Annotated in this window: 51 protein-coding genes and 4 pseudogenes; 27 read left to right on the forward strand and 28 right to left on the reverse strand. The window is 70.9% G+C overall.

Features of this window, described 5'->3' with window-relative positions; genetic code table 11:
• From ABZS51_RS27645 to ABZS51_RS27680, 8 genes are all read left to right on the forward strand, one after another.
• Window positions 1-717: 5-dehydro-4-deoxyglucarate dehydratase (locus ABZS51_RS27645; protein ID WP_355446742.1), on the forward strand; the 717-nt coding region annotated here is incomplete at its 5' end.
• Window positions 718-902: 185 nt separating this feature from the next.
• Entirely contained in the window at window positions 903-1,952 is a 1,050-nt protein-coding gene (locus tag ABZS51_RS27650; RefSeq protein WP_355446745.1) for a LacI family DNA-binding transcriptional regulator, read from the forward strand.
• On the forward strand, window positions 1,949-3,964 hold the full coding sequence (locus ABZS51_RS27655) for a beta-galactosidase (protein ID WP_355446748.1): 2,016 nt from the start codon (window positions 1,949-1,951) through the stop codon (window positions 3,962-3,964). Before ABZS51_RS27650 ends, ABZS51_RS27655 begins: the two co-directional genes overlap by 4 nt.
• 48 nt (window positions 3,965-4,012) lie before the next feature.
• Complete coding sequence (locus ABZS51_RS27660; RefSeq protein ID WP_355446751.1) at window positions 4,013-5,341, forward strand: sugar ABC transporter substrate-binding protein; 1,329 nt, start codon at window positions 4,013-4,015, stop codon at window positions 5,339-5,341.
• A gap of 8 nt (window positions 5,342-5,349) precedes the next feature.
• Window positions 5,350-6,288 (forward strand): sugar ABC transporter permease, encoded by a 939-nt coding sequence (locus ABZS51_RS27665; RefSeq protein ID WP_355446754.1) that lies wholly within the window; start codon window positions 5,350-5,352, stop codon window positions 6,286-6,288.
• Window positions 6,285-7,199 carry a carbohydrate ABC transporter permease gene (locus ABZS51_RS27670; RefSeq protein WP_355446757.1) on the forward strand — a complete coding sequence of 305 codons (915 nt, stop codon included), beginning with the start codon at window positions 6,285-6,287 and terminating at the stop codon, window positions 7,197-7,199. Before ABZS51_RS27665 ends, ABZS51_RS27670 begins: the two co-directional genes overlap by 4 nt.
• Window positions 7,196-9,493 (forward strand): alpha-xylosidase, encoded by a 2,298-nt coding sequence (gene yicI / locus ABZS51_RS27675; RefSeq protein WP_355446760.1) that lies wholly within the window; start codon window positions 7,196-7,198, stop codon window positions 9,491-9,493. The genes ABZS51_RS27670 and yicI overlap by 4 nt, the downstream gene beginning before the upstream one ends.
• A gap of 8 nt (window positions 9,494-9,501) precedes the next feature.
• On the forward strand, window positions 9,502-10,911 hold the full coding sequence (locus ABZS51_RS27680; RefSeq protein WP_355446763.1) for a GH1 family beta-glucosidase: 1,410 nt from the start codon (window positions 9,502-9,504) through the stop codon (window positions 10,909-10,911).
• 118 nt (window positions 10,912-11,029) lie between these two features.
• Here the strand turns inward: ABZS51_RS27680 and ABZS51_RS27685 are convergent, their stop codons facing one another.
• Window positions 11,030-12,502, reverse strand: a complete 1,473-nt coding sequence (locus ABZS51_RS27685; RefSeq protein ID WP_355446766.1) for an aldehyde dehydrogenase (NADP(+)) — start codon at window positions 12,500-12,502, stop codon at window positions 11,030-11,032.
• A gap of 104 nt (window positions 12,503-12,606) precedes the next feature.
• Here ABZS51_RS27685 and ABZS51_RS27690 point away from each other — a divergent pair, with 104 nt between their 5' ends.
• Together ABZS51_RS27690 and ABZS51_RS27695 are read left to right on the forward strand one after the other, a co-directional pair.
• Complete coding sequence (locus ABZS51_RS27690) at window positions 12,607-13,863, forward strand: glucarate dehydratase family protein (protein WP_355446769.1); 1,257 nt, start codon at window positions 12,607-12,609, stop codon at window positions 13,861-13,863.
• 106 nt (window positions 13,864-13,969) lie between these two features.
• Window positions 13,970-15,214, forward strand: coding sequence for a hypothetical protein (locus ABZS51_RS27695; RefSeq protein ID WP_355446771.1), 1,245 nt, complete (start codon window positions 13,970-13,972; stop codon window positions 15,212-15,214).
• Between the two features lie 233 nt (window positions 15,215-15,447).
• Here ABZS51_RS27695 and ABZS51_RS27700 read toward each other — a convergent pair whose 3' ends face one another.
• Complete coding sequence (locus ABZS51_RS27700) at window positions 15,448-16,089, reverse strand: response regulator transcription factor (RefSeq protein WP_355446774.1); 642 nt, start codon at window positions 16,087-16,089, stop codon at window positions 15,448-15,450.
• Window positions 16,086-17,621 carry a histidine kinase gene (locus tag ABZS51_RS27705; protein WP_355446777.1) on the reverse strand — a complete coding sequence of 512 codons (1,536 nt, stop codon included), beginning with the start codon at window positions 17,619-17,621 and terminating at the stop codon, window positions 16,086-16,088. The genes ABZS51_RS27700 and ABZS51_RS27705 overlap by 4 nt, the downstream gene beginning before the upstream one ends.
• A gap of 112 nt (window positions 17,622-17,733) precedes the next feature.
• Here ABZS51_RS27705 and ABZS51_RS27710 point away from each other — a divergent pair.
• The 3 genes and pseudogenes from ABZS51_RS27710 to ABZS51_RS27720 form a co-directional block, all read left to right on the forward strand.
• Window positions 17,734-18,360: pseudogene (locus tag ABZS51_RS27710) on the forward strand (ABC transporter ATP-binding protein); the annotation flags it as partial.
• A gap of 89 nt (window positions 18,361-18,449) precedes the next feature.
• Window positions 18,450-19,214, forward strand: coding sequence for an ABC transporter permease subunit (locus ABZS51_RS27715; RefSeq protein ID WP_355446779.1), 765 nt, complete (start codon window positions 18,450-18,452; stop codon window positions 19,212-19,214).
• 72 nt (window positions 19,215-19,286) lie between these two features.
• A complete protein-coding gene (locus ABZS51_RS27720) occupies window positions 19,287-20,063 on the forward strand; it encodes an ABC transporter permease (protein ID WP_355446782.1) in 777 nt (258 codons plus the stop codon).
• Here ABZS51_RS27720 and ABZS51_RS27725 read toward each other — a convergent pair.
• Together ABZS51_RS27725 and ABZS51_RS27730 are read right to left on the reverse strand one after the other, a co-directional pair.
• The gene (locus ABZS51_RS27725) at window positions 20,043-20,342 is read right to left on the reverse strand and encodes a hypothetical protein (RefSeq protein WP_355446785.1); all 300 of its coding nucleotides are present in this window, start codon (window positions 20,340-20,342) and stop codon (window positions 20,043-20,045) included. The genes ABZS51_RS27720 and ABZS51_RS27725 overlap by 21 nt on opposite strands.
• A 127-nt stretch (window positions 20,343-20,469) precedes the next feature.
• Window positions 20,470-22,032, reverse strand: coding sequence for a cytosine permease (locus tag ABZS51_RS27730; RefSeq protein WP_355446787.1), 1,563 nt, complete (start codon window positions 22,030-22,032; stop codon window positions 20,470-20,472).
• A gap of 104 nt (window positions 22,033-22,136) precedes the next feature.
• Between ABZS51_RS27730 and ABZS51_RS27735 the strand changes: the two genes are divergently transcribed.
• Window positions 22,137-23,690: a helix-turn-helix domain-containing protein gene (locus ABZS51_RS27735; RefSeq protein WP_355446790.1), complete on the forward strand. Its 1,554-nt coding sequence runs from the start codon at window positions 22,137-22,139 to the stop codon at window positions 23,688-23,690.
• A gap of 16 nt (window positions 23,691-23,706) precedes the next feature.
• On the opposite strand, the gene ABZS51_RS27740 is transcribed toward ABZS51_RS27735, so the two are convergent.
• From ABZS51_RS27740 to dapA, 5 genes are all read right to left on the reverse strand, one after another.
• Window positions 23,707-24,573 (reverse strand): polysaccharide deacetylase, encoded by an 867-nt coding sequence (locus tag ABZS51_RS27740; protein WP_355446793.1) that lies wholly within the window; start codon window positions 24,571-24,573, stop codon window positions 23,707-23,709.
• Between the two features lie 28 nt (window positions 24,574-24,601).
• Window positions 24,602-25,729: an NADH:flavin oxidoreductase gene (locus ABZS51_RS27745; RefSeq protein ID WP_355446796.1), complete on the reverse strand. Its 1,128-nt coding sequence runs from the start codon at window positions 25,727-25,729 to the stop codon at window positions 24,602-24,604.
• A 443-nt stretch (window positions 25,730-26,172) separates the two neighbouring features.
• Complete coding sequence (locus ABZS51_RS27750; RefSeq protein ID WP_355446799.1) at window positions 26,173-26,679, reverse strand: GNAT family N-acetyltransferase; 507 nt, start codon at window positions 26,677-26,679, stop codon at window positions 26,173-26,175.
• 200 nt (window positions 26,680-26,879) lie between these two features.
• Entirely contained in the window at window positions 26,880-28,565 is a 1,686-nt protein-coding gene (locus ABZS51_RS27755; RefSeq protein ID WP_355446802.1) for a ribonuclease J, read from the reverse strand.
• Between the two features lie 53 nt (window positions 28,566-28,618).
• The gene (dapA, locus tag ABZS51_RS27760) at window positions 28,619-29,536 is read right to left on the reverse strand and encodes a 4-hydroxy-tetrahydrodipicolinate synthase (protein ID WP_355446805.1); all 918 of its coding nucleotides are present in this window, start codon (window positions 29,534-29,536) and stop codon (window positions 28,619-28,621) included.
• A 548-nt stretch (window positions 29,537-30,084) separates the two neighbouring features.
• Here dapA and ABZS51_RS27765 point away from each other — a divergent pair.
• From ABZS51_RS27765 to ABZS51_RS27790, 6 genes and pseudogenes are all read left to right on the forward strand, one after another.
• Window positions 30,085-30,282 (forward strand): annotated as a pseudogene (locus ABZS51_RS27765) (winged helix-turn-helix domain-containing protein); the annotation flags it as partial.
• A gap of 27 nt (window positions 30,283-30,309) precedes the next feature.
• On the forward strand, window positions 30,310-30,801 hold the full coding sequence (locus tag ABZS51_RS27770; RefSeq protein ID WP_355446868.1) for a GntR family transcriptional regulator: 492 nt from the start codon (window positions 30,310-30,312) through the stop codon (window positions 30,799-30,801).
• 416 nt (window positions 30,802-31,217) lie between these two features.
• Window positions 31,218-31,982: a DNA repair protein RadC gene (radC, locus tag ABZS51_RS27775; protein ID WP_355446808.1), complete on the forward strand. Its 765-nt coding sequence runs from the start codon at window positions 31,218-31,220 to the stop codon at window positions 31,980-31,982.
• Window positions 31,983-33,411: 1,429 nt separating this feature from the next.
• Entirely contained in the window at window positions 33,412-33,900 is a 489-nt protein-coding gene (locus tag ABZS51_RS27780; RefSeq protein ID WP_355446811.1) for a GntR family transcriptional regulator, read from the forward strand.
• 38 nt (window positions 33,901-33,938) lie between these two features.
• Complete coding sequence (locus ABZS51_RS27785) at window positions 33,939-34,472, forward strand: GntR family transcriptional regulator (RefSeq protein ID WP_355446814.1); 534 nt, start codon at window positions 33,939-33,941, stop codon at window positions 34,470-34,472.
• Between the two features lie 97 nt (window positions 34,473-34,569).
• A complete protein-coding gene (locus tag ABZS51_RS27790; RefSeq protein ID WP_355446817.1) occupies window positions 34,570-35,016 on the forward strand; it encodes a GNAT family N-acetyltransferase in 447 nt (148 codons plus the stop codon).
• An 18-nt stretch (window positions 35,017-35,034) separates the two neighbouring features.
• On the opposite strand, the pseudogene ABZS51_RS27795 reads toward ABZS51_RS27790, so the two are convergent.
• Window positions 35,035-35,910: pseudogene (locus ABZS51_RS27795) on the reverse strand (IS5 family transposase).
• Between the two features lie 66 nt (window positions 35,911-35,976).
• On the opposite strand from ABZS51_RS27795, the gene ABZS51_RS27800 reads away from it, so the two are divergent.
• Window positions 35,977-36,525 (forward strand): GNAT family N-acetyltransferase, encoded by a 549-nt coding sequence (locus tag ABZS51_RS27800; protein ID WP_310716131.1) that lies wholly within the window; start codon window positions 35,977-35,979, stop codon window positions 36,523-36,525.
• 150 nt (window positions 36,526-36,675) lie between these two features.
• Here the strand turns inward: ABZS51_RS27800 and ABZS51_RS27805 are convergent, their stop codons facing one another.
• Window positions 36,676-37,080 (reverse strand): type II toxin-antitoxin system PemK/MazF family toxin, encoded by a 405-nt coding sequence (locus tag ABZS51_RS27805; RefSeq protein WP_355446820.1) that lies wholly within the window; start codon window positions 37,078-37,080, stop codon window positions 36,676-36,678.
• Between the two features lie 141 nt (window positions 37,081-37,221).
• On the opposite strand from ABZS51_RS27805, the pseudogene ABZS51_RS27810 reads away from it, so the two are divergent.
• Window positions 37,222-37,894 (forward strand): annotated as a pseudogene (locus tag ABZS51_RS27810) (hypothetical protein).
• A 24-nt stretch (window positions 37,895-37,918) separates the two neighbouring features.
• On the opposite strand, the gene ABZS51_RS27815 reads toward ABZS51_RS27810, so the two are convergent.
• The 5 genes from ABZS51_RS27815 to ABZS51_RS27835 form a co-directional block, all read right to left on the reverse strand.
• Window positions 37,919-38,323, reverse strand: a complete 405-nt coding sequence (locus ABZS51_RS27815; protein ID WP_355446823.1) for a hypothetical protein — start codon at window positions 38,321-38,323, stop codon at window positions 37,919-37,921.
• Window positions 38,324-38,546: 223 nt separating this feature from the next.
• Window positions 38,547-39,425: a TIGR03620 family F420-dependent LLM class oxidoreductase gene (locus ABZS51_RS27820; RefSeq protein WP_355446826.1), complete on the reverse strand. Its 879-nt coding sequence runs from the start codon at window positions 39,423-39,425 to the stop codon at window positions 38,547-38,549.
• Window positions 39,426-39,528: 103 nt separating this feature from the next.
• Window positions 39,529-39,861 (reverse strand): metalloregulator ArsR/SmtB family transcription factor, encoded by a 333-nt coding sequence (locus tag ABZS51_RS27825; RefSeq protein WP_355446829.1) that lies wholly within the window; start codon window positions 39,859-39,861, stop codon window positions 39,529-39,531.
• 75 nt (window positions 39,862-39,936) lie between these two features.
• A complete protein-coding gene (locus tag ABZS51_RS27830) occupies window positions 39,937-40,959 on the reverse strand; it encodes a hypothetical protein (protein WP_310710535.1) in 1,023 nt (340 codons plus the stop codon).
• 74 nt (window positions 40,960-41,033) lie between these two features.
• Window positions 41,034-41,957 carry a DMT family transporter gene (locus tag ABZS51_RS27835; protein ID WP_355446832.1) on the reverse strand — a complete coding sequence of 308 codons (924 nt, stop codon included), beginning with the start codon at window positions 41,955-41,957 and terminating at the stop codon, window positions 41,034-41,036.
• On the opposite strand from ABZS51_RS27835, the gene ABZS51_RS27840 reads away from it, so the two are divergent.
• On the forward strand, window positions 41,956-43,353 hold the full coding sequence (locus ABZS51_RS27840; RefSeq protein ID WP_355446835.1) for a PLP-dependent aminotransferase family protein: 1,398 nt from the start codon (window positions 41,956-41,958) through the stop codon (window positions 43,351-43,353). The two genes, ABZS51_RS27835 and ABZS51_RS27840, sit on opposite strands and share 2 nt — an antisense overlap.
• Here the strand turns inward: ABZS51_RS27840 and ABZS51_RS27845 are convergent.
• The gene (locus ABZS51_RS27845) at window positions 43,348-43,659 is read right to left on the reverse strand and encodes a hypothetical protein (protein WP_310717367.1); all 312 of its coding nucleotides are present in this window, start codon (window positions 43,657-43,659) and stop codon (window positions 43,348-43,350) included. The two genes, ABZS51_RS27840 and ABZS51_RS27845, sit on opposite strands and share 6 nt — an antisense overlap.
• 23 nt (window positions 43,660-43,682) lie before the next feature.
• Here ABZS51_RS27845 and ABZS51_RS27850 point away from each other — a divergent pair, with 23 nt between their 5' ends.
• Genes ABZS51_RS27850 through ABZS51_RS27860 form a run of 3 tightly spaced genes read left to right on the forward strand, consistent with a single transcriptional unit; the run spans window position 43,683 to window position 45,741 of the window.
• Window positions 43,683-44,201, forward strand: a complete 519-nt coding sequence (locus ABZS51_RS27850) for a CGNR zinc finger domain-containing protein (protein WP_355446838.1) — start codon at window positions 43,683-43,685, stop codon at window positions 44,199-44,201.
• A 44-nt stretch (window positions 44,202-44,245) separates the two neighbouring features.
• Window positions 44,246-44,854 carry a GNAT family N-acetyltransferase gene (locus ABZS51_RS27855; RefSeq protein WP_310717365.1) on the forward strand — a complete coding sequence of 203 codons (609 nt, stop codon included), beginning with the start codon at window positions 44,246-44,248 and terminating at the stop codon, window positions 44,852-44,854.
• A gap of 11 nt (window positions 44,855-44,865) precedes the next feature.
• Window positions 44,866-45,741 carry a 1,4-dihydroxy-2-naphthoate polyprenyltransferase gene (locus tag ABZS51_RS27860; protein ID WP_355446841.1) on the forward strand — a complete coding sequence of 292 codons (876 nt, stop codon included), beginning with the start codon at window positions 44,866-44,868 and terminating at the stop codon, window positions 45,739-45,741.
• Window positions 45,742-45,812: 71 nt separating this feature from the next.
• On the opposite strand, the gene ABZS51_RS27865 is transcribed toward ABZS51_RS27860, so the two are convergent.
• The 6 genes from ABZS51_RS27865 to ABZS51_RS27890 all read right to left on the reverse strand — a co-directional run bounded on the left by ABZS51_RS27865 (window position 45,813) and on the right by ABZS51_RS27890 (window position 52,556).
• Entirely contained in the window at window positions 45,813-46,295 is a 483-nt protein-coding gene (locus tag ABZS51_RS27865) for a GNAT family N-acetyltransferase (RefSeq protein ID WP_355446844.1), read from the reverse strand.
• 155 nt (window positions 46,296-46,450) lie between these two features.
• Window positions 46,451-47,188 carry a 4-hydroxy-tetrahydrodipicolinate reductase gene (gene dapB, locus ABZS51_RS27870; protein WP_355446847.1) on the reverse strand — a complete coding sequence of 246 codons (738 nt, stop codon included), beginning with the start codon at window positions 47,186-47,188 and terminating at the stop codon, window positions 46,451-46,453.
• A gap of 63 nt (window positions 47,189-47,251) precedes the next feature.
• Window positions 47,252-48,565, reverse strand: coding sequence for a pitrilysin family protein (locus ABZS51_RS27875; RefSeq protein ID WP_355446850.1), 1,314 nt, complete (start codon window positions 48,563-48,565; stop codon window positions 47,252-47,254).
• Window positions 48,562-50,889 carry a polyribonucleotide nucleotidyltransferase gene (locus ABZS51_RS27880; protein ID WP_355446853.1) on the reverse strand — a complete coding sequence of 776 codons (2,328 nt, stop codon included), beginning with the start codon at window positions 50,887-50,889 and terminating at the stop codon, window positions 48,562-48,564. Before ABZS51_RS27880 ends, ABZS51_RS27875 begins: the two co-directional genes overlap by 4 nt.
• 283 nt (window positions 50,890-51,172) lie before the next feature.
• On the reverse strand, window positions 51,173-51,442 hold the full coding sequence (gene rpsO, locus ABZS51_RS27885) for a 30S ribosomal protein S15 (RefSeq protein ID WP_219471539.1): 270 nt from the start codon (window positions 51,440-51,442) through the stop codon (window positions 51,173-51,175).
• Window positions 51,443-51,641: 199 nt separating this feature from the next.
• Window positions 51,642-52,556 carry a bifunctional riboflavin kinase/FAD synthetase gene (locus ABZS51_RS27890; protein WP_355446856.1) on the reverse strand — a complete coding sequence of 305 codons (915 nt, stop codon included), beginning with the start codon at window positions 52,554-52,556 and terminating at the stop codon, window positions 51,642-51,644.
• A gap of 119 nt (window positions 52,557-52,675) precedes the next feature.
• Between ABZS51_RS27890 and ABZS51_RS27895 the strand changes: the two genes are divergently transcribed.
• Window positions 52,676-53,734: an SAM-dependent methyltransferase gene (locus ABZS51_RS27895; RefSeq protein ID WP_355446859.1), complete on the forward strand. Its 1,059-nt coding sequence runs from the start codon at window positions 52,676-52,678 to the stop codon at window positions 53,732-53,734.
• A 47-nt stretch (window positions 53,735-53,781) separates the two neighbouring features.
• Here ABZS51_RS27895 and truB read toward each other — a convergent pair whose 3' ends face one another.
• From truB to ABZS51_RS27915, 4 genes are all read right to left on the reverse strand, one after another.
• A complete protein-coding gene (gene truB, locus ABZS51_RS27900; protein ID WP_355446862.1) occupies window positions 53,782-54,654 on the reverse strand; it encodes a tRNA pseudouridine(55) synthase TruB in 873 nt (290 codons plus the stop codon).
• Entirely contained in the window at window positions 54,655-55,650 is a 996-nt protein-coding gene (locus tag ABZS51_RS27905; RefSeq protein ID WP_355446865.1) for a bifunctional oligoribonuclease/PAP phosphatase NrnA, read from the reverse strand. It lies immediately after the preceding gene.
• A 116-nt stretch (window positions 55,651-55,766) separates the two neighbouring features.
• Window positions 55,767-56,222, reverse strand: a complete 456-nt coding sequence (rbfA, locus tag ABZS51_RS27910) for a 30S ribosome-binding factor RbfA (protein WP_310717355.1) — start codon at window positions 56,220-56,222, stop codon at window positions 55,767-55,769.
• A 40-nt stretch (window positions 56,223-56,262) separates the two neighbouring features.
• Window positions 56,263-56,559: a DUF503 domain-containing protein gene (locus ABZS51_RS27915; RefSeq protein ID WP_310717354.1), complete on the reverse strand. Its 297-nt coding sequence runs from the start codon at window positions 56,557-56,559 to the stop codon at window positions 56,263-56,265.
• Between the last annotated feature and the right edge of the window lie 105 nt (window positions 56,560-56,664).

A 56,664-nucleotide genomic window follows, 5' to 3' on the forward strand; every position in this document is an offset into this window, starting at 1 on the left:
GCAGCTGCGCGACGCCGGCGACCTCAGCTACGTCCAGTTCCAGCTCCTGGCCACACTCGGGGCGCGAGGGCCATCGCCCGCGCCGCGGCCGACAGCGGCGCCGACGGGCTGCTGGTCATGCCGCCCTACCTCGTCACCGCGCCGCCCGGCGGCCTGGTCCGCTACGTGCGCGAGGTGACGGAGGCCGCCGGGCTGCCGGCCGTCGTCTACCAGCGCGGCACCGCCCGTTTCTCCCCGGCCGCGGTCGCCGAGCTGGCGGAGCTGCCGCAGGTGATCGGCTTCAAGGACGGGCTGGGCGACTTCGACCTGCTCCAGCGCATCATCCTGACCGTGCGCCGCACCACGGACCGGGAGTTCACCTTCTTCAACGGCCTGCCCACGGCGGAGCTCACCGTGCCGGCCTACCGGGGGCTCGGGGTCACGCTGTACTCCAGCGCCGTGTTCGCGTTCGCCCCGGAGATCGCGCTGGCCTTCCACGACGCCGTGACGGGCGGGGACGAGGAGCGGGCGCGGCTGCTGCTGACCGACTTCTACCTGCCGCTGGTGGAGCTGCGCGACCTGGTGCCCGGCTACGCCGTGTCGCTGGTCAAGGCCGGGGTGCGGCTGCGCGGGCTGGACGTGGGCGGGGTGCGGGCGCCGCTGGTGGACCCGCTGCCCGAGCATGTGGAGCGGCTGGAGAAGATCCTGGCGGCCGGCCTGGAGGTCGCCGGAGCCTGACCGTCCCCTGATCGTCCCCGCCTCGTCGAGCGCCTCCCGGTGACCGGGGGGCGCTCGCTCGCGTCTCCGGCCGGGTTTCGGACATCTCACGCAACACTATTGACATATCCATAAAACCGACTCTAGGTTTTGCGAAACGTTTCGCGCGAAACGTTTCGACACCCGCAGCCAAGGGCCGGAGCAGCATGACTTCCCTACGTGACGTGGCGGAACGGGCGCAGGTCGCCATCAGTACCGTCTCCGCCGCGCTCAACGGCACCCGGCCGGTCGCGGCCGAGACCAGGCGCCGGATCGAGCGGGCCGCGGCCGAGCTCGGCTACCGGCCCAACCTGCTGGCCCGCGGCCTGGTGAGCAAGCGCACCCAGATCCTGGCGCTGCTGTTCCCCGCCCCGCACAGCGGTTTCGGCCTGACCGAGATGCAGTTCGCCACCGGCGCCGCCGAGGCCGCCGCCGAGCAGGGCTACCACCTGCTGCTCTCGCCCGAGAACAGCGACCCCGTCCAGGAGCTGCGGCACTTCACCGGGCTCGGCCTCATCGACGGCGCGCTGCTCATGGAGGTGCGGCTGGACGACGAGCGGCCCGACTTCCTCGCGCAGGCCGGCATCCCGTTCAGCATGATAGGACGCACCCGCGACCCCGAGGCGATCAGCTACGCCGACATCGACTTCGCCCGCACCGCCGAGGAGGCCGTGGCGCACCTGGCGGAGCTCGGGCACCGCTCGTTCGCCTTCTTCAACCACTCGCCCGGCGCCTACTCCACCCAGTACGGCCCCACCATCCGCACCGGCGAGGAGTTCGCCGCCGCCGCCGGACGGGCCGGCCTGGGCTACGTCGACGCGTTCCGCGCCGGCACCGCCGACGAAGGGCGCGCGGCGTTCGAGCGGCTGCTCGACCGGCACCCCGAGGTCACCGCGCTGGCCGTGATGAGCGACCACGCGGCGGTCGGAGTGATCGCCGCCGTCGCGGCCCGCGGCTGGTCGATCCCGCGCGACCTGACCCTGATGCTGGTGCTCTCCTCGGCCCGGGTCGCGGAGATGTACCACCCCCGCCTCACCACGCTGGAGCCGCCCAGCTCCGAGCTGGGCCGGCTGGGCGCCCGCATGCTCATCGACCGGCTGCGCGGCGACGACACTCCCCAGCATCACCTCGTGCCCTGCCGGCTGATGACCGGCGACAGCTCGGGGCCGCCCCGGCCCCTGTCCGCGAGCCGTACCACCAGCGAGAAGGGAGCATGAGGATGGCGGGACCGCTGGGCACGCACACCCTCACCGCCGGGCGCGGCCTGCTCTTCGGCGGCGACTACAACCCCGAGCAGTGGCCCGAGCACGTCTGGGAGGAGGACGTCGAGCTGATGCGGGCGGCCGGGGTCAACCTGGTCACCGTCGGCGTGTTCAGCTGGGCGCGCATCGAGCCCGAGCCCGGCGCGCGGGACTTCGGCTGGCTGGACCGGGTGCTCGGCCTGCTCGCCGACGCCGGCATCGCCGTGGACCTGGCCACCCCCACCGCCTCGCCGCCGCCGTGGCTGGGCCACCGCTGGCCCGGGACGCTGCCGGTCGACGAGTCGGGGCACCGGCTCTGGTACGGCGCCCGCAACCAGTTCTGCCCCTCCTCCCCCGTCTACCGCGAGCGGGCCCTGGCCCTCGTCACCGACCTCGCCGACCGCTACGCCGGCCACCCGGCGCTCGCCCTGTGGCACGTCGGCAACGAGTACGGCCAGATCTGCCACTGCGACGACTCCGCCGCTGCCTTCCGGGCCTGGCTGCGCGAGCGCCACGGCGACCTCGACGGCCTCAACGAGGCGTGGGGCACCACGTTCTGGAGCCAGCGCTACAGCGACTGGGCCGAGGTCGTCCCGCCGCGCCGCGCGCCGTACCTGATCAACCCCACGCAGAAGCTCGACTGGGCGAGGTTCTGCTCCGACGCGCTGCTGGAGCACTACCGCGCCGAGCGCGACGTCCTGCGCGAGCGCACCCCCGGCGTGCCGGTCACGACGAACTTCATGGGCCTGTTCAAGCCGGTGGACTACTGGCAGTGGGCGCCCGAGGAGGACATCGTCTCCAACGACTGGTACCCGGACCCGGCCGACCCGCTGTTCCCGGTGCGCTCCGCGCTCACCCACGACCTGACCCGCTCACTCGGCGGCGGCCGGCCCTGGCTGCTGCTGGAGCAGGCCACCACGGCGGTCAACTGGCGCCCGCACAACCTGCCCAAGCCCGCCGGCCAGCTCAGGCTGGAGTCGCTGCAGGCCGTGGCGCGCGGTTCGGACGGGTCGTGCTACTTCCAGTGGCGGGCCTCCCGCTTCGGCGCCGAGCGCTTCCACGCCGCGATGCTGCCCCACGCCGGCCCCGACACCCGGCTGCACGCCGAGGTGCGGGCGCACGGCGCGGAGCTGCGCCGGCTCTCCGAGGTGGCGGGGCAGCCGGTGCCGGCGCGGGTCGCCGTCGTGCACGACTGGCCGAGTTGGTGGGCGCTGGAGGAGGCCGGCCGGCCCAGCGACCGGCTCACTGTGCCCGACCAGCTCCTGAGCTTCTACCGGCCGCTGTGGGAGCGCGGGGTGGCGGTGGACCTGGTGCCGCCGTCGGCCGACCTGTCCGGCTACGCCCTCACCGTGGTGCCGAACCTCTACCTGGTGAGCGACGAGGACGCCGCGGCGCTGACCGCGTACGTCCGCGACGGCGGCGTGCTCGTCGTCGGCCCCTTCTCCGGCGTCACCGACCCGAACGGGCACATCCGCACCGGCCGGTTCCCCGCGCCGCTGCGGGACGTGCTCGGCGCCTCCGGCGAGGAGTGGCTGCCCGCCCCCGAGGACCGGCCCGTGCGCTGCGCGTGGGCGGACGGCACCCCGTTCGACGCCCGCACCTGGACCGAGCTGCTGCGGGCCGAGGGGGCCGAGCCGGTCGCCGTCTTCACCGAGGGCGACCTCGCCGGCCGCCCCGCGGTGCTGCGGCACCGCACCGGCGCCGGCACCGCCTGGTACGTGGCCACCCTGCCCGAGCACGACGCCCTGGCCGAGCTGACCGGCCGGGCGCTGGCCGACGCGGGCGTGTCCGGCGCGCTGGCCGGGCCGCCGCCCCCCGGCGTCGAGGCGGTCCGCCGGGGGCCCGTCCTGTTCCTGCTCAACCACGGCACACGGGAGGCCCGCGTGCCCGTCACCGAGGCCGCCGAGGACCTGCTGACCGGGTCCCGCGCCGACGGCACGGTGACGCTCGCCCCGCGCGCCGTCGTCGCGCTGCGCCCCCTCGCCTGACTCCTCCGGCTTTCTCGCGGCCCTCGAATCCCCACCTAGGAGAACCCCATGCGCAGAAGAACCTTCCTCACAGCGTCCGCCGCCTCCGCCGCGGCCCTGCTCCTGTCCGCCTGCGGCGCCGACGACTCGACGTCCGGGGAAGGTGACCAGGCCGCCCCGTCCCCGATCGCCGGCGACGAGAACGCCCCCGCCACGATCGTCTTCTGGAGCTGGGCCGAGAACATCCAGAAGGTCGTCGACCTCTGGAACAGCAAGAACCCCACCCAGCAGGTCAAGCTCAGCGGCCAGGCCGCCAGCGACGAGCTGATCGCCAAGTTCCTCACCGCGGTCAAGGCCGGGAACGCCCCCGACGTCCTGCAGGCGGAGTACCAGTCGCTGCCGACGCTCATCACCAACAACGCCCTGCAGGACCTGACCAGCGCGATCGCGCCCATCAAGTCCTCCTTCCCGCAGGGCACCTGGGACCTGACCTCCTTCGGCGGCGCCACCTACGCCGTGCCCCAGGACGTCGGCCCCATGATGCTGTTCTACCGGGCCGACATCTTCGAGAAGATGGGCCTGAAGGTGCCCACGACGTGGGAGGAGTTCGGCGCGCTCGCCGAGACGGTCCGCTCGAAGGACCCCAAGCGCTATCTCACCACGTTCTCGCCCGGCGACGCCGGCTGGCTGGCCGGCTTCGCCCAGCAGGCCGGCGCCAACTGGTGGGCCAACGAGAACGGCTCCTGGAAGGTCGCCGTGAACGACCCCGCGACCCAGAAGATGCTCGGCTTCTGGGGGCAGCTCGTCAACTCCGGCGCGATCCTCGGCGACCCGATGTACACCCCGCAGTGGAACAGCCAGATGAACGACGGCACCATCATCGCCTGGCCGAGCGCGGTGTGGGGCGCGGGCGTCCTCGCCGGCGTCGCCCCCTCCAGCAAGGGCAAGTGGCGGATGGCGCCGCTGCCGCAGTGGAGCGCGGGTGAGCAGGTCACCGGGTTCTGGGGCGGCTCGTCCACCGCGATCAGCGCCACCTCCAAGCAGAAGCCGCAGGCCGCGAAGTTCGCCCGGTGGATCAGCAGCGACCCCGAGGCGCTGAAGGTGCTCATCGAGATCGGCCTCTACCCCTCGGCCCTCGCCGGGCAGAGCATGCTCGACGTCGCCCCCGACTTCATGAGCGAGCAGGCGGACTACTACAAGTCGGCCGCCGAGATCGCGAAGACCGCGCGCGGGTTCAGCAGCTGGGGCCCGAACACCAACGTCACCTACGGCGCGTTCGAGAACCTGATGCCCAAGGCGGTGCGCGGCAAGTCCGACTTCGCGGCCGTGGCCACGCAGGTGCAGCAGCAGAGCGTCGCGGACCTGAAGAAGCAGGGCTACCAGGTCGTCGGCGGCTGAGACGACCCATGAGCACAGTCAACGACACCACCCCACGCCCCCGCGCCGGCCGCCGGCGCGGGCCGCTCGCCGCCCCCTACCTGATGACGGCCCCCGCCGTCCTCCTGTTCGTCGTCTTCATCCTGGTGCCGATCGGGTACGCGGTCTGGCTGAGCCTGCACGCCATGCGGGTGCGGGGCGCCGGCCTCGGCATCCGCGCCGAGGTGTTCACCGGCCTGGAGAACTACCTGGACGCGGTCCGGGACTCCGCGCTGGGCTCGGCGCTGCAGCACATGCTCGGCTACGGCCTGATCATGGTGCCGGCCACGATGGGCCTGGCCCTGCTGTTCGCCCTGCTGCTCGACGCCCCGAGGGTCGGGGGCAAGCGCGCCTCGCGGATCACGATCTTCCTGCCGTACGCGGTGCCGGGCGTCATCGCCAGCCTGCTGTGGGGGTTCATGTACCTCCCGGCGGTCAGCCCGATCCACGCCGCGCTGAAGGCCGCCGGCCTGCCGGTCCCGGACTTCTTCGGCGACGTGTCGATCTTCTTCTCGATCGCCAACATCGCCGTCTGGGGCTCGGTCGGCTTCAACATGGTGGTCCTCTACACCACCCTGCGGGCCATCCCCAAGGAGCTGTACGAGGCCGCCCGCCTCGACGGCGCCGCCGAGTGGCAGATCGCCCTTCGGATCAAGGTGCCGCTGCTGCGCCCCTCGCTGATCATGACCTCGGTCTTCACCCTGATCGGCATGCTCCAGGTCTTCAGCGAGCCCGCCACGCTGCGGCCCATGACCAACACCATCACACAGGACTGGGTGCCGCTGATGCGCATCTACCAGCAGGCGTTCGTCGACAACGACATCTACCTGGGAGCCGCCAGCTCGGTGCTGCTGGCCGGGGCGACCGTGCTGCTGTCGCTGGCCGCGCTCGCCGTCTTCCGGCTCCGTGGCGCGGGGAGCGGCCGATGAGCGGGCGAGGGAGCGCCGCCGCGCCCGGTGGGCGGGGCGCCCGCGCGAAGATCCTGCCCACGTTCCTGCTGCTGCTCGGCGGGCTGTACGCCGTCCTGCCGCTGCTGTGGGTGCTGTTCGCGGCCACCAAGGGTCCCGAGGAGCTGTTCACCACCTTCTCCGGCTGGCCCAGCTTCAACGGCGGCTTCACCGGCAACGTGTCCGCCCTCAGCGACTACGGCGACGGCCGGTTCTGGCTGTGGATGCTCAACAGCCTCATCTACGCCGGCGGCGGGGCGTTCCTGACGGTCGTGGTGTCCGCCGCGGCCGGCTACGCGCTGGCCAAGTACCGCTTCGCCGGGCAGCGGCTCATCTTCGGCGCCCTGCTGGCGGGCGTGCTGGTCCCCCAGATCACCCTGGCCATCCCGCAGTACCTGCTGCTGTCGGAGGTCAACATGGTCGGCTCGTACTGGTCGGTCATCCTGCCCAGCGTGATCAGCCCGTACAGCATCTACCTGTGCCGGATCTACGCGGCCACCGCGGTGCCCGACGAGATCCTGGAGGCGGGCCGGGTCGACGGGTCCAGCGAGTTCCGGCTGCTGTGGTCGGTCGCGATGCCGATCATGACGCCGGGGCTGGTCACCGTCTTCCTGCTCCAGTTCATCGGCATCTGGAACAACTTCCTGCTGCCGTACATCATGCTGGCCGACGACAACCGGTTCCCGCTCACCGTCGGGCTCTACTCGCTGCTCAACCGCGGCGCCTCGCAGCCCGCCCTGTACAGCCTGGTGATCACCGGCTCGCTGCTGTCCATCGTGCCGATCATCGCGCTGTTCCTCTTCCTCCAGCGCTTCTGGCGCCTCGACCTCGTGGCTGACGCCGGCCCGACCCCACCCTCACCCAAGCCCCCCTCACGGAACGGAAGGGCATGAAGTTCAAAGACGGCTACTGGCGGATGCGTCCCGGGGTGCGGGGCGAGTACGCCACCGCGGCCCACGACGTGACGGCGGACGCCGCCGCGCTGCGGGTGCTGGCCCCCACGCGGCCCATCACCCGACGCGGCAACACCATCGACGGCCCCGTCCTGACCGTGGACGTGTCGTCGCCGATGGCGGAGGTGATCCGCGTCCGCGTGGTGCACTTCGCCGGCTCGGTCCCGGACGCGCCCGCCTTCGACGTACGCGAGGACCCTGACGCCCCTCCGGTGCGCGTCAGCGTCGACGGCGACGAGGCGAGCCTGGCCAGCGGCTCCCTGGAGGTCCGGCTGCGCCGCGACACCCCGTGGGACATGACCTTCACCGCGGGCGGGCGCGAGCTGACCCGCAGCGGCGCCAAGTGCCTCGGCGTCATGACCGACCCGGACGACCGGCACTTCATGGTCGAGCAGCTCCGCCTCAGCGCCAGCGAGCTGGTCTACGGGCTCGGCGAGCGGTTCGGTGCGCTCACGCGCAACGGGCAGACCGTCGACGTCTGGAACGAGGACGGCGGCACCAGCAGCGAGATCGCCTACAAGAACATCCCATTCTACCTGAGCAACCGCGGCTACGGCGTCTTCGTCAACCACCCCGGCCGGGTCTCCTTCGAGGTCGGCTCCGAGACCGTCTCGCGCGTGCAGTTCAGCGTCGAGGGCCACGACCTGGAGTACCTCGTCATCCACGGCCCCACCCCGGCCGACATCCTGCGCCGCTACACCGCGCTCACCGGCCGCCCGGCGCTCCCCCCGGCCTGGTCGTTCGGCCTGTGGCTGTCCACCTCGTTCACCACCGACTACGACGAGGCCACCGTCTCGTCGTTCGTCGACGGCATGGCCGAGCGGAACCTGCCGCTGAGCGTGTTCCACTTCGACTGCTTCTGGATGCGGCAGTACCGCTGGTGCGACTTCGTCTGGGACCCGGACGTGTTCCCCGACCCGGAGGGCATGCTGCGCCGGCTCAAGGAGCGCGGCCTGAAGATCAGCCTGTGGCTCAACCCGTACATCGGGCAGGCGTCGGCGCTGTTCGAGGAGGGGAGGAAGGGCGGTTACCTGCTGCGCCGCCCCGACGGCCGGGTGTGGCAGGACGACCACTGGCAGGCGGGGAGGGCGCTGGTGGACTTCACCGCTCCCGGTGCCCGCGAGTGGTTCGCCGGCAAGCTGCGCGCGCTGCTCGACATGGGGGCGGACGCGTTCAAGACCGACTTCGGCGAGCGCGTGCCCACGGACGTGGCCTGGGCCGACGGCTCCGACCCCGAGCGGATGCACAACTACTACAGCCTCATCTACAACCAGACCGTCCACGACGTGCTGGCCGAGCGCAACGGGGCGGCCGAGGCCGTGCTGTTCGCGCGCTCGGCGACCGTCGGCGGGCAGCGGCTGCCCGTCCACTGGGGCGGCGACTGCGAGTCGACGTTCGAGGCGATGGCCGAGAGCCTGCGCGGCGGCCTCTCGCTGGGCATGGCCGGGTTCGGCTTCTGGAGCCACGACATCGGCGGCTTCGAGGGACGGCCCGACCCTGCGGTCTTCAAGCGGTGGATCGCCTTCGGCCTGCTGTCCTCGCACAGCCGGCTGCACGGCAGCGGCTCCTACCGGGTGCCGTGGCTGTTCGACGAGGAGTCGGTCGACGTGCTGCGCTCCTTCACCGAGCTGAAGCACCGCCTCATGCCCTACCTGTACGGCGCGGCGGTCCAGGCCTCCAGCGAGGGCATGCCGGTGATGCGGGCCATGCAGCTGGAGTTCCCGGACGACCGGGCATGCGACTACCTCGACGCCCAGTACATGCTCGGTCCCGACCTGCTCGTCGCCCCGGTGTTCTCCGCCGAGGGCGAGGTGTCCTACTACGTCCCGGCCGGCACCTGGACCAGGCTGCTGGACGGCACCACCGTGGAAGGGCCCGGCTGGCGGACCGAGCGGCACGGGTTCGACAGCCTGCCGCTGCTGGTGCGTCCCGGGGCCGTCGTGCCGACGGGCGCCCGCTCGGACCGCCCCGACTACGACTACGCCGACGGCGTCACGCTGAACGTCCACGGGCTGGCCGACGGCGAGCGCCGCACGGTCACGGTCCCGACCACGGAGGGCGGCGTCGGGGCGGTGTTCGAGGTGTCGCGCAGCGGTGACCGCCTCCACGCGGCCCGCCTGGAGGGCGCCCCGGCCCCCTGGCACCTGTCCGTCCCCTCCGGCGCCCGCGCCTCCGCCGACGCCGCGACCGGCGAGCTCCAGATCGTCCTCGACTCCCCCGACTCCAAGGAGTGAATCCCTCCATGACGACCACCCCCGCCCGGGCCTTCCCCGAGAGCTTCCTGTGGGGCACGGCCACCGCCGCCTACCAGGTGGAGGGCGCCGCCGCCGAGGACGGCCGCGGACCGTCGATCTGGGACACCTTCTCCCACACCCCCGGCCTCGTGGACGGCGGCGACACCGGCGACGTGGCCTGCGACCACTACCACCGGCTGGAGGAGGACCTCGACATCCTCGCCGAGCTGGGCGTCGGTGCCTACCGGTTCTCCATCTCCTGGCCCCGGGTGCTGCCCGGCGGCGGCGACCGGCTCAACCAGCCCGGCCTCGACTTCTACTCCAGGCTCGTGGACGGGCTGCTGGCGCGCGACATCGCCCCGGTCGCCACGCTCTACCACTGGGACCTGCCGCAGGAGCTGGAGGACGCCGGCGGCTGGCCGCACCGCGACACCGCGCTGCGGTTCGCCGAGTACGCCCGCCGGATGGGCGAGACCCTCGGCGACCGGGTCCACACCTGGATCACGCTGAACGAGCCGTGGTGCTCGGCCTACCTCGGCTACGCCTCCGGCGTGCACGCGCCGGGCCGTACCGACCCGGCGGCGGCGCTGGCCGCCGTCCACCACCTCAACCTCGGGCACGGGCTCGCCGTCCAGGCCCTGCGCGCCACCGCCGCCCCGGCGGCGCAGGTCGCCGTCACGCTCAACCTGCACCACGTACGGGGAGTCTCCGAGCGCGACGCCGGCGCGGTGCGGCGCGCCGACGCGCTGGCCAACGGCGCCTTCCTCGGGCCGATGCTCGACGGCGCCTACCCGCGCGACCTCATCGAGGCCACGTCCTCCGTCACCGACTGGGCGTTCGTCCGCGACGGCGACGAGGCCACCGCCTGCCAGCCGCTGGACCTGCTGGGGGTCAACTACTACAACCCCGTGCTGGTACGCCAGTGGGACGGGGCCACGCCCAGGGAGACGGCCGACGGGCACGCCGACGGCTCCGCCTCGCCGTGGATCGCCTGCGAGGACGTCGAGTTCGTCCAGCAGCCGGGACCGTACACCGAGATGGGCTGGAACATCGACGAGACCGGCCTGACCGAGCTGCTGCTGCGGCTGCGCGACGAGTACCCGGCGCTGCCGTTGATGATCACCGAGAACGGGGCGGCGTTCGCCGACGTCCTCGACGCCGACGGCCGTGTCCGGGACGAGCGGCGCGTCGACTACCTGCGTCGTCACCTGACGGCCGTCGCCGACGCCATCGACGCCGGGGCGGACGTGCGGGGCTACTTCGTGTGGTCGCTGATGGACAACTTCGAGTGGGCCCGGGGGTACGCCAAGCGGTTCGGCATCGTGTACGTGGACCGGGAGACGCTGGAGCGGACGTGGAAGGACAGCGCCCACTGGTTCCGCGAGGCCGTCGCCACCGGGGCCGTACCCACCTCCTGACGCCTGGTGACACGAACGCCCGCCGTGGCCGCGCCCAGGAGGCCGGCCACGGCGGGAGCCGTTCGGAACAGGTCAGACGGCGCCTTCGGAACAGGTCAGACGGCGCCTTAGGAACAGGTCAGACGGTGAGAGTGCCGTCGACGCGGCGCGGGATGCCGAGCGGGTTGCCGTCCTTCAGCTCGTCGGGCAGCAGCTCCGCCGGCCAGTCCTGGTACGCGGTGGGGGCGAGCCACCGGTCGATGGCCGTCGCGCCGACCGAGGTGTGCGCGGACACGGTGGTGGAGGGCCAGGGGCCGCCGTGATGCATCGCCCAGCACACGGCCACCCCGGTGGGCCAGCCGTTCCAGATGAGCCGGCCGGCCTTGCGCGACAGCACCTCGGCCACCTCGCCGGCCTCGCCCGGGCGGGTGGAGTGGATGGTGGCCGTCAGCGAGCCCTCCAGCCGCTCCAGCACCGGCCGCAGGTCCGCGGCGTCCCGGTAGGTGATGACGATCGAGGCGGGGCCGAAGCACTCGTCCGCGATGTGCGGCAGGCCATCGGCGAACGACTCCAGGTCCGTGGTGAACACCTTCGGCGTGACCGCCCAGCTGCCCTCCCCCGGCTTGCCCTCGGCCAGCAGGGTCAGCGCGCCGAGCCGCTCCAGGCTGCCCAGGTAGCCGTCACGGATGCGCTCGGCCAGCATCGGCCCGCCGGTGGTGCCCTCGACGGCGGCGGCCAGCGCCTTGCGCAGCTCGTCGTCGTCCGGGACGAACATCAGGCCGGGGTTGGTGCAGAACTGTCCCACGCCGAGCGTGAGGGAGGCGGCGAAGCCGGTCGCGACCTCGGCGGCGGGGGCCGACGGCAGCACGACGACGGGGTTGACGCTGCCCAGCTCGCCGAAGAACGGGATCGGGACCTCGCGCTCGTCGATGAGCGCCTGGATGGCCTTGCCGCCCGCGACGGAGCCGGTGAACCCGGCCGCCACGACGAGGGGGTGCTGGACGAGGTCCTTGCCGGCCTGCATGCCCTGCACCAGGCCGAGCAGGCCGGGGTTCGGCAGGGCGTCGCGCACGATGGCGGCGACGCGCTCGGAGGTGCCGGGGTGGCCGGGGTGGGCCTTGACCACGACCGGGCAGCCGGCGGCCAGCGCCGAGGCGGTGTCGCCGCCCGCGACGGAGAAGGCGAAGGGGAAGTTGCTGGCCGAGAACACGGCGACGACCCCGGGCAGCGCGCGCTTGACGCGGCGCACGTCGGGCCGGGGCGGGGCGGCCGACGGGTCGGCGTGATCGATGATCGCGTCGAGATGGCCGCCGTCCCTGACGACCTGGGCGAACAGCCGGAACTGGCCGGCCGCGCGGGCCACCTCGCCACGCAGCCGTACCTCGCCGAGGGCGGTCTCCTGGTCGGCGATCCGCCACAGCTCGTCCACGTGGGCGGCCAGCGCGTCGGCGACGGCCTCCAGCACGAGCGCCCGCTCCTCCGCCGGAGTGGCGCGCCACGCCTGGCCGGCGGCCGCCGCGGCGGAGACGATCATGTCGACTCCGGCGGCGTCGGTCTCCGGCAGCGCGGCGCCCACGGTCTCACCGGTCCTGGGATCGTATCCGTGAATCATGGATTGGCCCTTCGCAGTCTTGACACTCTCTGAGGTCGATTCTTACAGTTGCGGCACCTGTCCACAAATCTGGCAGTTGTTCACATATATGGACGGCGGCATTTATGCTCATCCGGGATGTCCAGGTCACACCCGTCGCGTTCCGCGACCCGCCCCTCCTCAACGCCGCCGGCGTCCACGAGCCGTGGGCGCTGCGGACCGTCGTCGAGGTCGTCACCGACGAGGGCCTGAGCGGGCTGGGAGAGACGTACGGAGACCTCGCTCACCTCACCAAGGTACGTGAGTGCGCCGAGGCCATCGTCGGGCTGGACGTGCACGCCGCCCACGAGATGTACGCCCGGATCGCCTCCGTCGTCGGCGACGTGGTCAGCGACCTGCACGGGCTGACCGGGGTCTCCACCAAGGAGAAGAGCGTCGACCGGGTGTTCGCGGCGTTCGAGGTGGCCTGCCTGGACATCCGCGGCAAGGCCGCCGGGGTGCCCGTCGTGGACCTGCTCGGCGGGCGCGTGCGCGACGCCGTGCCGTACAGCGCCTACCTGTTCTACAAGTGGGCCGGCCACCCCGGCGCCGAGCCCGACCGCTTCGGCGAGGCGCTCGACCCGGCCGGGATCGTCGCGCAGGCGGCGCTGCTCATCAAGGAGTACGGCTTCACCTCCATCAAGCTCAAGGGCGGCGTCATGCCGCCCGAGGAGGAGGTGGCGGCCATCGAGGCGCTGCATGCGGCCTTCCCCGACCTGCCGCTCCGCCTCGACCCGAACACCGCCTGGACCGTGGAGACCTCCATCCGCGTCGGCCGCGCCCTGGAGGGCAAGCTCCAGTACCTGGAGGACCCCACTCCGGACATCTCCGGCATGGCGGCGGTCGCTCCCGAGGTGCCCATGCCGCTGGCCACCAACATGTGCGTCGTCACCCCGGAGCACCTGCCGCCCGCCATCGCGCAGGACGCCGTCAAGGTGCTCCTCCTCGACCACCACTACTGGGGCGGGCTGGTGCGCTCCTCGCAGATCGCCGCGCTGTGCGGCACGTTCGGGCTGGAGCTGTCCATGCACTCCAACTCCCACCTCGGCATCAGCCTGGCCGCCATGACCCACCTGGCCGCCGCCACCCCGAACCTCACCTACGCCTGCGACACGCACACGCCGTGGCAGGACGGCCAGGACGTGGTCGCGCCCGGCAGCCTGCGCTTCACCGACGGGGCGGTCCCCGTGCCGTCCGGCCCCGGCCTGGGCGTCGAGCTCGACCGCGACGCCCTGGCCGTGATGCACGAGCAGTACCTGAAGTGCGGGATCACCTTCCGCGACGACCAGGGGTACATGAGGCGCTTCGAGCCTGCCTTCACCACGAGGAAAGCATCCTGGTGAACGCCTTTGCCGGCAAGCCCCTCCCGCCCGGTGGGGTCGCCTCCATGAACGCCCGCCCCCGCCACGCGGACGACGTCCCCCCGAACACCCACCCCGCAGACTCCCCTTGCCGGAAACCCACCTCGGCCACCAGGAGCAGCTCCTGATGAACGTCGCCTACGCCTACCCCTGGGACATCGTCGGTGACCCGGCGGCGCCGGAGCGGCTGGCCGCGCTGGGCGTGGAGGCCGTCGCGCTGGCCGCCAGCTACCACGCCACCCGCGCCGCCACGCCGTACCACCCGGCCCACCGCGTCCTCGACGTGCCGCACGCCGCGTTCTACCTGCCCGTACGGCCCTCCGCGTGGGGCCGCCTGGTGCCGAAGTCACCGTCGTGGACGACGCCCGACGCGTACCTCCAGGCCGGCGACGCCCTACGCGCCGCCGGTCTGAAGGTCCACGCCTGGACCGTCCTCACGCACAACTCGGTCCTCGGCCGGGAGCACCCCGACCTGGTGGTGCGCAACGCCTTCGGCGACCCGTACCCGCACGCGCTCTGCCCGGCCTTCGACGACGTCGTGGAGTACTGCGAGCGGCTGGTCCGGGAGATCCTCACGGTGGGACGGCCGGACGCGCTGATCCTGGAGTCGTGCGGGCCGATGGGGTTCGGCCACCAGAGCATCCACGAGAAGACCGCGGGGGCCGACTGGGACTCGGTGGACAGCGACCTGCTGTCGCTCTGCTTCTGCCGCGCCTGCGCCGACCGCTACCCGGCGGGCACACGCGACCACGTGAAGGCCGCCATCGACCGCTACCCGGCAGACGCACGCGACCACGTGGCCGCCATCGACCGCTCCCCCACCCCCGGAACGCGTGCCCACCAGACGTCGACCGCGAGCACCCCCACCTTCACCTCCGTGGAGGAGGCCCTCGGGACCCTGGCGGACGAGGTGCGGGCCGTGCGCGTCGACCTGTCGGCCTCACTCCGGCGCACTCTCGTCGCCGCGGCCCGGGACACGGCCCCGGACGTCCCGATCACCATCCACGCCAACCCGGACCCGTGGGCCACGGCCGCCTTCGCCGCCCTTCCCGAGGGTGAGCCGGGAGCGGACGTGCTGGTGGCCAACTGCTGGGGCGACCCGGCCACGGACACGGCCCGCCTCGCCCGTCTCGTCGAACTGTGCCGCCCCGGCCAGCGCGTCGGAGCCTACGTCCTCGGTCTCCCCCCACGCCCGGCAGACCCGGAGGCCCAGGCAGACCTCCTCCGGGCCTACGCCAAGGCGGGAGCATCGGAGTTCCACCTGTACCACGCGGGCCTGGCCTCCCCCCACCGCCTGTCGGCCATACAGCAAGCCCTCCGCCTGATCAGCTGACTCCCCAGCAGGCCCTTGCCCGTAGGCGAGCGTTCCGGCCCGGTCCCCAGGGCCGGCGCGGCCGCCAGGGCCGGCGCGGCCGCCAGGTCGCAGGGCCGCCTCCTGGTGCCGTCCCGCCTCCACGACCCGCGACCCGCGATAGGCGATAGGCGATAGGCGACCCACGACCCACGAGAATGCCCGCATGGCTTCGCTTTACCGGCCTGATGCCGTGTCAGAGCGACCCTTGGCTGTCAGCCCACCGACCTCACCAGCCCGCTCTCGTACGCCGCGATGACGAGCTGAGCACGGTCCCGGGCCCTCAGTTTGGCCAGGAGGCGCGTGATGTGGGTCTTGACCGTCGCCAGGGTCACGTGCAGATGACCGGCGATCTCAGCATTGGAAAGCCCCCGGGCGATGAGCACGAGGACGTCCCGCTCCCGCTCGGTCAGGCCGTCCAGCCCCTTGGGCCGCGCCGAGACCGGAGTACGGGTGAACTCATCGATCAGGCGGCGCGTCACGGACGGGGCCAGCAACGCCTCGCCTCCCGCCACCACCCGGATGGCCGCCACCAGGTCCGCCGGCGGCGTGTCCTTGAGCAGGAACCCGCTGGCTCCTGCCCGAAGCGCGTCGTACACGTACGCGTCGAGATCGAACATGGTCACGATCAAGATGCGGGAGACGTCACCGATGCGCCTGGTGGCCTCGATGCCGTCCATCTCCGGCATGCGGACATCCATCAGCACCACGTCGGGACGCTGCTCCAGCGTGACAGCCACCGCCTCGGCCCCCGTGGCGGCCTCCCCGACCACGGTCAGATCCGGCTCCGAATCGACCAGTACCCGGAAACTCCCCCTGAGCAACGCCTGATCATCGGCCACGACGACCCGGATCACGCAGCACTCCCGTAGGGCAATGTCGCCAGCACGCGGAATCCTCCACCGGGAAGCGCCCCGGCTTCGAAGGCCCCGCCGAACATCATCACGCGCTCCCGCATGCCGATCAGTCCATGCCCGGCACCTTCCATCGCCACCTCACCGCGGACCAGCCCCCAGCCGCCAGGTCTACTCCCGGTGGGCCCACGTCCTGCGGCCCCGTCGTTCGTCACCTCGATCCGTACCTTGCTGGAGTCGGCGACCACGGACACCCAGCAGCGTGCCGGCCCCGAGTGCTTGGCGACATTGGTGAGCGCCTCCTGCACGATGCGATACGCCGACAGCTCCACCCCTTCGGGCAGCCACCTCTCCACCGAACCCCGGCCACGGCGGCCGGCCTCCTCCCACTGCTCCTGCCGCCCGTCCGGTGCGGAACCCTTGACCCTCGGCCCGCCAGGCGCCTCAGCCGCGTCCTTCCGACCCCGGTCCGGCCTCTCCTCTTCTGCGCTTGCCCGGCTTTCTTCCGCCCCCGCGCGTACCGGATCCTCTTCTACGTGTACCGGCCGAGACTCCGGGCGCCCTTCCCCTGGCGCCGGATCTCGTCCCCCTGACGCCGGATGCCCGCCTCCAGGGCCCGGGTGCTCCCCCATGGATCCCCAAGGACCTCTCCCCGACGCGACATCGGAATCCTGCGCGGGCGTGATGCGCATGTCCAAATCGACCTCCACCCCCGCGAGGCGGGCGCGTTCCGCCAGCCCCCGAATCCCGGCAAGGCCGGGGAGGGGCCCCATGTCCACATCATCGTTGGAACGGAGAATCCCCAGGAGATGCCGCATCTCGACCATCGCACTGCGGCTGACCGTCTCGATCACCCGCAGGGCGTCGTGTGCCTCTTCCGGCTTGGTGCGCATGACATGGTTGGCCACGCCCGCCTTCACCGCGATCAGTCCCACACTGTGCGTGACCACGTCGTGCAGCTCTCGGGCGATCCGCAGCCGTTCCTCCGTCACCTTCTGTTCGGCAAGGCGCTCGGCGTCGCGCGCCGCGTAGATTCTGCGCTCGCGTACGGCACGCCCGACCGTCCAGGAGCCTCCCAGGGCCGCGATGCCGAGCAGCGGCACGTCGAGACGCGTCACCCAGAGGGGCCCGCTGGGATGTGGAGCTCCCCCCATCGCGACCAGCCCCACCAGCGTGATCAAGGTCAGCACGGCGATCGCCATGGTGGGCGCCGGCGCTCCCCGGTCGTCGGTGAGCGCCACGATGTACAGCGCGTAAGCGGGCGCGACGTAGGCGATGCTCACCAATCCCAGCACCACGGCGGCGACGGACACCGCCAGCACGAGGCAGAAGACCGGCACGGGCCACACGCGCCGCAGGGCGAGCGGCAGCCCGAGGCCGAACGAGACGCTGAGCCAGCCCCACCAGGGCACGTCGAAGACCGGCGGCGGCGCCGTCAGGAACAGGAGCGAGAAGCAGACCCCGGCCAGCAGGTCGAGCATGACCAGCTGGCCTCGGCTGAGGCGCCTGGCGAAGAGGGGGTTCGGCTCGTGCACGCCTAGAAGGTAGCCAACGTGGCGGGGTCCGCACGTCAACCCAGGGTCTGACATCAAGGTTCGGACCGTGGTCCGATGTGCCGGCGACCCGCCGTACCCCATCCTCGACGACGTGATCCAACTCAACCACCTGACCAAGCGCTACGGTGGCACGCTCGCGGTGGACGACCTGTCCTTCACCGTCGAGCCCGGCCATGTGACCGGCTTCCTCGGGCCCAACGGAGCCGGGAAGTCGACGACGATGCGTCTGATCCTCGGCCTGGACACCCCCACCTCGGGCGAGGCCCTGGTCAACGGCCGGCCCTACGCGACCTTGCACAGGCCGATGACGCAGGTGGGCGCGCTGCTGGACGCCGGTGCGGTGCACGGCGGCCGCACCGCCCACCATCATCTGCTCTGCCTGGCCCGCACCAACGACATAGGTGAACGTCGGGTGGCCGAGGTCCTCGATCTGGTCGGCCTGGCCGGTGTGGCCCGCCAACGTGTGCGCGGGTTCTCCCTGGGCATGAAGCAGCGGCTCGGGATCGCGACGGCGCTCCTGGGCGACCCACGCGTCCTCATGTTCGACGAACCGGTCAACGGTCTCGACCCCGACGGTGTGCGCTGGATCCGCGATCTCATGCGCTCGCTTGCCGCGGAGGGCCGCACCGTCCTGCTGTCCAGCCATCTGATGAGCGAGATGGCGTTGACGGCGGACCGCATCGTCATCGTGGGCCGCGGCAAGCTGATCGCCGAGGCCACGGTCCAGGAGCTCACCACCCGCCATCCCACGCTCGAAGACGCCTACCTCGCGCTCACGGCCGGCAGTGTGCAGTTCGGAGCCGCGCGATGAGATCCGTCGTCTCCTCGGAGTGGCTGAAGCTCCGCTCCGTCGCCTCCACCTACTACGCGCTCGGGGTGGCCGGCCTCATGGTGCTGCTCGGCGTGGTGTGGAGCGTCTACGTGAGCGGCCTGGCGGACGAGCGCGGCTCCCTTCGGGCGGCGGCCCCGGAGGAGGGGTTCCTTCCCCTGGTGCAGATCAGCCTCGCCGTCATCGGGGTGCTCGCCATCACGGCGGAGCACGCCACCGGCATGATCCGTACGAGCCTCACAGTCGTACCCAGGCGAGGTGTCCTGCTGTTCGCCAAGGCGGCGGTCGTCACGGTCGTGACGTTCGCGGCGGCGAGCGCGATCATCATGACCACGTACGCGGCGAGCAGGGTGATAGCGGGCGACCGGCGGTTGGGCTTCAACGAGTCCTCGCTCGCCGCGGACGTGCCGACCCTGCTGGCCTCCGTGCTGTCGGTGACCGTGCTGGCGATCGTGGGGCTCGGTCTCGGCGCCGCCGTCCGCTCCACCGCCGGGGCGCTCGTGTCGGTGGTCTCGCTGCTGTTCGTGCTGCCAGGCATCGCCAATTACCTACCCGCCCCCTGGAACACCAGGATCGCCGCCTTCATGCTGCCCAACCTGACGCCGCAGCTCACCGGCGAGCGGCTCTCCAGCCGGCTGGGCGACGGGATCCTGCCGCCCTGGGCCGCCCTGCTGGCTCTGCTCGCCTATGCCGCGGTGGCGCTCGGGGCGGGCCTGCACATGCTCGGCAGGCGGGATGCATGACGAGCCGTCACGCCTCAGCTGGCACCGGTCCCCTCAACCATCACCACGCGAACGCTCCCGGAGACATGTCCCATGAACGTGCTCAGCTCCGAATGGCTGAAGCTCCGCTCGGTCCGCTCCACCGGACTCCTGCTGGTGCTCAGCCTCGGCTCCATCCTGCTAGGCGTCGCGATCGCCTGGATGGCGGCCGGCATGTACGACGACGCCGCTCCCGCCAAGCGCGCGACGGCCTCGATCGCGGAGCTTGAGGAGGTCACGATCATCGTGCCGCAGCTCTGCATGGGCATCCTCGGCGTGCTGGCCATCACTTCCGAGTACGCGACCGACATGATCAGGACCAGTCTCACCGTCGTACCGAAGCGCTGGCCCGTGCTCGCGGCGAAGGCCGCCGTCGTGGGTGTCCTCGGCCTGCTGACCGGCAGCGTGACGATATTCACCACGTACTTCCTGGCGCGAAGGCTGATCGGCGACCGCTTCTCCGGCGCCTACCTGACACCATTCGTCGACAGACTTCCTACGCTGTTCGCGACGGGCCTCACCGTCTGCGTGTTCGCCCTGCTCGGTCTCGGTCTGGGGGCGTTGACGCGGTCAACGGCTGGGGCCGTGGCCGTCCTCGTGGGACTCGTGTACGTCATCCCGATCATCGTCGGCAAGCTTCCCTCCCCGTGGAAGGACTGGCTCGGCTCCGTGATGATCAGCGCCCTGCCCCGGGAGATCAGCGGGGTGCCCTTCAAGAGCTCCGTGTACGGCGCGAGTCTTTCTCCCGCCGCGGCGGTCGCCGTTCTCACGGCATACGCACTCTTACCCGTGCTGGCGGGCACTTGGCTCCTACGCCACCGAGACATCTGACCACCACCCGGGCCAGAGCACCTGCCCCCGCCCGGGCCAGAACACCAGCCCCCAACCGGGCCGGAACACCCGCTCCGCACGGGCCAGCACACCAGCCCCCAACCGGGCCAGGACGCCTGCTCCCGCGCGGGCTTGGACGCCTGGTCCCGATCGGGCCAGGACATCCGCCCCCGTTCTGGCCAGCCCCGCCACCCGCTTGCGTGACCGTGCCGCCCGCTCCCACTCGCCGAGGACCGCCCCCTGGCCGGTGACCGTCTCGGCTTGCTCGAACTCACGCACCCATCTCCGCACCATGCCAACTGCCCGGTCAGCGTGAAGCGCGGATGCCGGGCAGGGCGAGGAAGGTGCAGGACCAGGTAGGCACCTGTAGGGCCAGGCCGATGACCGGCCCAACCTGCGTGGTGGGTCAGCCGATTCGCTTGCGGGCCCTCTGCGGCGTGGCCTGGCCGGTGGCCCGCCCGGTGGCCTGGCCGGTGGCCCGCCCGGTGGCCTGGCCGGTGGCCCGCCCGGTGGCCTGGCCGGTGGCCCGCCCGGTGGCCTGGCCGGTGGCGGAAGCACGGGCCGTCCGGGTGCTCAGGAGCCAGTAGAGCCCACCCGCCACCAGGCTGCCCGACAGCCAAGAGAAGTCCGTGCCGTTCGTGGCCAGTGCTATGGGGCCCTGCGTAGCAGGAGTCAGGCCGTACTGCCAGCTCCACGCCGCGACCAGACCGATGCCCAGGCTGATCAGAGCGTTCCGGTTGACCAACCCGTACAACGACGGCGAGGAGCCGCGGAGCGAGGATTCAGACGACTCACCGTCGTAGAGCGCGGGTACGTCCACCCGGCCCCTGCGCAGCACGAAGAAGTCGATGAGCACGATGCTGGCCCACGGGCTGATCCAGACCAGGATCGACGCCATCCACTGATCGAAGGCGTGGGCGAAGCTGTCGGCCTGGACGAACACGGCCAACACCACCGATGCGACGAGCCCCGCGATGAGAGTGATCTTCCACCGGGCGATCCTGATGCCGACCGACAGCGCCGCCAGCGAGCACGAGTAGAGATTGAGGATGTTGGTGGCCACCGGGCCATGCATGATCAGCAGAAGTACGGGGACAGCCATCACCCCGAAGGCGCTCGTCACCAGGCTGGACGGATCGGCGCCGCCACCTCCGCCGGCCAGGTAGGCGCCGAGGGCTGCCAGCCACACGGTCGGCACGTACATGCCGAGGGCCGTGGACCAGAACACCTTGCGGTCGGACACACCGACCCGGATGAACCTGCTGTAGTCGGCGGAGTAGGGCAGCCAGCTGATCCCCCAGCCGATGCCGATCGCGGTGAGGAGTTGAGTCACGGCGGTGAGCTTGGAACCGCCCGCCGTCGCGGTGCCGGCCCCCCACTGGGGATGGACCTGTGCCACCGCGAGCACGGTCATGACCGCCATGAGCAGGACGGTCGCGGGGACGGTGTACTTCTCGAAGGTGCGGATGGCGTAGAAGCCGAAGAGCGCCAGGCCGAGCTGCACCACCATGATGAGACCGGCCACCAGGTACTTCAACGTGGTCCCGCCGTGCACGCCCATCTGGGCCAGGATCGCCATCACCAGGTCGAGCACGACCCAGGTGTTGACCCCGACCCAGCCCATCGCCAGCAGGCCCTGGACCAGCCCCGGGATGATCGCTCCGCGCCGACCGAAGACCGCTCGCCCCAACACCATCTGGTTCACGCCGGTACGGTGCCCCATCACGTTGAACAGGCCGAACACGGCGCAGCCGACGAGGTTGCCGAGGGCGATCACGGCCACGGTCTCCAGCAGGGTGAGGCCCAGACTGATCCCGAGAGCGCCGAGCACCCAGTTGATCGGGGCGATGTTGGCCCCCGACCAGATCCAGAACTGTTGCCACGGGGTCGAGTCGCGTGCCGCCGCGGGGATCGGCTCGATGCCGTGGGCGTCGAAGCGGACCGCCTCTGATTGATCGATGGTCGTCATGGGCTTCTCCTTGTGTGACTGGCCCCACACAACCACTCACTCAACACAGAGGAGTAGTGGACGAATCTCTAGCAATATCCAAGATCACTGTCTATATTCACAGGATGCTCACCCTCGAAGCACTCGTCGGCAACGCGGCGCTGGAGCTGCGGATCTTGGAGCCCGGCCCGCCCGGTGCCCTGCAGAATCCAGTGACATGGGTGCACAACACCGAGCTGCCCGACCCGTCCCCCTACATCCGGGAAAAGGAGCTGGTGCTGACCAACGGCCTGTGGGACGGACAGGTGAGCCCGGGTGAGTTCGTGGCGAACGTCAAGCGCGCCAAGGCGGCCGGGATCGTGTTCGGGCTGCGTGCCCAGAAGCCGCACACCCCGCCTAGGCTCATAGCCGCGTGCCGGGCAGCGGACCTGCCTCTGCTGGAGATCTCGCAGGCGGTTCCGTTCACCGCGATCTCCCAGGCGGTCTCCGCGACGTACGCCGACCAACGCCAGCAGGAAGTGATCGGCATGGTGCGCCGGGGCGACGCCCTGGCCACGGCCATCTCCCGCGGCGCGGGCGCGTCGGGAGTGCTGCGCGTGCTCACTCGCGACCATGATCTGCCGCTGGCGGTGGTGGACCGGATGGGCCGGCCGCTGGCGGCGTCCGGCACCGAGCTGGACACCGCGCAGTTGCGGATCGTGGCGGCGGGGCTCGCCCGCCGCCCGCCCGCGCTGGAGCTGGACCTGGGCGGCGGGCACGCCGCGCTGTTCCCCGTAGGCGCGCTCGGCGATGCCGATGCGGCGCTCATCTGCCTGCGGCCGCTGGCCGAGCTGTCCGCCGCCGAGCGCGACGCGCTGGAGCAGGCCGCCAGGTTCCTCAGCCTGGAGGTGGCCAGACAGCAGGCGGTACAGGCGATCGAGATGCGCTTCGCCGGCGAGTTGCTGGAGATGGTGCTGTCCGGCGGGCACCGGGCGCCGGAGGTGGCGAGCCGGTTGCGAGCCTTCGGGGTGGACCCCACAGGAGCGCTGGCGGTCTGCACGCTGGCCTTCGCCGACGACGCCGCCACCGAGCACGGCCTGGCCGAAGTGGTCGGCGAGTTCTTCGCGGCCCAGGGCGTTCCCGCCGTCGTCGCCGGCGGCACGAACGACGTGGTGGCCCTGCTCACCTGGCGGCAGCCCGAAGACGAACTGCCCGTCCTGGCAGAACGCCTGGTCGAGAGCACGGCGCAGCGATTTCCCGGGCGGCGTCCCGTGGCCGGTCTCGGCAGCGTCGCCGCGTATGCGGGCGACCTGCGGCGGACGCTGCTCCAGTCTCGCGAGGCCTGCCGGGTGCTGCGCCGCACGTCCGGCGGCCCGGCCGTGCGGAGATTCAGCGAGCTGGGTACGCACCGGCTGCTGCTCGGCCTGGTCGATCCGGCCACGCTGAGCGCCTCCGCGCACGACCTGCTCGCACCGGTCCGCGCGTACGACGCACAGCGCCGCAGCGACCTGGAGCCGACGCTGCGCGCGTTCCTCGACCATGACGGGCAGTGGGCGGCCACGGCCGCCGCCCTCCACGTCCACGTCAACACCTTGCGCAACCGGCTGGCCCGCGTCACCGAGCTGACCGGCAGGGACGTCGGACGCATCGAGGACCTCGTGGACCTGTTCCTCGCCCTGACCATCGACGCGATGGAATGAGTGGCGCGTGACAGCCTCAGAGGGGATAGACGTCGGGGTCCACGACGGGGGCCTCTGACCGGCGGGTGGGCACGTCCGGGTCGGTCAGCGCGGCGGCGGCCACGTCACGGCATCGGGCGAAGCGCACGTCCCCGCATTCCAGCGCGTACTCGATGAGCCGGCGCAGAGCCATCGCCCGGCCCGGACGGCCCGACAGGAACGGGTGCACGCAGAGGTTGAACAGGCACCGGTAGTGGCGCATCCCGTCGAGCTCCGCCCGCCACAGCTCCAGCACCTTCTCCGGCGACTCGATGACCGAGCCGACGTGCGGCGCGGGCAGGAATGCGTACTGCTCCCAGTCGTCGAGCGACCAGTGGACGGGCAGCTCCACGACGTCACCCGACATCGTGGGGACGCGGTAGGGACGGTCGTCGCCCATGAGCGAGGAGTCGTAGCGCAGGCCGTACTCGGCGACCAGCTCGGCGGTCTGCCAGGTGGCCTCCCACAGCGCGGCCCGGTGCCCGGCGATCTCGATGCCCTGGTCGGCGAAGACCTCCAGGCCGCGTTCGAAGTCGGCGCGTTCCTCCTGCGGCGTCATCGAGGTGGGCGGCCGGTGGCTGTAGGAGTGGTGCGCCACCTCGTGCCCGCGTTCGGCGATCGACTGTGCCAGCGCCGGACGGTGCTCGGCCACCCATCCCGGCACGAAGAAGGTGGCCGGCACGCCCAGCTCGTCCAGCATGCCGAGGATGCGCGGCAGCCCGACGTCCGGACCGTACGCCTGGTGTGACATGGTGCTGGCATGCCGGGCATAGTCGCGTCCCCCGGCGAGGATCGGCGTCTCCGCGTCGACGTCGAAGGTCAGCGTGACGACGGCCGCGGCGCCGCCGTGCCAGTTCTCGCTCATGATGCCGTCCCAGGTGTTCCGGTGGGTGTCAGACGGCGACGCGTGCGGCGGCCTGCCGCCATTGGGCGGCGTTGGCCAGCGTGGCCATCGGCTGCAGCATCATATGGTCGAACGCCTCCAGCGGCCGATCCCCGGCCACGCGTCGCGGCAGGTCGGAGTTGGCCAGCGCGCCCCGGCCGATGGACACCAGGTCGGCGTGGCCGTCCCGCAACACCTGCGCGGCCTGTGACAGCTCGTGCATGCCGCCGTTGGCGATGACGGGCAGGCCCGTCGCCAGGCGGGCGAGCCCGGTGATCGTCGTCTCGCCGTCCAGCCGCGCCGTCTCGATCCAGTCGCGTCCCTCGCTGGCGATGTGCAGGTACGTCGCACCGGCCTCGGCGAGCGCCGTGAAGATGATCCGAGCGTCGTACGCGCCACCGGGCCAGCGGTAGACGAAGTCGTTGACCTTGGTCTGCGACAGTCGCACCCCTACGCAGAACTCGGGGCCGACCTCGGCGCGGATGGCGGCGACCACCTCCGCGGCCAGCCGCACCCGGTTGGCGACCGGACCGCCGTAGGAGTCGTCGCGGGTGTTGGTGTACGCGGTGAGGAACTGGTCCAGCAGGTAGCCGTTGGCCCCGTGGACCTCGACGCCGTCGAATCCGGCGTCGAGGGCCCGTACGGCGGAGTCGGCGAAGCCGCGTACCGCCACGTCGATGTCGTCCTGGGTCATCGCCTTGGGCGTCGCCCACGGCCCGTGCCCGCCGTACTCGGGCATCTTCTCGCCCAGGGGCGGCACCTCGGAGGGGCCCGCGGTGTCGTCGCGGTGCCGGTTGCCCTGGGACAGCGCGCCGGCGTGCATGAGCTGCAGCACGGCACGTGACCCGGCGGCGTGCACGCGCTCGGTGACGGCGCGCCAGGCCCCGGCGTGGACGTCCGACGCGATGCCGGGCTGGTTGAGGTAGCCCTGGCTGTAGACCGTGTCGGTGTAGGTGCCCTCGGTGATCACCAGGCCGAAGCCGCCCTCGGCGTACGCGGCGTAGTAGTCGGCCATCTCGGCGGTCGGCGTGCCGTCGGGAGCGGCGGAGACCCTGGTCATCGGGGCGACCGCGAACCGGTTGGCCAGGTCGAGGTCGCCGAGCCGTACGGGCAGGGACGCAGGATGTTCGATGGTCATGTCAGATTCCCTTCTGAGGGGGCTTGGCCGCCGTCAAGATCGGTCACGCTGACCGGCGGCCACCCGCACCGCACGCCCCGTGGGGGCGGCACGATGGTCCGCCCTTCGGAGGTCATGGTTTCCACGCCGACAAGACAACCATCCACCGACAGGGCCACGCCATGGACACTCACACAGCAATCAGCCCAGTAGCTGGAGGAACCTCCACGGAACGCATGGGCAGCGGCGTCTTCACCTCGTCCGTACGCGACGCCCTCGCGAGGGAGTCCGCCTCGCTCACCTCTGAGACCGCTCGCCCAGGAGCGGCGACCGCGTCGATCCCTGTGCGCCGCGGGCGCGCGCTCGCGGCACCCGATGACCAGCGTCTCCCCTGCCTTCGGCCGCACGGGACACGCCTCCCGCGTTGACGCCTCTGCCGCCGGCGACAGTCTCCTCCAAGCCCCCTAGATGGCCGGGGTCCGGATCAGCACGCGGGTCGTGCCGCCGTCGTCCTCCTCGATGTCCCGGACGTGCCGGAACCCGATCTTCTCCAGGACGGCCAGAGACACCAGGTTCTCGGCGGCCACGGTGGCGAAGACCTCCGCCAGTCCGAGGGTCTCGAAGCCGTACGCGACGATCGCCTCCGCCAGCTCGGTTCCCAGGCCGGACCCCCAGGCCGCCGGCGCCAGCGCGTAGATGATCTCGTGCCCTCCGACGGCGTCGGTGGGCTTGATCTCGGCATGCCCGACATGCACCCCGTCCCGCCGGACCGCCCAGACGTCGAACAGGTCTCGCGCGTAGACCTTCGTGAAGACGCGTCCGAACAGCGCCCGGTCCTCCTCCTCAGGAGAAGGGCCGTCCCCCATCCACCGCGACACCCTCTCGTCCTGGAACAGAGCGACGAAGCTTTCCTCGTCCTCGGGGACGTACGGCTCCAGAACCAGCCGTTTCGTGTGCAGAGTCGGCGTCACAGCCGATGACGTTACTCACGGCCTGTTCGTCCCGGCAAGCGACTTTCGAGGGCGTGGAAGGCGGCTTCGCACCTCACCACTCGACGCCCGCGCCCGGCCACGGAGGCCGAGCGGTCATGCGCCACCGTCCAGCGTGCACATGCGCATCCGGCGCAGCGCGCAAGCACTGCGCCGGACCGCGCGCCTCGCTGAGGCAGGCGTCAGACCTCGACCACCACAGGGATGATCATCGGGCGGCGACGGTACGTGTCGCTCACCCAGCGGCCGACCGTACGCCGGACCACGCGCCGAATCTCCTGCATGTCGACCACCCCGTCGGCGGCCTTGGCCTCCAGAGCCTTCTCGATCTGCGGGATGAACTGGTCGAACTGCGCGGGATCGATGCCCGAGCCTCGGGCGTGGATCTCCGGCCCCGCCGTGAGCTTCCCGGTGTTCGAGTCGACCACGATCACCACCGAGATGAACCCCTCGTCGCCGAGGATCCTGCGATCCTTCAACGAGGTGTCGGTGATCTCACCGACCGAGGAGCCGTCGACGTACACGTAACCCGCGTGGACCGCGCCGACGATCTTCGCTCGGCCGTCGACCAGGTCCACCACGACGCCGTCCTCGGCGATCACGATGTGGTCCTCCGGCACCCCGGTGAGCTCCGCGAGTCTCGCGTGCGCGCGCAGATGCCGCCACTCTCCATGGACGGGCATGAAGTTGGACGGACGCGTCAGGTTGAGGACGTACAGCAGCTCGCCGGCGGCGGCGTGCCCCGAGACGTGCACCTTGGCGTTGCCCTTGTGCACGACGCGAGCCCCCCACCGGGTCAGCCCGTTGATCACCTTGTTGACCGCGGTCTCGTTGCCGGGCACCAGCGACGAGGCGAGCAGCACGGTGTCGCCCTCGGTGACCCGGATCGGGTGGTCGCGGTTGGCCATCCGTGACAGCGCGGCCATGGGCTCGCCCTGGGAGCCGGTGCAGACGAGCACCACGTCCTCCGGCGGCCACGCCTCGATGTCGCGGGAGTCGACGATCAGCTCCGGCGGCACCTTGAGGTAGCCGAGATCACGGGCCACCCCCATGTTGCGCACCATGGAGCGGCCGACGAGCGCCACCTTGCGACCGTGCCGGGCGGCCGCGTCCATGACCTGCTGGATGCGGTGCACGTGGGAGGCGAAGCTGGCGACGATGACCCGCTGCTCGGAGGTGCGGATGACCTCGTCGATGACCGGCCCGATCTCCCGCTCGCTGGTGACGAACCCCGGCACCTCGGCGTTGGTCGAGTCGGACATCAGCAGGTCGACGCCCTCGGAGCCGAGCCGGGCGAACCCGCCCAGGTCGGTGAGCCGGCCGTCGCTCGGCAACTGGTCCATCCGGAAGTCGCCGGTGTGCAGGACGATGCCCGCGGGCGTCCGGATGGCGACGGCCAGGGCGTCGGGAATCGAGTGGTTGACCGCGAGGAACTCACATTCGAACGGCCCGAACCTGTGCCGCTCTCCCTCGATCACCTCGAGCTTGGTCGGCTGGATGCGGTGCTCGGTGAGCTTGGCCTCGATGAGGGCCAGGGTCAGCCTCGATCCGATGAGCGGGATGTCGCGCCGCTCGCGCAGAAGGTAGGGAACCGCCCCGATGTGATCCTCGTGGGCGTGCGTCAGCACCACGGCCTCGACGTCGTCGAGCCGGTCCCTGATGTACTCGAAGTCGGGCAGGATCAGGTCGACGCCCGGCTGGTCCGGCTCGGGGAAGAGCACCCCGCAGTCGACGATCAGCAGACGGCCCTCGTACTCGAAGACCGCCATGTTCCTGCCGATCTCACCGAGCCCGCCCAACGCGACGATGCGCAGACCGCCCTCAGGCAGCGCCGGTGGGGGCCCGAGCTCCGGATGTGGATGACTCATGCTCGTGTCCCCTTGTTGAATCGTGTTCTCAAAACTTCCGGTTCCTCCCCGTTTTAGGTGTCTGTCAACTTCACTCCGCCTGCCACCAGGCAAGCGCGCAGCTCGGCGTTCTGTCTCTCCGTCTCGGCGACCAGCGGCGACCGTACGGGACCCACAGGCATGCCCACCATGGCCAGCGCGGCCTTGGCCATGATCGCGCCACCCGCGCTCATCATGATCCCTTCGACCACGGGGGCCAGCTGGCGGTGCACGGCGAGCGCCTCGGCGACGTCTCCGTCGCGGTACAGCTCGATCATGCGGGCCAGTTGCGCCCCGACCACGTGACCCACGACGCTCACGAAACCGGCCGCGCCGACCGACAGCCATGGCAGGTTGAGCACGTCGTCGCCGGAGTAGTAGGCGAGATCGGTCATCGTCATCACCTGGCTGCCGGCGAACAGGTCGCCCTTGGCGTCCTTCACGGCGACGATGCGTTCGTGCTGCGCCAGCCGGATCAGGGTCGCGGTCTGGATCGGCACGCCACTGCGTCCAGGAATGTCATAGAGCATCACCGGCAGGTCCGTCGAATCGGCCACCGTGGCGAAATGCCGGTAGAGGCCCTCCTGCGGGGGCTTGCTGTAGTACGGCGTGACCACGAGCAGGCCGTGCGCACCGGCGCGCGCCGCCGCCCTCGCCAACTCGACACTGTGCCGCGTATCGTTCGTACCCGCCCCTGCAACCACGGTAGCCCGATCCCCGACCGCTTCGAGGACCGTACTGAGGATACGCTGCTTCTCCTCGTCGGAGGTGGTGGGCGACTCGCCCGTCGTACCGCTCACGATCAGGCCGTCGTTGCGCTGCTCGTCCACCAGATAGACGGCGAGCCGCCGAACGGCCGGATAGTCGACCGCGCCGTCGGCGGTGAACGGCGTGACCATGGCGGTCAGCATGTGGCCGAAGGGCGCTTCCGTGGTTCCAGTTGGCGATGCCATAGTGCGAACGCTACCTGGATTCCCAAAACCCTTGGACGCCGCCACCCCGCTTCGCCCACCTCACAGGCTCTCCAGGGCACCCCTTCCCATGACATCCCGGACATGCACGGCTCGCACCAACGGTCACCGCCCCCGCCCAGGTCGAGGCGAGGTGGACCCGGATCGCAGCCCTGGCATCGCCGTTCGAGAACCGGGCGTCGTCATCCGCCAGGCGGCGAGCGACGGTCGTCGCCGGCGGCCGGTGCGGGGTGTGGCTCTTGCATGAGCGGCCCAGGAAGGAGAGCGGGGCGGGGAAGATCGGGTGGGCCTACGGCACAGGCCCCCTACCACCCCTCATTGGTAGAGGTCGCCGATATGTGCTCGGGGGTACACACATCGACGACCTCTACCGGAGAATCGCGCCGTCTTACATCGGCGTTACAAGGTTTCTCCGATAATTTTGCGCTGCCGCAAAGTTGGGGCTCCAAGGGTCGTCGATGACGGTCGGTTACCTGCCGAATACGGCAACATAGGGCAACGCCTCACCCGAACCCCCCAGGGATGAATTAGTGGCCACCTCAGATCCGGTCTACCTGCGCGTCGTAGAGGACATTCGGCGGCAGATCAACGACGGCACCCTTTCCCCGGGCGCGCCCATCCCCTCACGGGCGCAGTTGACCCGGAAATACCAGGTCGGTGAGACCGCGGCTCGTCATGCACTCCGTGTGCTGGTCGCCGAGGGCCTCATCATCGGCCGTGTGGGATCGGGCCATTACGTCAGGGAGCGTCCCATTTTGTGGCCCCTGCACAGATGGCGCTTCCCGGACCACCCCACCCCGTTCGCCGCCGATCTGCAGACGCAGGGCCGGCGTGTGACGTGGGAATGGCAGAGCGACTCCGCCGAGGCCACTCCCGAGATCTCAAGACGGCTGCGGGTGCCGCTGTCGGCCAAGTTGACGAGAACCCGTTACCTGTACCGCGGCGACGGGAGACCGCTCCAGCTCGCGACCTCGTACGAGTCCGTGGAGTTCGCGGCCCATCTGGACGAGGAGCGGCGCAGCGTGGTGGCCAGGATGTACGCGCACGGCGTCAAGATCACGGAGATCCGGGAGACCGTGCACACGCGGGTGCCGCGCCCGGGCGAGGCGGATGCCCTGCAACTTGCGGCGGGCACGCACGTCCTGCACGTGGAACGTACCCACTGGGCCGGCGAGCGACCGGTCGAGACCAGCGACATCGTGCTCCCCGGCGACCGCTTCCGGGTCATGTACAGCATGCCCGTCTAGCCGGACCGTTCACGGGCGCCCCTGCACAGGCCGTTCACCTGAACGCCCCCTCTCCTGTGCAGGCGAACCGCCCCGCGAGTCCCAGGTCCACGAGCGCCGCCCACGCCCATTCCGGCCAGATCGAGCGCCGACGCCCGGGGCCACAGCGACATCCCGCCCAGCCAGGCAGAAGGCAGCTCCGCCGTTGCCTGCGCGGACGGCTCGGGCTCAGGCCATGCGGAAGGCAGCGCACGCAGAGCGGCGTGCCGAACCGGCGGCCCACCTCCTCGACGCGACACCGGAGTGACGGCCCAGCATCCTCACATGAGCCAACCGTCCACGCCGCCGAAAGCCGCCCAGTACACATGGGGCGAGACTGCTACGGCCCCGATGTCCGCAGCCCCAAGGTTGTCGGTCCTCGTTGATAGAACCATCCTGTGCGAGTAAAGGATCTGCCCGCGCGGGAGCGCCCCCGAGAGCGACTCATGACGAGCGGGCCGGCCGCGCTCGCCGACCGCGAGCTGCTGGCCGTGCTGCTGGGCTCCGGCTTCCGCGGGACGAGCGCGATGGACCTGGCCTCACAGGTGATCGAGCACTGCGGCGATCTCGACGGCCTGGCCCGCGCCGAGCCGCACCGGTTACTGTCCGTGCCGGGTGTGGGGCCCGCCAAGGCGGCGCGGGTCGCGGCGGCCTTCCATCTCGTACGCCGGGCGCAGGCGGACCCCGAGCGCCCGAGGATCACCAGCACGTCAGACCTGGCCGTGGTCGCCGCTCCGCTGCTGCGCGGGCTGTCGCGCGAGCGGCTGGTCGTGGTGGCGTGCGACCCACGAGGGGCCGTACTGCGGCGCATGGTCCTCACGGAAGGCGGCGCCGACCACACGGCCGTGCCGGTACGCGAGATCGTCACGACGGTCCTGACGTCCGGTGGCGCGGCGTTCGGCGTGGCCCACAACCATCCCAGCGGTTCCCTCGACCCGAGCGACGACGATCTCTCGGCCACGGCGAGGCTGGCGGCGGCCGCGAGCACGGTCGGCCTGCGCTTCCTCGACCACCTGATCATCACGGATTCGGCCTGGCGACGCGTCCCCATCCCCGAGACACCCCCACCACCGATCCCGGCGCCCAGGCGGGCACCCAGAACTCGGCCCGCAAAGGGCACCACACCGCAATATGTAAGTCCCACCTCCCCCAAAAAGCCATGATCCCGCCGATAGCGCGGAACCCCAGTGACGGCATGAGACCGCATGCCATCCTTTTCGCGCGGGACGGCCGTGGCGGAGATTCCAGGCCGGCACCCGCCGCGACGCGGTCCCGCGACACCCGGAAAGCGCGGGACCGCGTCCCTCCTCGAAGGAAGGTGTCCCCCTCGCAGGCCCTCAGGGAGCGAACCAGGGCCTACGAGAGGGACAGCCCCGGCCACCTCTTGCGGCAGGCTGGACGGCCGGGATACCCGGGGCCTTGCGGGCGTGGTGAGTGAGCGTTCACGCACTCGGCAAGACCCACTTCCATCAGATGCGAGCGACACGCGTCCGATGGAGGGCTTGGGTGTCGCAGGCCGCGACAGGGCCTGCGAAGAATCGGAACCAACAGATGGCCGGCGGCATCCCGCCGGCATGGAGACGTGCGGTCTCCCCGTGCGGCTACGCGATCTCGTACAAGCGGCGACATGCAGCGGACGGCTGAACAAGGCACGACTCATGACTCCGAACGCGATGAGGCAGGTCGTCGCCGGCAGATGAGCCGTAGGCGGCCGGGCGAACGCTTGGCGGATGTCGGCGCGGTTTTGGTGCACAAGTGGCGCACAGTGAGCCCGGCTGGGCCGGATCGGTGTCCCCGCGAATGATCTGCGGGCGGCCCTGCGGCTTATGATCGGGCACTTGTCATCGCGAGAGTCGCGATCGGCGAGCATGGCGTCAGGCGTTCACGGAGACGGCTACCCCCGGCCCCACATCCCTGGGCACCGGCAAGAGGGGGTGAGCCGTAGGAATCACACCTGGGTGCCCCACATGACTGACGCGACACGATCGAACCGTCGCGCCCAGGCCCGTGAGGTCCGGCAGCCCACAGGTGGCGCCCGTTGCGAGTGAGCGCATGATCTGCACGCCGACGGTCACCCAACACATGGTCGGGCCGGGCACCAGCCAGAGCCCACAAACGCCAAGACGACACAAGGGCTACGCGACAACCCGCAGGCACTACCCATGACTCCAGCGAAGCGTCCTCGCAAACCGTCATCCAGCTCAAGCGGGTATCCCCACCCGTCGCCACACAGCATTGGCCCTGGCCGAGATCATTCGGGGTGATGCCAGCATCATTCTTCGCCTACCTCGCTTGTTGACCTTCCGGATGAACCTGAGGCCGCCGGCCTGACAGAGCTCGTACAGCACGTGCCGGCAGACCGGGGCGTAGTCACACACCCGCACCCGTTCACTCCAATCCACTTCCGGCTCCCAGTCGATATCCATTGCCGCCCCGACGAGCAACGCCACCTGACACCTGCGGCAGAACTCCAGTTCCGAGGACATGCTCAGTATCGTACCGCATACGTATTCATAGGTCTAGCTCGTATCCACTGGTTCGCGCGTGCGTCTGCTTTGTACTTTGATGTACGGTTTGGTCTATACTCCCTGGGTGCTTGATCGTGAGGGTCCCGTGCCGATCTACAAGCAGGTCGCCGATCTGATCCGCGAGCAGATCGAACGCGGAGAACTGAAAGCCGGCGACCCCGTCCCCAGCGAGGCGAAGCTGGAGCGGGACTACGAGATCGCCCGTACCACCGCCCGGCGAGTCGCGCGTGAGCTGCGCGAGCAGGGGATGGCGTACACCATCCAGGGCGAGGGCACCTTCGTCGGACAGCCGGGTGGACCGCGGGCGGCACGGAAGGTGCCGCTGTACCAGAAGATCGCGGAAGAGATCGCCGAGCGGATCAAGCAAGGTGAGTTCCCGCCGAACCGGGCGATCCCCGGCGAGAAGTCCATGATGAGCGAATACGGCATCGCCAAGGTCACCGCCCGGCAGGCGGTGGCTCACCTCAGAGACCTGGGCTGGGTGTTCACCGTCCCCTACCGGGGCACGTTCGTGAGCACCCGCGACAAGTGGCCGGACGAACACCAGCAGTAGTCCTCCAAGGCCACGGCAACCCTCGTACGCTGAGCACCATGGTCGATCCCGAGGGTGACACTCATCTCTACCTTCAGATCAGCTCCATCCTTCGGACCCGGATCGTCAACGAGCTCCGGCCTGGCTCACCCGTGCCCAGCGAGGCGACGATCCAGCGGGAGTTCGGTGTGGCGCGCACGACCGCGCGGCGCGCGATCGGAGCTCTTCGCGCCGAAGGCCTCGTTCACACGGTTCAGGGCGAGGGCACGTTCGTGGGCCCCCGAAGAGACACGTCCCGCGATGCTCAGAAGATGCCGCTCTATCAGCAGATAGCGCAGGAGCTCCGCGATCGCATCATGGCCGGTGAGCTGCCGCCGAGGCGACCCATTCCGGCGGAGAGCGTGCTGGTAGGACAGTACAGCGTCGCGCGTGAGACCGTGCGACGAGCGATGGCGCTGCTTCGTGAGCAAGGGTGGATCTACACGGTCCCGCAGCGTGGGAGCTACGTCTGCCCCAAGGAGTCGTGGCCCGTCACGGCGGACGGGGGCGATGCCGAGTCAAAGGATTCGCCCATGCACTCCTCGCCGACCTGAGGGTGCCCGGGCTGCGGGAGAGGCCATACGGGCTTCTCCCCTTGCGCTTGTCGCCCTCCTTCTGTGCGAACGAGCGCAGCATGCGAGGATGGCGGGCGTGATCGACATAGGCCCGCTGCGTGTTGAGGATCGTGCCGCGTGGGAAGTGCTGGCGCGGGGATACAAGTCGTTCTACCGCACCGACGTCCCCGACGAGGGGTACGAGGAGACCTGGCGGCGGCTGATGGACGGCCGGGAGGTGCACGGGGTCGGGGCGTGGCTGGACGGGCAGTTGGTCGGCATCGCGCACTACCTGTTCCACGTGACCTTCTGGTCCGCCGAGTCCTGCTATCTGCAGGACCTGTTCGTCGGCGAGGCGGCGCGTGGGCAGGGGGCGGCTCGGGGGCTGATCGAGTGGGTGGCCGAGGAGTCGCGCAGGCGGGGCGCCGCTCGGCTGTACTGGACGACCAAGCAGGACAACGCCTCCGCCCGCGCCCTGTATGACAAGGTGGCGCGGTTCAACGGGTTCGTCCGGTACGACCTTCCCCTGGACCGGATCTCCTAGGGTGTGTTTCAAATGTGGTCACAGCCACTCGTTGATGGCGGCGATGGTCACGGTGGCTTCATAGCGGACGGCGAGCTTGTCGTACCTGGTCGCGACGGCCCGGTGGCGTTTGAGCCGGTTGATGCCGCATTCCACGGCGTGGCGCTCACGGTAGTCGATCTTGCAGAACGTGGGCGGCCGACCGCCTCGGCTGCCCCGGTTCTTGCGGTGGCGGATCTGATCGGCCTTCTCCGGGATCGTGCAGGTGATGCCGCGCCTGCGCAGGTAGGCGCGGTTGGTGCGCGAGCCGTACGCCTTGTCGGCACGGACCCTGTCGGGACGCTTGCGCGGGCGTCCCGGTCCGAGCCGGGGCACACTGATCCGCTCCAGCACGGGCTGGAACTGAGGAGAATCCCCGCGTTGACCAGCAGTGATGATCAGCGATAACAGCTTCTGGCCCTGCTCGACAGCCAGATGCAGCTTGGTGGTCAGCCCACCCCGAGAGCGGCCCAGCCCGTGGTCGGCGGGCTCGACATCGACGCCGCCGGGTGGCTCTACCTGCAGATCCCCCTTTTACGCGCACCAGCGGGCGTGCTGGTGCGCGCGGGTGATCGTGGAGTCCACGCTCACCTCCCAGGTGATCAGGCCCTTGGCGTTGGCTCTGGCCTGCAGTTCTTTCAAGATCCGCGACCAGGTGCCGTCCCGCTGCCACCGCCGAAACAGCCCGTACACCGTCTCCCACTCGCCGTACCGGGCGGGCACGTCCCGCCACGGCGCACCCGTTCGTGTCCGCCACCGGATCCCATCGATGAGCTGCCGTTTCGTCCACTTCGGCGGCCTGCCCGGCTTCTTACCGACCGGCAGCAACGGCTCCAGGACCACCCACTGAGCGGCAGTCAAATCACCACGACCCACACCAAGATCATCCCAGATGGATCGCTCGGGCGATCCACTGCTCACAACAGGCCCTAACGTTGATCCATGTCCGAAATGCCATCACGGGTCGAACTGCGCCCGCTCACCCTCTCCGACCAGGACGAGTTCTGCTCGCTCGTGCAGGCCAGCACCGAGCTGCACCTGCCATGGATGCAGCTGCCCGCGACCGCGGAGGAGTTCCAGGTCTGGATGCGCCGCTTCGACGACGGCACCAACCTGGGCTTTCTGATCCGTGTCCGGGAGACCGGTGCAGCCGCCGGCACGGTCAACATCAACTCGATCATCCGAGGCCGCTACCAGGGCGCGTCCCTCGGCTATGCAGCCTTCGCCCCGTCCGCAGGGCAGGGTTACATGACCGACGGGCTCACCGTCACCCTGCAGCACGCCTTCACCGACCTGCGGCTCCACCGGCTGGAGGCCAACATTCAGCCAGCGAACAAGGCATCCCTGGCCCTGGCCCAGCGCTTGGGCTTCCGTTACGAAGGGCTGTCGCCCGCCTACCTCTACATCGACGGGGCCTGGCGCGACCATGAACGCTGGTCCATTACCGCACCAAACCCCTGGAAACCCGATCCCTCCCTTCCAGAGGTATGAGCCACACGGCGCCGCTTATGAAACACGTCCTAGTACTCCAGCCGTAGATCGTGATCTCGATGGTGAGGGGCGTCGAGGCGGCAGGTGTCCAGCGTGGATCATCTCGCCCGATATCGCCCATGCCGTCGCGGGCGTCGGCTCCTTCTCCGTCTACCCGAGTTCACCGCGACGGAGGGCGTCCCTTATCTCGCTGAGCTTCGCGGTCGTTGCCGGGGTCCGCTCCTGTGCGCGTTCAGCGAGTCGGAGGGCATCGTCGATCTCGCTGAGCTTCCTGGAGGACAGGACGGCCGCCCGCTCTATCAGGTCGTCCCGGGACACGGTGGTCAGCCACGTGCACGGGATGAAGCCTGGACGCGGGAACGCGAGCCGCAGCACGCCTTCGAGCGGCAGGCCTTCACCGGCGCCGACCGTCACTTCGATGCCCAGACCGCTGATGTCGAGGCCCGCCGGAGCGACGACCTGCATCACCTGGAACCCGGACGCGTCGTCTCCTGACAGCAGTACGACCAACCTCCGCTCGTCGAACTGGACCCACCAGACTTCGCCACGTTGCACAAGCCCTCCGATACACAGGACGGCAGGCAGACGCTGCGCGACCTGACGCGGTGTGGAGACGGGTGCGGCCACCGTTGATGATCGGTGTGTGAAGACAAACGATCATGCGGTGGCCGCAGGTCACAGCGTAGACCCTGCCTGCTGGCAGGAGGCGTTCGAGGGCCTGATGAGCCGGATAGCGGACGCTTCACACGGGTCGAATCCCAACGCCGGGCCCGGAAGTTGGTACTCGGCCTGTTGTCGGACCTGCCGCGCAAGAACTGCTGGACCATCGAGAACGCCCAGGTCGCCGTCTACCTGATCTACGCCGGCCGCCGCGGGCACGCCGCAGTGGACCGGGAACTGTATGACCGATCCCCGGCCCGGGAGCCGGCAGCTGCTGATCCGCCGCAAGCGCAGCACCGGCGAACGTGCCTACTACCGCTGCTACTCGCCTGCCGCTGTGCCGCTGACCACCCTGGTGCGCGTCGCTGGGTCAAGGTAGCGGGTCGAGGAGTTCTTCCAGTCCGGCAAGGGCCTGGCGGCCCTGGACGAGCACCAGGTCCGCCGCTACCCGTCCTGGTCCCGCTGGGTCACCCTGGCCATGCTCGCGCATGCCTTCCTCGCTGTCCTCCGCGCGGACGAACACGAGGGTCATCCCTCGCCCGACGAGCTGATACCGCTCACTTGTGACGAGATCCAACGACTGTTCATCACGCTCGTCGACCGGACCGTCTTTGACCCTGTCCACCGACTTCGCTGGTCCGTCCGGCGACGCCGCCAGCAGGCCCGATCCCAGACCAGCCACTACCGGCGTCAAGCCGCTCAAGCATGAAGATCACGATCTACGGCTGTACTACTAGGCTCTGTCCCGCGACCCTGTGTCGGGGTCACGCGGCATGCGCTGGGGCAGCCACCGCAGAGCCGCGTCGGCGCAGTTCTCTGGGCTGCTGTTGAAGGCGATGGCCGCGTCGGGCGCGTGCCGGCGGACCAGATTGACCACCTTCTCGAAGAGTTCGAGCAACGGCTCGTGCGTGCGGATGCCGCCACCGATCACCACGCAGGCGTAGTCCTCGCGGGTCAGCGCCTCCTCGATCGCTCCTTCAGGGTTCTCCTCCAGTGCCACCAGGCACCAGTCGGCCTCGACGCCGTGGTCGTCGAAACGGGCCCGACCGCGTGCTATCGCCGCCTGGACAGGCTCGGGGTCCCAGCCCTGGATCTTGGCGGGATCGAGGCCGAGCACCAGCACTCGTGCCGTTGTCACGCGTCCTCCTCGCAGAACGGTTCCACGCCGGCGCGATGGTCGAAGGCGGTCACTGGGTCCATCGCCATAGCCGATCTCCTCCGGAGGCCGCACGTTGTCCCGATCCTGCCACGCGCTTCTCGCTACCGGGGCACCATCGACCTACCGGGGCACCATCGACGTCGACTCCATCCGCATCCGGCTCCGCCACCCCGTCACCTGATCACGGACGCGCCTGGGCGCCCTACGGCAGGAGGGCGTCGCCGAGCAGGCGCCAGTGCGGCATCGCGGTCCGGCCCGGCTCGATGCCGATCACCTGGACGCCGACGTGGTCCGCGCCGGCCTCGACGTGGCCGTGGAGCTTGTCGACGACGGCGTCCAGGTCGCCCCAGAACACCAGGTCGTCGACGAGGCGGTCGCTGCCGCCGTCAACGATCTCCTCCTCCGTGTAGCCCAGCCGGCGGAACTTCGCGATGTTGTACGGGCTGGTCAGGTAGGGGTGCAGGTGCTCCCGCGCGACGGCGCGGGCCTTGGCCGGGTCGGACTCCAGCAGCACCGGGTGCTCGACGCCCAGGAACGCGTCCGGCCCGAGGATCTCCCGCGACTGCGCGGTGTGGGCCACGTTGACGTGGTAGGCGTGGGCGCCGGCGGTGCGGTCGCGGGCGAGTTCGAGCATCTTCGGCCCGTACGCGGCCAGGATGCGGCGCATCGGGCCCGCCGGCCTGGGGTTGGGCGTGTCGACCGCGTCCATCTCGTCGAGGTACTCGGCCATGGCCGCCAGAGGCTTGACCCCCGGTCGCGCGAGGCCGCCGAATCCCAGACCGAGCACGTGCCGGTCAGGGTAGGCGTCCGCCAGGAGGAGCGCGGCGCCCTGCGTCCACCGGGCATCGCGCGACCAGATCTGCGCGATGCCGTTGACGACGTGCATCCGCTGGGTGCAGGAGAGCAGGTAGCCGGCGTGGGTGAGCGCCTCACGCCCCAGCAGCTCGGGGATCCAGAACGTCCGCCATCCCCGCTCCTCCAGCTCCTGGATCTCGTCGCGCATCCGCGCGGCGGGCTGACCCTCGAAGTCGAAGGTCCAGACGCCGTACGTCCCCAGTTCCAGGCCATCCAGGCTGCCCATCGAACGCCTCCTTGTCCACGTGCCACATTTGCCAACATATCGGACTATCGCAGAATCTCGATATGACAGGCAACCCGGGCGGCGACAGCAGACCCGTGAACCCCTAGAGGGTCTCTCCGAGGACGGTGACGAGCTGGGCGATGCGCTGCTCGTCACGCTTGTAGTGGGTCCACTTGCCCACGCGGGTGGACCGCACCAGGCCGGCCCGCTCCAGTTCGGCCATGTACGCCGACACCGTCGACTGGGCCAGCCCCGCCTTGGCCTGGATGTGGCTCACGCACACCCCGACCTCGGCCGGGTCGGCGATCGCCTGCTCGGGCGGGAAGTGGCGCTCCGGCTCGCGCAGCCACGACAGCAGTTGCAGGCGCATCGGGTTCGACAGCGCCCGCAACGCGCGGACCACGTCGGGATCCGGTGAAACCGCAGCCTCCGCCATAGGCCCAGGATATAGGGCACTACGAACGTTTCGAACGATTCCGATATGAAGGGACATGGGGGGCGGCCCGCCCCCTCAGAACACCGGGATGATGTCCTCCGGGTCGATGAAGTCCACCGGCACGCCTTCGAGGTCGAGCTCCGGGATGGCGGGGAAGTCGATCCCCCAGCGCTCGACGATGGCGCGGACGCGGGCCATGGCCACCCGCCAGTTCTCCGCCTGATCCTCGTACGACAGCACCCCGAGCCCCGCGTCGCGGGCGTGGTCCATGAGGACGCGGTGGTTGGCCAGGAAGTACGGCGGCAGCTCCCAGAAGCCACCGGGCGGCTCCCAGAGGATCATGGACAGGAACACGAACCCGGCCCGGAGCTGGCGGGTGATGAGGACGCGGGTGTCGTCGGTGAGGCCCGGCCACTCGTTCTCCAGGATGGTCATGCAGATCTGGAGGTGCCGCGACTCGTCGCGGCCGATGCGGTGGAACATCTCCCCGAACACCGGGTGCGTGGTCCCCGACGCCATCCCCCTGAACAGGGTGGACGCGGCCATCTCGCCCATCATGAAGCTGGTGAACAGCACGGGCAGGCTGTACTTGCCGACGGCGGTGTTGTAGCCGTTCCAGTAGCGGCCGCCGTTGTGGTACAGCCAGCCGATGTTGTTGTGCGCCGCCCGCTCCAGGTCGTCGGACGGCGTCCAGTCGAGGGGGCCGCCGGGCCAGAGCTTGGCGATCGCGCGCTGGCAGCACTCCTCGTGGTTCATCTCGTCGCGGGTGATGGAGAAGAAGCACTTGCGGACCGGGTCCTCCTCGTGCTTCTCGAACGCCTGGATGGTGGCCCGGGCGAAGACCGCCGGCCCCGAGGCGTCGAAGTTCGCCAGCACGGCGAACCAGTACATGATGCCGAGCCGCTGCTCGCGGGTGAAGTCGGCCGGGTCGAGGCCGTCCCAGGGCAGGTCGGCGGGGTTCCAGACCGTGCGCTTGGACTTCTCGTAGATGGCCGCGAGCTTGGCGGTCTCGACCCGCCACTCCATCGGGTAAATGTTCGGCTGCGGGATCTCCGGGGCCGGCCAGAAGCCGCCCTCCGGGATCGTGAGGTCCGCCATGTGACACCTCCACCCCCCATCCTGCGCGGAGCCGTCATGCCTGGCAAGCGTCTGAGCCGCATGACGCGGCGGGTTCACGTACGGGTGCGCTGGGTGATCGCCACACAGGCCAGCACGGCCAGCGCCCCCGCCACCGTCACCGCCCCGAACCGCTCCCCCAGCAGGAACCACGCCCACACCAGTGTCAGCACCGGCTGCGTGAGCTGCGTCTGGCCCGCGCGGGCGATCCCGCCCCTGGCCAGGCCGGCGTACCAGGGGATGAAGCCGACGAACATCGACACCACCGCCACGTACGCGAAGCCGGCGAGCGCCTCGGCCGACGGATGGACCGGCGTCGTCACGGCCAGCACGGCGGTCACGGGCGCGGTGAGCGGGAGGGACACGACGAGCGCGTACGAGATGACCTGCCAGCCGGGCGTGTCACGGGCGAGCCGGCCGCCCTCGGTGTAGCCGACGGCCGCCGACAGGAGCGCGCCGACGAGCAGCAGGTCGGCCCACGTGCCCGTCACGCCGGAGCGGGTGAGCGTGAACGCGGTGATCGCGAGGGCGCCGGCCGCGCAGGCGACCCAGAACAGCGGCCGGGGGCGCTCGCCGGCGCGCAGCACGGCGCAGGCGGCGGTGGCGGCGGGGAGGAGGCCGATCACGACGGCCGAGTGGGCGGTCGTCGCCCCGAGATGCAGCGCCAGGCCGCTGAAGACCGGGAACCCGAACACGACGCCGAGCGAGATCAGCGCGTACGAGCCCCACTGGCGCCGGGGCGGCAGGAGCGGGAGCCGGGCGGCCCGGAGGCAGGCGAGCGCGATGACGGCGGCCACGACGGCCCGGCCGACGGCGACGAGCCACGGGTCGAAGCCCCGCATCGCGAACACGGTGGCCGGCATCGAGCCCGAGAAGGCCAGCACGCCGAGGAAGGCGAGCCCCGTCCCGCCCTGCCTCGTGACCTGGGCCGGGCGGACCGCTATCTCGTCCGCGACGATAGCGCTATTCTGGTCTTTCATGGACAACGATAGCAGTATCGCCCAGATCGCCGCGATACTGCGCGAGGAGGCAGGCCGGCTCCGGCCCGGCGACCGCCTGCCGTCCAGCCGGGAGGTCATGCGGCGCCACAACGTCAGCCCGGTGACCGTCTCCAGGGCCCTGGGCCGGCTCGCCGCCGAGGGTGTGGTGGTCACGCGGCCGGGCAGCGGCGCGTTCGTGGCGCACCGCACCGAGCGGCCCGCCGCCGCGCCGGACCTGTCATGGCAGACGGTCGCGCTGGGCGATCGGGTGGTGGACGAGTCGGCCGTGGTGGCCCTGCTGAGCGGGCCGCCCGAGGGCGTGGTGCCGCTGACCGGCGGCTACCCGCACCCGGGGCTGCGGCCGGACCGGCAGCTCGCGGCCGCGGCGGCGCGGGCGGTCCGCCGGCCGGACGCCTGGGCGATGCCGCCGCTGAACGGTCTGGCCGAGCTGCGCCGCTGGTTCGCGGCCGAGGCGGGCGGTGACGTGACGGCCGCCGACGCGCTGATCGTGAGCGGTGGCCAGGCGGCCCTGACGCACGCCTTCCGGGCCCTCGCCGCCCCCGGCACGCCGGTGCTGGTGGAGACGCCGACCTACCCGGGCGCCCTGGCGGCGGCCAGGGCCGCGGGGCTGCGGCCCACGGCCGTGCCGATGGACCGCGACGGCGTACGGCCCGACCTGCTGGCCGAGGCGTTCGCCGTGACGGGAGCGCGGGTGTTCTTCACCCAGCCGACGCTGCACAACCCCACGGGCGTCACGTCACCGCGCGAGCGCCGCGAGCAGGTGCTGCGGGTGGCGCGGGCGGCGGGCGCGTTCGTGATCGAGGACGACTTCGCCCGCTACCTGACCGGCCAGGCGCCGCCGCCGATGGTCTCCATGGACGAGCACGGCGTCGTCGTCCACATCGCCTCGCTCACCAAGGCGCTGTCGCCGAGCATGCGGGTGGCGGCCGTGATCGCGCGCGGGCCGGCGGCGCACCGGCTGCGGGCGAGCCAGCTCGTGGAGTCGTTCTTCGTGGCGCGGCCGTTGCAGGAGACGGCGGTGGAGTTCCTCGGCTCGGCGGCGTGGGGGCGGCACCTGTCGGCGCTGCACGCCGAGATCGCGACCCGCCGCGACGCGATGGCGGCCGAGCTGGCCCGGCGCATGCCGGAGGCGGAGCCGCACCTGCTGCCGAGGGGCGGCATGCACCTGTGGCTGCGGCTGCCGCCCGAGGTGGACGAGACGGCCCTGGTCGAGGCGGCCAAGCGTAACGGCGTGCTGGTGAGCCCGGGGCGGATGTACTACCCGTCGGAGCCGCCGGGGCCGCGCGTGCGGGTCACGCACATCGCGGCGACGCACCTGGCCGAGCTGGCGGAGGGGGTACGGCGGCTGGCCGACGCTCTCCACCGCGTGTCATGAGTGCGGGCCGGCGAAGACCTCGTAGTGCTCGACCGTCAGCTCCCGGTCCACCAGGTAGGCGTCGTCCTCGGGGTAGAAGACCGCGGTCTCCGGCGCGTCGCCGGCGAACGCCCTGACCGCCTCCCACGACTCCCACAGCGAGATCAGGAAGAACTCGGTGCGGTCGCCGTCGTCACGCCGGGTGAAGTAGGCCCCCCGGTTGCCCGGTGTCGAGGCGTAGCCGGGGAACCCGGTGCGCATCAGGTAGTCCTCGTAGGCCGAGGCGTCCTGGGCCCTGGTCCATCCCCGCCAGGTGCGAACGATCATAGGGATCACCGTACAGTGGTGGCATGCTGGCACCCGCGGAGCTCATGCGCGACTTCGTGAACACGTTGGACGTGGAGTCCGGGGCGGACGAGCTGGCCTCCCCGGCGGAGCTGGCGTTGTGGCTGCGCGAGCGCGGCCTGGCCGGCCCGCTCGACCGGGCCGTGGACGACGACCTGACCACCGCGCTGGCACTGCGCGAGGGGCTGCGCGCCGCGCTCCGCCGGCAGGACGGCGGAAGCGGCGGGTTACCTCTCCTGCCGCTCCGGCTGGCGATCGACCCGAGGCCCCGGCTGGTGGCGGTCGAGAGCGGGATCCCGGGGGCGCTGGCCGTGATCGCCGCCGCGGTCACCGACGCCTCCTGGGACCGGCTCAAGGTGTGCGCGGAGATCACCTGCGAGTGGGCGTTCATCGACTTCTCGAAAAATCGATCTCGCTCGTGGTGCTCCATGCGGGTCTGCGGCAACCGCACCAAAACGCGCGCCTACCGGGCGAGGAAGCAGGGTTCGCGTCGTCTCCAAGCCTCAAACACCGATACGGTGTAACTCGTGCCTTGTGGCACGAACGGCAGGCGAAGGAGCGGGCCGAGATGGCAGACGTAGGCGTCCGGGCGGCCCGGCGCGAGGATGTGCTCCAGGTGGCGAATGTTCAGATCCGCGCCTGGCGCTACGGCTATCGGGATTTCCTGCCCGAGGGCCCTTTGGAGCAGATGACCGGCCCGGCGGCCGAGAAGATGTGGCTGCGCCAGTGGGACGAGGCGATCGTCGCCCCGCCCACGTCGAGGCACCGGGTGCTGGTCGCGGTGGAGACCATCCTCGACACCGAGGGGTTCCCCGCGCTCGGCGTGGGCGGCAGCGGCGTCCCCGCCACCCCGCGAGGCGGTGAGCGCGTGGTGGGCCTTGCCTCGCACGCGCCGGCCGAGGACCCCGACCTCGACCCCACCGAGGTGGCCGAGATGCTGACGCTGCTGGTGGACCCGGACTTCGTCCGGCGCGGCCACGGCAGCCGCCTGCTCAACGCGACGGTCGACCACCTGCGCCAGGACGGTTACCGGCAGATCGCCACGTGGGTGTTCGCCGACAACTACGCGGTGCTGGGCTTCCTGGAGTCGGCCGGCTGGGGCGAGGACATGGCCGAGCGCGTGCTCGACATGGGTCGCTCGATCCGCATGGTCCGGCTCACCACCGACATCAGCTAAGGATCTCCGAGATGGCAACCCCCGGCCAGTGGATCGCCGGCGCGCGTCCCCGCACCCTGCCCAACGCCGTCGTGCCCGTCGTGGTCGGCACCGGCGTGGCGATCGGCGAGGGACAGCCGATCTGGTGGCGCGCGGTCGTCGCGCTGCTCGTGGCGCTGCTGCTGCAGATCGGCGTCAACTACGCCAACGACTACAGCGACGGCGTGCGCGGCACGGACGACGAGCGGGTGGGCCCCATGCGGCTCGTCGGCTCGCGGGCCGCGACGCCGCCGCAGGTGCTGGCCGCCGCGTTCGGCTGCTTCGCCGCGGCGGCGGTGCTCGGGCTGACCCTCGTGATCGCCACCCGGGCGTGGTGGATCCTGCTCGTGGGCGCCGCGTCGATCGCCGCCGCCTGGTTCTACACGGGCGGCAAGAACCCGTACGGCTACCGGGCGCTGGGCGAGGCGGCCGTGTTCGTCTTCTTCGGCCTGGTGCCGGTGATGGGCACGGCGTACGTGCAGACCGAGCAGCTCTCGTGGGCGGCGCTGCTGGCCTCGATCCCGGTGGGGCTGCTGTCGTGCTCGATGCTCGTGGTCAACAACCTGCGGGACGTGACGACCGACGCGCCGGCCGGCAAGCGGACGCTCGCGGTGGTGCTGGGCGCCGAGCGCACGCGCACGCTGTACGCCGTGTGCCTGATCGCGCCGTTCGTGGTGGCGGTCGCGATGCTCCCGTGGGCGCCGCTGGCCCCGCTCGCGGTGCTGGCGGCGCCGCTGGCGGTCATGCCGGTCAAGACGGTGCTGCACGGCGCGGTCGGGCCGGCGCTGATCGGCGTGCTGCAGGCGACGGGCAAGCTGCAGATGGCGTACGGCCTGCTGTTCGCGATCGGCCTGGCCGTCAGCCTCTGACCCCCCGCCGAAGGCGAGCGGCGCGGGCAGGCCGAAGGCGGCCGCGATCCGTCATCAGCGGACCGCCGCGCTCATGACGACGCCGCGCTCATGACGACACGGGGCGCCACCTCGATGCCCAGCTCGCGCTCGTGCTCCACCAGCGCCCGCAGCTCCGGCCCCCACGCCTCCTCCGGCAGCACGCCGAAGCCGTGCCGTTCGTACCAGGGGGCGTTCCACGGCACGTCCCGGAACGTCGTCAGCGTCACCGCGGGAGCGCCGCACGCCAGCGCGTGGTCGCGCACCGCCGCGACCAGCCGCCCGCCGATCCCCTGCCGCATCCGCTCGGGACGCACGGCGAGCTGTTCCAGGTGGAGGTTGCCGTCCACCCGTCCCACCAGGGCGAAGCCCACCGGCGGGGACCCCTCGACCAGGACCGACGAGGGGTCTTCGACCTCCTCGACCTGCGTCGTCCCCGCCGGGAACGTGATCCCGACCTGCTCGAACAACGCGTCGGCGGCCAGCTCTATCTCCACCAGGCCGGGCAGTTCCCCGGCGTCGGCCCATCGCACCATGGCGACACGGTCTCATGTTCGGGCGGGACGGCGCCTCTGTAATAGTGTGCAGAGCGTGTGGCTCGGCGGTGCGGCGCCGAGGCTCCTTCCGCACCCGTGCCCACTCGCCTGCTCGCAGGCGGTGGGCACGCCGTGTCTCTCCGGGGCTCCGAGTCTCAGAGGTCCAGCAGGGGCTCCAGGCCCACGGTGAGGCCGGGCAGCTCCCGCACCCTGCGCACGCCGAGCAGCACGCCCGGGGTGAACGCGGCCCGGCTCATCGTGTCGTGCCGGATGGTGAGGATCTCGCCGCCGCCGCCGAGCAGCACCTCCTGGTGCGCGATCAGCCCCGCCAGCCGGACGGCGTGCACGTGGACGCCGCCCACGTCGGCGCCGCGCGCGCCATCGAGCTCGGTGCTGGTGGCGTCGGGCATGGCGCCCAGTCCGGCCTTGGCCCGCGACTCGGCCACCAGCTCCGCGGTACGGCGGGCGGTGCCGGAGGGGGCGTCGGCCTTGTTCGGGTGGTGCAGCTCGACGATCTCGACCGACTCGAAGTGGCGGGCCGCCTGCTGCGCGAAGTGCATCATCAGCACGGCCGCGATCCCGAAGTTGGGCGCGATCAGGGCGTTGGTGCCCGGTGAGGCCGCCAGCCAGCCGCGTACGGTGTCGAGCCGCGCGGCGTCGAACCCGGTGGTGCCGACCACCGGGTGGATCCCGTGCCCGATCGCCCACTCCAGGTTGCCCATGACGACGTCGGGATGGGTGAAGTCGACCACCACCTCGGCGCCTTGCAGGCCCTCGACGGCGTCGTCCTTGTCGAGCGCGGCCACCAGCTCCATGTCGGAGGCCGCCTCGACCGCCTTGCACACCTCGACGCCGACACGACCGCGGGCGCCGAGCACACCTACCTTGATCACACGGTCAACCCTATACGGCCGGTCCGCGCGGGCCACAGGAGGACCCGCGCGGAGCGGCCGGCGTCAGGAGATGGCGCCGGAGAAGTCCTTGTCACCGTACGGGCCGATCACGGCGAGCGTGAGCGGCCGGGTGAGGACGTCGGCGGCCACCTCGGCGACCTCGTCGGGCGTGACCGCGTCGATGCGCGCCAGCACCTCGTCCACGGACAGCAGCTCGTCGTAGACCAGCTCGTTCTTGCCGATCCGCGACATGCGCGAGCCGGTGTCCTCCAGGCCGAGGACGAGCCCGCCGCGCATCTGGCCCTTGCCGCGGACGATCTCGTCGGCGTCCAGCCCCTCCGAGACCACCCGGGCGACCTCGTCCCGGCAGATCTTCAGCACATCGTCGATCTTGGACGGGAGGCAGCCGACGTAGATGCCGAACTGCCCGGTGTCGGCGTAGGCCGAGGTGTAGCTGTAGGCCGAGTAGGCCAGGCCGCGCTTCTCCCGGATCTCCTGGAAGAGCCGCGACGACATGCCGCCGCCGAGCGCGGCGTTGAGCACGCCGAGCGCGAAGCGGCGGTCGTCGGTCCGGGACATGCCGGTGGTGCCGAGCACCAGGTTGGCCTGCTCGGTGGGACGGTCGAGCACCGTCACGCCGGAGTGCGTCTCGATGCCCGGCCCGGTGGTGCGCGGCGGGTCGCAGTCGAGGGGCCCGCCGAGCGCGCCCGCCCGCTCGTACGCCCGCGCGACCAGCTCGACGACGTCCTCGTGCCGGACGTTGCCGCAGACCGAGACGACCGTGCGGCGCGGCTCGTAGTAGCGGCGGTAGTACTCGGCGATCCGCTCACGGGGGAGCTCGTTGATCGACTCGACCGTGCCCAGGATGGGCCGCCCGATCGGGGAGTCGCCGTACAGCGCCGCCGCGAACTGCTCGTACACGACGTCGGACGGGTCGTCGTCGTGCATGGCGATCTCCTCCAGGATCACGCCCCGCTCGGACTCCACGTCGTCGTCGGTGATGAGCGAGCTGGTCACCACGTCGGCGAGCACATCGACCGCGACGGCCAGGTCCTCGTCGAGGACCCGCGCGTAGTAGCAGGTGTACTCCTTGGCGGTGAACGCGTTGATCTCGCCGCCGATGCCCTCGATGGAGGCCGAGATCTCCATCGCGTCACGCGTGGGGGTGCCCTTGAACAGGAGGTGTTCGAGGAAATGGGTGGCCCCCATGTGCTCGGGGGCCTCGTCCCGGGAACCGATGCCGACCCACATGCCGACCGCGACACTGCGCACGGTCGGCATGGTCTCGGTCACCACGCGCAGTCCACCGGGGAGAACGGTGCGCCTGACGACCCCGGCCCCTTCACGGCCGGGGTGCAGCGTGGTGGTGAGGGTCACGAGTTGCGGTCGTCGGCGTCGTCGCGGGGAGCGCGAACCCGCGTGCGGGTGCGGCGGGGCCGCTCCTCACGGGGCTTGTCGTCGGCGGCCGGGGCCCCGTCCGCCGAGGCCTGCTCGCCCCCGGACTCGGCCTTGCCCTCCTGCTCGGCGGCCTCCTTCTCGATGACCTCGACGGGCACGAGGGAGAGCTTGCCGCGCTGGTCGATCTCGGCGATCTCCACCTGGATCTTCTCGCCGACGCTCATGACGTCCTCGACGTTCTCGATGCGCTTGCCGCCGTGCAGCTTGCGGATCTGCGAGACGTGCAGCAGGCCGTCCTTGCCCGGCATGAGCGAGACGAACGCGCCGAACGCGGCGATCTTGACGACCGTGCCGAGGTAGCGCTCGCCCACCTCCGGCATGTGCGGGTTGGCGATGGCGTTGATCGCCGAACGGGCCGCCTCGGCGGACGGGCCGTCGGTGGCGCCGATGTAGATCGTGCCGTCGTCCTCGATGGTGATCTCGGCGCCCGACTCGTCCTGGATCTGGTTGATCATCTTGCCCTTCGGGCCGATGACCTCGCCGATCTTGTCGACCGGGACCTTGATCGTGATGATGCGCGGCGCGGTCGGGTTCATCTCCGCCGGGGAGTCGATCGCCTCCTGCATCACGTCGAGGATCGCCAGGCGAGCGCCCTTGGCCTGCTTGAGGGCACCGGCCAGCACGCTGGCGGGGATGCCGTCGAGCTTGGTGTCGAGCTGCAGGGCGGTGATGACGTCCTTGGTGCCGGCGACCTTGAAGTCCATGTCGCCCATGGCGTCCTCGGCGCCGAGGATGTCGGTCAGCGTCACGTAGCTGTCGCCCTCGCCGATCAGCCCCATCGCGATGCCCGCGACCATGGCCTTGAGCGGCACACCGGCGTCGAGCAGCGCCATCGTGGAGGCGCAGACCGAGCCCATCGAGGTGGAGCCGTTGGAGCTGAGAGCCTCGGACACCTGCCGGATCGCGTACGGGAACTCCTCACGCGTGGGCAGGACCGGGATCAGCGCCCGCTCGGCCAGCGCGCCGTGGCCGATCTCGCGCCGCTTGGGCGAGCCGACCCGGCCGGTCTCACCGGTGGAGTAGGGCGGGAAGTTGTAGTTGTGCATGTAGCGCTTGGTCCGCTCAGGGTTGAGCGTGTCGATGACCTGCTCCATGCGCAGCATGTTGAGCGTCGTGATGCCCAGGATCTGGGTCTCGCCGCGCTCGAACAGGGCCGAGCCGTGCACCCGGGGCACCACGTGGACCTCGGCCGACAGGGCGCGGATGTCCTTGGTGCCACGGCCGTCGATGCGGATGCCCTCGCTGATGACCCGCTCACGCATGAGCTTCTTCATCACCGAGCGGAACGCGGCGCTGATCTCCTTCTCGCGTCCCTCGAACTCGGGCAGCAGCTTCTCGGCGGCCAGCGCCTTGACCTTCTCCAGCTCCGCCTCGCGCTCCTGCTTGGGAGCGATGGTCAGCGCGGCGGCCAGCTCGGTCTTCACCGCGTTCTCGACCGCGGCGTAGACGTCCTCCTGGTAGTCGAGGAAGACGGCGTACTCGGCGGTCTCCTTCGCGGCGACCTGTGCGATGCGCGACTGCGCCTCGCACAGCACCTTGATGAACGGCTTGGCGGCCTCCAGGCCCTGCGCGACCGTCTCCTCGGTCGGGGCCACGGCGCCGTCGGCCACCAGCTTCAGCGTGTCCTTGGTGGACTCGGCCTCGACCATCATGATGGCGACGTCGCCGTCGGCCAGCACCCGGCCGGCCACGACCATGTCGAAGGTGGCCCGCTCCAGCTCGGAGTGGGTCGGGAAGCCCACCCACTGGCCGTCGATCAGCGCGACGCGGACGCCGCCGATCGGGCCGGAGAACGGCAGGCCGGCCAGCTGCGTCGACAGCGACGCGGCGTTGATCGCGACCACGTCGTACAGGTGGTCGGGATTGAGCGCCATGACGGTCGCGACGACCTGGACCTCGTTGCGCAGGCCCTTGACGAACGACGGGCGCAACGGCCGGTCGATCAGGCGGCAGGTGAGGATGGCGTCCTCGGAGGGACGGCCCTCACGCCGGAAGAACGAGCCGGGGATGCGGCCCGCGGCGTACATGCGCTCCTCGACGTCCACCGTGAGCGGGAAGAAGTCGAGGTTCTCCTTGGGCTGCCGGGACGCGGTGGTCGCGGACAGCACCATCGTGTCGCTGTCGAGATACGCGACGGCCGAACCCGCCGCTTGACGCGCCAGACGACCGGTCTCGAACCGGATCGTGCGCGAGCCGAACGCGCCGTTGTCGATAACGGCTTCGGCGGTGTGGACACCCTCCACGGGGGACCTCCTTTTGGTCGGTCACCCGCGCCCTCTTTTCTCACCGGCACCCTCGTTAGGTGCAGCGCCGGTCTTCGATCGAAGCGCCCGGTCTTGCTTACCGGAAGCCACTACCGAGGACCGGCCCGCAGGCGTCGCGGGTCGCATGGTGCTGAGCGGACGCGGGGGCTGTAGTGTCTCGGATCTTCAGTTGTATGCCAGATGCCCGCCGCGTCAGCGGCGACACACCGGCCTTCTGCGCCATATGAGAAGGGAGCGACGCGGACGCCGCTCCCTCACCATGTTATCGCCGCAGGCCGAGCCGCTCGATGAGCGACCGGTAACGCGCGATGTCGACCTTCTGCAGGTACTTCAGCAGGCGGCGCCGGCGTCCGACGAGCAGCAGCAGACCACGACGGCTGTGGTGGTCGTGCTTGTGCGTCTTCAGGTGCTCGGTCAGCTCGCTGATGCGCTTGCTGAGCAGCGCGATCTGCACCTCGGGCGACCCGGTGTCGCCGTCGGCCGTCGCGTACTCGGCGATGATGGTCTTCTTGGCAGCGGTGTCGAGGGACACGGCTCTCCTTCAATCTACGGGCACGCCTGCGAACAGGAAGAGCGAGCGACCGTGCGTGCCTACAGTCACCGCAGCGAAGGCCGTCAGGGCAGCGCGCTGCGGCGCCGTCACAGAGCCGACATGCAAGAGTACCACCACGTGTGGCGTGTCCACGTACTCCGCGTGACGCCGGGGGCCAGGAGGCGGGCCGCGACGGCGGTCAGGCGGTCAGGCGGCGGGCCGCGGCGACGTCGGCGTTGATCTGCTCGACCAGCGCCTCGATCGAGTCGAAGCGGGTGTTGCCGCGCAGCCGGGCCGCGAACTCCACCGCGACGTGCACGCCGTAAAGCTCCAGGTCGTCGCGGTCCAGCGCGTACGCCTCGACGGTGCGCGGCACGCCCTCGAACGTCGGGTTGGTGCCGATCGAGATGGCGGCGGGCCAGCGCTCGCCCGCGTAGACGACCGGCAGGTTGGCGACGGGCACGCACTCCATCCACCCGGCGTAGACCCCGTCGGCGGGGATGGCCGTGTGCGGCGGCGTCTCGACGTTGGCCGTGGGGAAGCCGAGCTGACGGCCGCGCTGGTAGCCGCGTACCACGACGCCCTCGACCCGGTGCGGGCGGCCGAGCTCCGCGGCGGCGCCCTCGACGTCGCCCGCCACCAGCCGCTCCCGGACACCGGCGCTGGAGACCCCGTCGAGCAGCGGGACGGTCTCCACCGTGAAGTCGTGCTTGTCCCCCAGCGCGCGCAGCGTCTCGACGTCGCCCGCCGCGCGGTGACCGAACGTGAAGTCCTCGCCGACCACGACCGTCGCGGCGCGCAGCCGGTCGGACAGCACGGCCTCGGCGAAGTCGTCGGCGCTCGTGCGCGACAGCTCCAGCGTGAACTCCAGCACGCACAACTCGTCCACACCCAGCGCGGTCAGCAGCTCCGCGCGCCGCCGCGGCGTGGTCAGCCTGGGCGTCCGCGAGCCGGGCACGACGACGTCGTCGGGGTGCGGCTCGAACGTGACGGCCACGCAGCGCGCCCCCAGCTCGCGGGCGGCGGCGACGGCCCGCTCGATCACCCGCCGGTGTCCGCGGTGAACGCCGTCGAAGACGCCGACGGCGACCACGGATCTCTCCGAACCCTGCACGCCACCCTGCACGCCGGCCCCATTCGCTCGTGGCGGATCAGTCCCCCCAAGCCTGCCATGCGGCCGGGCGTTCGCTCCAATCGAGGGGGGCGATGGAGAGGGGTACCATCGGTCGCACCATGCCTCGATACGCGCTGCTGATCCTGCCCGCCTACAACCGCGTCTACGGCGAGAGCTCTCCCCGGCTGACCCGGGCCGAACTGGCCGTCTTCAGCGAGCGGGGGCTGCGCGGCGCCGTGTCCGACATCGGCGAGACGCGCATCGGCGGCCTGCCGTACGTGACGTTCGAGACGCCCGAGCCGCTGGGCGAGGACGACGTCGCGCTGCTGTCCAACCTCTCGTCGGTCTACGCCCTCTTCGGGATGGAGGGGTCCGGGATGGAGGGGTCCGGGATGGAGGGCGAGCTGCTGCGGCCGCTGGGCATGCGGCCGCTCGACCGGCTGAGCAGCGACCTGCTCACGATCCAGAAGTACGCGGGCAAGACCAACGAGCACTTCACCAAGCTGCTGCTCAACGTCACCGTGCTGGCCTCCGACTTCCCGCTGGGCGGCAGGCTGTCCGTCTTCGATCCGATGTGCGGGCGCGGCACCACCCTCAACCAGGCCCTCATGTACGGCTACGACGCCTACGGGCTGGACGTGGACGGCAAGGACGTCGAGGCCTACACCGGGTTCGTCAAGACGTGGCTGCGCAACAAGCGGCTCAAGCACACGGCCGAGACCGTGCCGGTGCGCCGCGAGCGGGCGCTGGTGGGCAGGCGGCTCAACGTCGCCTTCGCGCTGTCGAAGGACGAGTTCAAGGCGGGCGACGTGCAGCACGTCTCCGTGGTCAACGCCGACACCCTGCGCAGCCGCGAGTTCTTCAAGCCCCGCTCGTTCGACGTGATCGTGACCGACGCCCCGTACGGCGTGCAGCACGGCAGCCACGGCGGGCGGGCCGGCGGCAAGGGACTGTCGCGCAGCCCCCTGGAGCTGATCTCCAAGGCCGTGCCGGTGTGGGCGGAGCTGCTACGGCCCGGCGGGGCGCTGGGCGTGTCGTGGAACACCTACGGCGGCGGCCGGGAGGAGCTGGCTGCCATCCTCGCCTCGGCGGGGCTGGAGGTGGCGGCGCTCCCCGACTTCGAGCACTGGGTGGACCAGGCCATCGTGCGCGACCTCATGGTGGCCCGCAAGCCGTAGGGTTCGGCTCTCTCGCGTCCGGGTCCACCGCACAGCGGGAGGGGCCGCTAGGAGACGAAGACCGCCAGCGGGCGGGCCGTGCGGCCCTGCTCCTCCACCAGCGCCAGCAGGTCGCCGTCCGGGCCGAACACCCCGATCGGCCCCGCGCCCAGCCCCGCGGCGGGCAGCCGCCCACCGTGGCGGACCAGCGTCGCCTGCTCGGCCGTGACGTCGCGCCGGGGAAAGGCCGCCGCGACCGCCTCGCCGATGGGCAGGACGACGCACTCCTGCGCCAGCTCGTCCAGCGTGCGGGCCATCGACAGGTCGTACGGGCCGACCCGCGTGCGGCGCAGCCGGGTCAGGTGGCCGCCGACGCCGAGGCCCGAGCCGAGGTCACGGGCCAGGGCCCGGATGTAGGTGCCGCTGGAGCAGGTGACCACCGCGTCCACGTCCACCACGTCGTCGTGGGCGCGCACGTCGAGCACCTCGAATCCGTACACGGTGACCGGCCGGGCGGCCAGCTCCACCTCCTCGCCGGCGCGGGCCCGCTTGTAGGCGCGCTGCCCGTCCACCTTGATCGCGCTGACCTGCGGCGGGATCTGCATGATCTCGCCGGTGAGGGCGGCCACGCCCTTGTGGACCTCCGCCGGGGTGACGGCGGCGGCCGAGGCCGTGGCCGTGACCTCGCCCTCGGCGTCGTCGGTGTTGGTGGTCACGCCGAGCCGCATGGTCGCCGTGTAGACCTTCTCGGTCAGCGCCAGGTGGCCGAGCAGCCGGGTCGCCTTCTCCACGCCCACCACCAGCACGCCCGTCGCCATCGGGTCGAGCGTGCCCGCGTGGCCGAGCCGGCGCGTGCCCGCGAGGCGGCGCATCCTGGCCACCACGTCGTGCGACGTCCAGTCGGCGGGCTTGTCGACGATGATCAGGCCACTCTCGGCCATCTAGACCTTCCTCAGAAGCTCGCGGAACCTCGCCATGGTCTCCTCGACGCCGTCGTGCGAGGTGAACCCGGCGGCGCGGTGGTGCCCGCCGCCGCCCATCGCCGCGCACACCGCCGCGACGTCCACCGCGCCCTTGGAGCGGGTGGACACCTGCCAGGCGCCGTCGTCGTCCTCCTTGCACACCACCGCCACCTCGGCCTCGTCGGCCCGGCGCACGATGTCGATGACGCCTTCGAGCTCGCTGTACGGCAGGCCGTACGCGGCCCGGTCGACCCGCGTCACGTACGTCCACACGAGCCCGTCCTCCAGCTTCACCCGGTCGAGCGCGGCGGCGAGCACCTTGAGGTAGCCGAACGGCGAGCGGTCCCACAGCTCCCGGGCGATCTCGTCGGTGCGCAGTCCGGTGGCGACCAGTCGCGCGGCCATCTCGTGGGCCGCGGGAGAGGTCGAGGAGTGCCGGAAGGACCCGGTGTCGGTCACCAGCCCCGCGTACAGGCACGTCGCGATGTCACGGTCCAGGGTGCCGCCGAGACGGTAGATGAGCTGCTCGGCGAGCATGGCCGTGGCGGCCGCCTTCGGGGAGATGAGGCCGAGCGTGCCGAACCCGGAGCACGACGGGTGGTGGTCCACCACGATGAGCTCGCGGGCGGCGGCGGCGTTCGCGCCGAGCAGGCCGAGCCGGTCGGACGACGCCGAGTCGAAGGTGATCATCAGCTCGGGCGCGGCCGGGAAGTCCTGGGGCGGGCTCAGCATGTCCTGGCCCGGCAGGAACCCGAGCAGGCGCGGCACCGCGAACCGGCGGTCGCCGAACGACGCGACGACCCGCTTGCCCAGCGAGCGCAGCACGAAGCCGGTGGCCAGCATCGAGCCGAGCGCGTCGCCGTCGGGCGACACGTGACAGGCGAGGGCGATCTCGTCGGCCCGGGAGATGAGCTCGACCGCCCGCTCCCAGGCCGCCTCGGGGACGCCGCCGCCCAACGGGTCCTGGCCCGTCACGCCGCGGTCTCCCGTGGCGCCGGCCTCCGGCGGGACGACCGCGCGGCCGGGAGGCGCCGTTCGATCAGGAGGCGCCGTGTGGTCGGAAGGCGCCGTCCAGGTGTGGACGTCGGGCGTCACGGCGCCGGGTGTCCCGCCTGGTCGTCCTCCTCCTCATCGGCCTTCTTGTAGGGGTCGGCCTCGCCCGCGTAGGCGGCCCCCTCGGCCTTGCGCGCCACTTCGGCGTCCTTCGCCCGTGCCGCGTTGATGAGGGTGTCGAGCTGCCGCGCGCTGTCGGGCAGCGGGTCGTGCTTGAACGTCAAGGTCGGGGTGAACCGCACACCTGTCTGCCGGCCCACCTCCGCCCGGATGACACCCTTGGCGCTCTCCAGGGCGGCGGCGCTGTCGGCGCGCTCGGCGTCGGAGCCGAACACCGTGTAGAAGACCGTGGCCTCGCGCAGGTCAGCGGTGATGCGCGTGTCGGTCACGGTGACGAAGCCCAGGCGCGGGTCCTTGATCCGCCGCTCCAGCATCTCGGCGACGATCTGCTGGATGCGGTCGGCGAGCTTGCGCGCTCGCGCTGCGTCCACCATGTTCGCTCCCCCTCACGCACGACGCCTGTCGTGCAGTCGTTCAGTCTTCGTCGTTGTAGAGCCGCTGCCTGGCCGACAGCAGCTCGATCTCAGGCCGGAACGCCACCAGCCGCTCGCAGGCGTCCATCACTTCCTTGCAGTTGGCCGCCGAGGCCGACACCACCGCGATGCCGACCTCCGCCCGGCGATGCAGGTCGAGATGGCCGGTCTCGGCCACGGCCACGGCGGGAAAGCGCCGCTGCACCTCCGCGACCAGGGGACGCACGACGGAGCGCTTCTGCTTCAGCGAGTGGACGTCGCCGAGCAGGATGTCCAGGGTAAGAGCACCCACATACATCGTTGGTTGCCACCGCTTGTCCTGGTGAGTGAGACGCACGCCGGTCCTGCTGCGGTGGGGACCAGGCCCGGGCGTGCGAGGGGCGCTCGGCGGATGGTCCGCCGA

Source organism: Nonomuraea sp. NPDC005501, assembly GCF_040605905.1.
GTDB lineage: Bacteria > Actinomycetota > Actinomycetes > Streptosporangiales > Streptosporangiaceae > Nonomuraea.

What these genes read in the sequence shown, in the direction of transcription:
- ABZS51_RS27650 (WP_355446745.1), top strand. Translation starts at nt 903, where the DNA reads ATGACTTCCCTACGTGACGTGGCGGAACGGGCGCAGGTCGCCATCAGT.
- ABZS51_RS27655 (WP_355446748.1), top strand. Translation starts at nt 1,949, where the DNA reads ATGAGGATGGCGGGACCGCTGGGCACGCACACCCTCACCGCCGGGCGC.
- ABZS51_RS27660 (WP_355446751.1), top strand. Translation starts at nt 4,013, where the DNA reads ATGCGCAGAAGAACCTTCCTCACAGCGTCCGCCGCCTCCGCCGCGGCC.
- ABZS51_RS27665 (WP_355446754.1), top strand. Translation starts at nt 5,350, where the DNA reads ATGAGCACAGTCAACGACACCACCCCACGCCCCCGCGCCGGCCGCCGG.
- ABZS51_RS27670 (WP_355446757.1), top strand. Translation starts at nt 6,285, where the DNA reads ATGAGCGGGCGAGGGAGCGCCGCCGCGCCCGGTGGGCGGGGCGCCCGC.
- yicI (WP_355446760.1), top strand. Translation starts at nt 7,196, where the DNA reads ATGAAGTTCAAAGACGGCTACTGGCGGATGCGTCCCGGGGTGCGGGGC.
- ABZS51_RS27680 (WP_355446763.1), top strand. Translation starts at nt 9,502, where the DNA reads ATGACGACCACCCCCGCCCGGGCCTTCCCCGAGAGCTTCCTGTGGGGC.
- ABZS51_RS27685 (WP_355446766.1), bottom strand. Translation starts at nt 12,502, where the DNA reads ATGATTCACGGATACGATCCCAGGACCGGTGAGACCGTGGGCGCCGCG.
- ABZS51_RS27690 (WP_355446769.1), top strand. Translation starts at nt 12,607, where the DNA reads ATGCTCATCCGGGATGTCCAGGTCACACCCGTCGCGTTCCGCGACCCG.
- ABZS51_RS27715 (WP_355446779.1), top strand. Translation starts at nt 18,450, where the DNA reads ATGAGATCCGTCGTCTCCTCGGAGTGGCTGAAGCTCCGCTCCGTCGCC.
- ABZS51_RS27720 (WP_355446782.1), top strand. Translation starts at nt 19,287, where the DNA reads ATGAACGTGCTCAGCTCCGAATGGCTGAAGCTCCGCTCGGTCCGCTCC.
- ABZS51_RS27730 (WP_355446787.1), bottom strand. Translation starts at nt 22,032, where the DNA reads ATGACGACCATCGATCAATCAGAGGCGGTCCGCTTCGACGCCCACGGC.
- ABZS51_RS27735 (WP_355446790.1), top strand. Translation starts at nt 22,137, where the DNA reads ATGCTCACCCTCGAAGCACTCGTCGGCAACGCGGCGCTGGAGCTGCGG.
- ABZS51_RS27740 (WP_355446793.1), bottom strand. Translation starts at nt 24,573, where the DNA reads ATGAGCGAGAACTGGCACGGCGGCGCCGCGGCCGTCGTCACGCTGACC.
- ABZS51_RS27745 (WP_355446796.1), bottom strand. Translation starts at nt 25,729, where the DNA reads ATGACCATCGAACATCCTGCGTCCCTGCCCGTACGGCTCGGCGACCTC.
- ABZS51_RS27755 (WP_355446802.1), bottom strand. Translation starts at nt 28,565, where the DNA reads ATGAGTCATCCACATCCGGAGCTCGGGCCCCCACCGGCGCTGCCTGAG.
- dapA (WP_355446805.1), bottom strand. Translation starts at nt 29,536, where the DNA reads ATGGCATCGCCAACTGGAACCACGGAAGCGCCCTTCGGCCACATGCTG.
- ABZS51_RS27785 (WP_355446814.1), top strand. Translation starts at nt 33,939, where the DNA reads ATGGTCGATCCCGAGGGTGACACTCATCTCTACCTTCAGATCAGCTCC.
- ABZS51_RS27800 (WP_310716131.1), top strand. Translation starts at nt 35,977, where the DNA reads ATGTCCGAAATGCCATCACGGGTCGAACTGCGCCCGCTCACCCTCTCC.
- ABZS51_RS27820 (WP_355446826.1), bottom strand. Translation starts at nt 39,425, where the DNA reads ATGGGCAGCCTGGATGGCCTGGAACTGGGGACGTACGGCGTCTGGACC.
- ABZS51_RS27825 (WP_355446829.1), bottom strand. Translation starts at nt 39,861, where the DNA reads ATGGCGGAGGCTGCGGTTTCACCGGATCCCGACGTGGTCCGCGCGTTG.
- ABZS51_RS27830 (WP_310710535.1), bottom strand. Translation starts at nt 40,959, where the DNA reads ATGGCGGACCTCACGATCCCGGAGGGCGGCTTCTGGCCGGCCCCGGAG.
- ABZS51_RS27840 (WP_355446835.1), top strand. Translation starts at nt 41,956, where the DNA reads ATGGACAACGATAGCAGTATCGCCCAGATCGCCGCGATACTGCGCGAG.
- ABZS51_RS27835 (WP_355446832.1), bottom strand. Translation starts at nt 41,957, where the DNA reads ATGAAAGACCAGAATAGCGCTATCGTCGCGGACGAGATAGCGGTCCGC.
- ABZS51_RS27845 (WP_310717367.1), bottom strand. Translation starts at nt 43,659, where the DNA reads ATGATCGTTCGCACCTGGCGGGGATGGACCAGGGCCCAGGACGCCTCG.
- ABZS51_RS27850 (WP_355446838.1), top strand. Translation starts at nt 43,683, where the DNA reads ATGCTGGCACCCGCGGAGCTCATGCGCGACTTCGTGAACACGTTGGAC.
- ABZS51_RS27855 (WP_310717365.1), top strand. Translation starts at nt 44,246, where the DNA reads ATGGCAGACGTAGGCGTCCGGGCGGCCCGGCGCGAGGATGTGCTCCAG.
- ABZS51_RS27860 (WP_355446841.1), top strand. Translation starts at nt 44,866, where the DNA reads ATGGCAACCCCCGGCCAGTGGATCGCCGGCGCGCGTCCCCGCACCCTG.
- ABZS51_RS27865 (WP_355446844.1), bottom strand. Translation starts at nt 46,295, where the DNA reads ATGGTGCGATGGGCCGACGCCGGGGAACTGCCCGGCCTGGTGGAGATA.
- ABZS51_RS27895 (WP_355446859.1), top strand. Translation starts at nt 52,676, where the DNA reads ATGCCTCGATACGCGCTGCTGATCCTGCCCGCCTACAACCGCGTCTAC.
- truB (WP_355446862.1), bottom strand. Translation starts at nt 54,654, where the DNA reads ATGGCCGAGAGTGGCCTGATCATCGTCGACAAGCCCGCCGACTGGACG.
- rbfA (WP_310717355.1), bottom strand. Translation starts at nt 56,222, where the DNA reads ATGGTGGACGCAGCGCGAGCGCGCAAGCTCGCCGACCGCATCCAGCAG.
- ABZS51_RS27915 (WP_310717354.1), bottom strand. Translation starts at nt 56,559, where the DNA reads ATGTATGTGGGTGCTCTTACCCTGGACATCCTGCTCGGCGACGTCCAC.